Origin of the sequence: Halomonas flagellata (assembly GCF_022487945.1) — a bacterium.
Lineage (GTDB): Bacteria > Pseudomonadota > Gammaproteobacteria > Pseudomonadales > Halomonadaceae > Halomonas > Halomonas flagellata.
Window position 1 is genome coordinate 1 of the sequence record NZ_JAKVPY010000013.1, and the last position, 54814, is coordinate 54814.

Annotated in this window: 51 protein-coding genes, 3 tRNA genes, 1 rRNA gene and 2 pseudogenes (1 of these 57 cut by a window edge); 31 read left to right on the top strand and 26 right to left on the bottom strand. The window is 67.6% G+C overall.

What is annotated here, in order from left to right; genetic code table 11:
- The first annotated feature begins 3 nt into the window (after window positions 1-3).
- Window positions 4-119 (top strand): 5S ribosomal RNA (rrf, locus tag MKP05_RS11850).
- A 121-nt stretch (window positions 120-240) separates the two neighbouring features.
- On the opposite strand, the gene hisC is transcribed toward rrf, so the two are convergent.
- Entirely contained in the window at window positions 241-1296 is a 1056-nt protein-coding gene (hisC, locus tag MKP05_RS11855) for a histidinol-phosphate transaminase (RefSeq protein ID WP_240568464.1), read from the bottom strand.
- 129 nt (window positions 1297-1425) lie between these two features.
- On the opposite strand from hisC, the gene MKP05_RS11860 reads away from it, so the two are divergent.
- The 5 genes from MKP05_RS11860 (at window position 1426) to mnmH (ending at window position 6561) form a co-directional block, all read left to right on the top strand.
- Window positions 1426-2322: an AEC family transporter gene (locus tag MKP05_RS11860; RefSeq protein WP_240568465.1), complete on the top strand. Its 897-nt coding sequence runs from the start codon at window positions 1426-1428 to the stop codon at window positions 2320-2322.
- Between the two features lie 109 nt (window positions 2323-2431).
- On the top strand, window positions 2432-2884 hold the full coding sequence (locus tag MKP05_RS11865) for a copper resistance protein NlpE N-terminal domain-containing protein (RefSeq protein WP_240568466.1): 453 nt from the start codon (window positions 2432-2434) through the stop codon (window positions 2882-2884).
- An 85-nt stretch (window positions 2885-2969) separates the two neighbouring features.
- On the top strand, window positions 2970-4346 hold the full coding sequence (gene radA, locus MKP05_RS11870) for a DNA repair protein RadA (RefSeq protein ID WP_240568467.1): 1377 nt from the start codon (window positions 2970-2972) through the stop codon (window positions 4344-4346).
- A gap of 65 nt (window positions 4347-4411) precedes the next feature.
- Window positions 4412-5449 (top strand): selenide, water dikinase SelD, encoded by a 1038-nt coding sequence (gene selD, locus MKP05_RS11875; protein WP_240568468.1) that lies wholly within the window; start codon window positions 4412-4414, stop codon window positions 5447-5449.
- Window positions 5446-6561 carry a tRNA 2-selenouridine(34) synthase MnmH gene (gene mnmH / locus MKP05_RS11880; RefSeq protein ID WP_240568469.1) on the top strand — a complete coding sequence of 372 codons (1116 nt, stop codon included), beginning with the start codon at window positions 5446-5448 and terminating at the stop codon, window positions 6559-6561. The genes selD and mnmH overlap by 4 nt, the downstream gene beginning before the upstream one ends.
- Window positions 6562-6574: 13 nt before the next feature.
- Here the strand turns inward: mnmH and MKP05_RS11885 are convergent, their stop codons facing one another.
- On the bottom strand, window positions 6575-7270 hold the full coding sequence (locus tag MKP05_RS11885; RefSeq protein ID WP_240568470.1) for a type 1 glutamine amidotransferase: 696 nt from the start codon (window positions 7268-7270) through the stop codon (window positions 6575-6577).
- A 47-nt stretch (window positions 7271-7317) separates the two neighbouring features.
- Here MKP05_RS11885 and MKP05_RS11890 point away from each other — a divergent pair, with 47 nt between their 5' ends.
- Window positions 7318-7611, top strand: a complete 294-nt coding sequence (locus MKP05_RS11890) for an MGMT family protein (RefSeq protein WP_240568471.1) — start codon at window positions 7318-7320, stop codon at window positions 7609-7611.
- Between the two features lie 132 nt (window positions 7612-7743).
- Window positions 7744-8322, top strand: coding sequence for a YjaG family protein (locus MKP05_RS11895; RefSeq protein WP_240568472.1), 579 nt, complete (start codon window positions 7744-7746; stop codon window positions 8320-8322).
- A 9-nt stretch (window positions 8323-8331) separates the two neighbouring features.
- On the opposite strand, the gene MKP05_RS11900 is transcribed toward MKP05_RS11895, so the two are convergent.
- The 5 genes from MKP05_RS11900 to hisB all read right to left on the bottom strand — a co-directional run bounded on the left by MKP05_RS11900 (window position 8332) and on the right by hisB (window position 11778).
- Window positions 8332-8850, bottom strand: a complete 519-nt coding sequence (locus tag MKP05_RS11900; protein ID WP_240568473.1) for a hypothetical protein — start codon at window positions 8848-8850, stop codon at window positions 8332-8334.
- A gap of 25 nt (window positions 8851-8875) precedes the next feature.
- Window positions 8876-9649 carry an imidazole glycerol phosphate synthase subunit HisF gene (gene hisF / locus MKP05_RS11905; RefSeq protein WP_240568474.1) on the bottom strand — a complete coding sequence of 258 codons (774 nt, stop codon included), beginning with the start codon at window positions 9647-9649 and terminating at the stop codon, window positions 8876-8878.
- 3 nt (window positions 9650-9652) lie between these two features.
- Complete coding sequence (gene hisA / locus MKP05_RS11910; protein ID WP_240568475.1) at window positions 9653-10411, bottom strand: 1-(5-phosphoribosyl)-5-[(5-phosphoribosylamino)methylideneamino]imidazole-4-carboxamide isomerase; 759 nt, start codon at window positions 10409-10411, stop codon at window positions 9653-9655.
- Between the two features lie 100 nt (window positions 10412-10511).
- Complete coding sequence (gene hisH / locus MKP05_RS11915) at window positions 10512-11153, bottom strand: imidazole glycerol phosphate synthase subunit HisH (protein WP_240568476.1); 642 nt, start codon at window positions 11151-11153, stop codon at window positions 10512-10514.
- A 31-nt stretch (window positions 11154-11184) separates the two neighbouring features.
- The gene (hisB, locus tag MKP05_RS11920; RefSeq protein ID WP_240568477.1) at window positions 11185-11778 is read right to left on the bottom strand and encodes an imidazoleglycerol-phosphate dehydratase HisB; all 594 of its coding nucleotides are present in this window, start codon (window positions 11776-11778) and stop codon (window positions 11185-11187) included.
- Window positions 11779-11973: 195 nt separating this feature from the next.
- Between hisB and MKP05_RS11925 the strand changes: the two genes are divergently transcribed.
- From MKP05_RS11925 to MKP05_RS11965, 9 genes are all read left to right on the top strand, one after another.
- Window positions 11974-12426 carry an acetyl-CoA sensor PanZ family protein gene (locus MKP05_RS11925; RefSeq protein WP_240568478.1) on the top strand — a complete coding sequence of 151 codons (453 nt, stop codon included), beginning with the start codon at window positions 11974-11976 and terminating at the stop codon, window positions 12424-12426.
- Window positions 12423-14801 carry an AsmA family protein gene (locus MKP05_RS11930; RefSeq protein WP_240568479.1) on the top strand — a complete coding sequence of 793 codons (2379 nt, stop codon included), beginning with the start codon at window positions 12423-12425 and terminating at the stop codon, window positions 14799-14801. Before MKP05_RS11925 ends, MKP05_RS11930 begins: the two co-directional genes overlap by 4 nt.
- 82 nt (window positions 14802-14883) lie before the next feature.
- The gene (mutY, locus tag MKP05_RS11935) at window positions 14884-16017 is read left to right on the top strand and encodes an A/G-specific adenine glycosylase (RefSeq protein WP_240568480.1); all 1134 of its coding nucleotides are present in this window, start codon (window positions 14884-14886) and stop codon (window positions 16015-16017) included.
- Complete coding sequence (locus MKP05_RS11940) at window positions 16014-16286, top strand: oxidative damage protection protein (protein WP_102629661.1); 273 nt, start codon at window positions 16014-16016, stop codon at window positions 16284-16286. The genes mutY and MKP05_RS11940 overlap by 4 nt, the downstream gene beginning before the upstream one ends.
- Before the next feature lie 92 nt (window positions 16287-16378).
- Window positions 16379-16454, top strand: a tRNA-Phe gene (locus tag MKP05_RS11945).
- 6 nt (window positions 16455-16460) lie between these two features.
- A tRNA-Gln gene (locus tag MKP05_RS11950) sits at window positions 16461-16535 on the top strand.
- A 45-nt stretch (window positions 16536-16580) separates the two neighbouring features.
- Window positions 16581-16656: transfer RNA gene (locus MKP05_RS11955), tRNA-Thr, on the top strand.
- Between the two features lie 228 nt (window positions 16657-16884).
- Entirely contained in the window at window positions 16885-17871 is a 987-nt protein-coding gene (gene thpD / locus MKP05_RS11960; RefSeq protein WP_240568481.1) for an ectoine hydroxylase, read from the top strand.
- 105 nt (window positions 17872-17976) lie between these two features.
- Entirely contained in the window at window positions 17977-18642 is a 666-nt protein-coding gene (locus tag MKP05_RS11965) for a fumarylacetoacetate hydrolase family protein (protein ID WP_240568482.1), read from the top strand.
- 78 nt (window positions 18643-18720) lie between these two features.
- Here the strand turns inward: MKP05_RS11965 and speA are convergent, their stop codons facing one another.
- The 3 genes from speA to MKP05_RS11980 all read right to left on the bottom strand — a co-directional run bounded on the left by speA (window position 18721) and on the right by MKP05_RS11980 (window position 22026).
- The gene (gene speA / locus MKP05_RS11970; protein WP_110285197.1) at window positions 18721-20643 is read right to left on the bottom strand and encodes a biosynthetic arginine decarboxylase; all 1923 of its coding nucleotides are present in this window, start codon (window positions 20641-20643) and stop codon (window positions 18721-18723) included.
- A complete protein-coding gene (locus tag MKP05_RS11975; RefSeq protein WP_240568483.1) occupies window positions 20640-21599 on the bottom strand; it encodes a homoserine kinase in 960 nt (319 codons plus the stop codon). Before MKP05_RS11975 ends, speA begins: the two co-directional genes overlap by 4 nt.
- A gap of 130 nt (window positions 21600-21729) precedes the next feature.
- A complete protein-coding gene (locus MKP05_RS11980; protein WP_240568484.1) occupies window positions 21730-22026 on the bottom strand; it encodes a DUF2782 domain-containing protein in 297 nt (98 codons plus the stop codon).
- Between the two features lie 159 nt (window positions 22027-22185).
- On the opposite strand from MKP05_RS11980, the gene polA reads away from it, so the two are divergent.
- Window positions 22186-24954: a DNA polymerase I gene (gene polA / locus MKP05_RS11985; RefSeq protein ID WP_240568485.1), complete on the top strand. Its 2769-nt coding sequence runs from the start codon at window positions 22186-22188 to the stop codon at window positions 24952-24954.
- Window positions 24955-24960: 6 nt separating this feature from the next.
- Here polA and MKP05_RS11990 read toward each other — a convergent pair whose 3' ends face one another.
- The 3 genes from MKP05_RS11990 to MKP05_RS12000 are packed head-to-tail and all read right to left on the bottom strand — an operon-like array spanning window position 24961 to window position 28520.
- Complete coding sequence (locus tag MKP05_RS11990; RefSeq protein ID WP_240568486.1) at window positions 24961-25674, bottom strand: sulfite exporter TauE/SafE family protein; 714 nt, start codon at window positions 25672-25674, stop codon at window positions 24961-24963.
- Window positions 25671-27146, bottom strand: coding sequence for an amidohydrolase family protein (locus MKP05_RS11995; RefSeq protein WP_240568487.1), 1476 nt, complete (start codon window positions 27144-27146; stop codon window positions 25671-25673). Before MKP05_RS11995 ends, MKP05_RS11990 begins: the two co-directional genes overlap by 4 nt.
- Before the next feature lie 3 nt (window positions 27147-27149).
- The gene (locus tag MKP05_RS12000; RefSeq protein ID WP_240568488.1) at window positions 27150-28520 is read right to left on the bottom strand and encodes a uracil-xanthine permease family protein; all 1371 of its coding nucleotides are present in this window, start codon (window positions 28518-28520) and stop codon (window positions 27150-27152) included.
- Window positions 28521-28662: 142 nt separating this feature from the next.
- Here MKP05_RS12000 and MKP05_RS12005 point away from each other — a divergent pair, with 142 nt between their 5' ends.
- A complete protein-coding gene (locus MKP05_RS12005) occupies window positions 28663-29574 on the top strand; it encodes a LysR family transcriptional regulator (RefSeq protein ID WP_240568489.1) in 912 nt (303 codons plus the stop codon).
- A gap of 85 nt (window positions 29575-29659) precedes the next feature.
- Here MKP05_RS12005 and MKP05_RS12010 read toward each other — a convergent pair whose 3' ends face one another.
- Complete coding sequence (locus tag MKP05_RS12010) at window positions 29660-30688, bottom strand: Fe(3+) ABC transporter substrate-binding protein (protein WP_110285201.1); 1029 nt, start codon at window positions 30686-30688, stop codon at window positions 29660-29662.
- A gap of 334 nt (window positions 30689-31022) precedes the next feature.
- Here MKP05_RS12010 and MKP05_RS12015 point away from each other — a divergent pair, with 334 nt between their 5' ends.
- Window positions 31023-32150 (top strand): ABC transporter ATP-binding protein, encoded by a 1128-nt coding sequence (locus MKP05_RS12015; RefSeq protein WP_240568490.1) that lies wholly within the window; start codon window positions 31023-31025, stop codon window positions 32148-32150.
- On the opposite strand, the gene MKP05_RS12020 is transcribed toward MKP05_RS12015, so the two are convergent.
- The 4 genes from MKP05_RS12020 to dctP form a co-directional block, all read right to left on the bottom strand.
- The gene (locus tag MKP05_RS12020) at window positions 32040-33749 is read right to left on the bottom strand and encodes an ABC transporter permease (protein WP_110285203.1); all 1710 of its coding nucleotides are present in this window, start codon (window positions 33747-33749) and stop codon (window positions 32040-32042) included. The two genes, MKP05_RS12015 and MKP05_RS12020, sit on opposite strands and share 111 nt — an antisense overlap.
- A gap of 169 nt (window positions 33750-33918) precedes the next feature.
- The gene (locus MKP05_RS12025) at window positions 33919-35247 is read right to left on the bottom strand and encodes a TRAP transporter large permease (RefSeq protein ID WP_240568491.1); all 1329 of its coding nucleotides are present in this window, start codon (window positions 35245-35247) and stop codon (window positions 33919-33921) included.
- Window positions 35244-35747 carry a TRAP transporter small permease subunit gene (locus MKP05_RS12030; RefSeq protein ID WP_110285205.1) on the bottom strand — a complete coding sequence of 168 codons (504 nt, stop codon included), beginning with the start codon at window positions 35745-35747 and terminating at the stop codon, window positions 35244-35246. The genes MKP05_RS12025 and MKP05_RS12030 overlap by 4 nt, the downstream gene beginning before the upstream one ends.
- Before the next feature lie 132 nt (window positions 35748-35879).
- Entirely contained in the window at window positions 35880-36983 is a 1104-nt protein-coding gene (gene dctP, locus MKP05_RS12035) for a TRAP transporter substrate-binding protein DctP (RefSeq protein WP_110285206.1), read from the bottom strand.
- Between the two features lie 355 nt (window positions 36984-37338).
- Here dctP and MKP05_RS12040 point away from each other — a divergent pair, with 355 nt between their 5' ends.
- Both MKP05_RS12040 and MKP05_RS12045 read left to right on the top strand, forming a co-directional pair.
- Window positions 37339-39495, top strand: coding sequence for a tRNA(Met) cytidine acetyltransferase TmcA (locus tag MKP05_RS12040; RefSeq protein ID WP_240568492.1), 2157 nt, complete (start codon window positions 37339-37341; stop codon window positions 39493-39495).
- Between the two features lie 61 nt (window positions 39496-39556).
- Entirely contained in the window at window positions 39557-41026 is a 1470-nt protein-coding gene (locus MKP05_RS12045; RefSeq protein WP_240568493.1) for an aminoacyl-histidine dipeptidase, read from the top strand.
- Window positions 41027-41074: 48 nt separating this feature from the next.
- Here the strand turns inward: MKP05_RS12045 and MKP05_RS12050 are convergent, their stop codons facing one another.
- Complete coding sequence (locus tag MKP05_RS12050; protein WP_240568494.1) at window positions 41075-41410, bottom strand: hypothetical protein; 336 nt, start codon at window positions 41408-41410, stop codon at window positions 41075-41077.
- Between the two features lie 147 nt (window positions 41411-41557).
- Here MKP05_RS12050 and MKP05_RS12055 point away from each other — a divergent pair, with 147 nt between their 5' ends.
- The gene (locus MKP05_RS12055) at window positions 41558-42949 is read left to right on the top strand and encodes a DNA recombination protein RmuC (protein WP_240568495.1); all 1392 of its coding nucleotides are present in this window, start codon (window positions 41558-41560) and stop codon (window positions 42947-42949) included.
- A 44-nt stretch (window positions 42950-42993) separates the two neighbouring features.
- Here MKP05_RS12055 and MKP05_RS12060 read toward each other — a convergent pair whose 3' ends face one another.
- Window positions 42994-44133: a glycerate kinase gene (locus tag MKP05_RS12060; protein WP_240568496.1), complete on the bottom strand. Its 1140-nt coding sequence runs from the start codon at window positions 44131-44133 to the stop codon at window positions 42994-42996.
- A 128-nt stretch (window positions 44134-44261) separates the two neighbouring features.
- On the opposite strand from MKP05_RS12060, the gene MKP05_RS12065 reads away from it, so the two are divergent.
- From MKP05_RS12065 to MKP05_RS12080, 4 genes are read left to right on the top strand one after another with little or no spacing between them, the layout of a single operon-like run.
- A complete protein-coding gene (locus tag MKP05_RS12065) occupies window positions 44262-44816 on the top strand; it encodes a hypothetical protein (protein WP_240568497.1) in 555 nt (184 codons plus the stop codon).
- On the top strand, window positions 44813-45172 hold the full coding sequence (locus MKP05_RS12070; protein WP_240568498.1) for a hypothetical protein: 360 nt from the start codon (window positions 44813-44815) through the stop codon (window positions 45170-45172). Before MKP05_RS12065 ends, MKP05_RS12070 begins: the two co-directional genes overlap by 4 nt.
- A 29-nt stretch (window positions 45173-45201) precedes the next feature.
- Complete coding sequence (locus tag MKP05_RS12075) at window positions 45202-45888, top strand: DUF1007 family protein (protein ID WP_373681029.1); 687 nt, start codon at window positions 45202-45204, stop codon at window positions 45886-45888.
- On the top strand, window positions 45879-46904 hold the full coding sequence (locus MKP05_RS12080; protein ID WP_240568500.1) for a nickel/cobalt transporter: 1026 nt from the start codon (window positions 45879-45881) through the stop codon (window positions 46902-46904). The genes MKP05_RS12075 and MKP05_RS12080 overlap by 10 nt, the downstream gene beginning before the upstream one ends.
- A gap of 3 nt (window positions 46905-46907) precedes the next feature.
- Here the strand turns inward: MKP05_RS12080 and MKP05_RS12085 are convergent, their stop codons facing one another.
- Complete coding sequence (locus tag MKP05_RS12085; RefSeq protein WP_110285216.1) at window positions 46908-47330, bottom strand: HIT family protein; 423 nt, start codon at window positions 47328-47330, stop codon at window positions 46908-46910.
- A 147-nt stretch (window positions 47331-47477) separates the two neighbouring features.
- Between MKP05_RS12085 and MKP05_RS12090 the strand changes: the two genes are divergently transcribed.
- The 3 genes from MKP05_RS12090 to MKP05_RS12100 all read left to right on the top strand — a co-directional run bounded on the left by MKP05_RS12090 (window position 47478) and on the right by MKP05_RS12100 (window position 48831).
- Entirely contained in the window at window positions 47478-48224 is a 747-nt protein-coding gene (locus tag MKP05_RS12090) for a sulfite exporter TauE/SafE family protein (RefSeq protein WP_110285217.1), read from the top strand.
- An 89-nt stretch (window positions 48225-48313) separates the two neighbouring features.
- The gene (locus MKP05_RS12095; RefSeq protein WP_110285218.1) at window positions 48314-48445 is read left to right on the top strand and encodes an entericidin A/B family lipoprotein; all 132 of its coding nucleotides are present in this window, start codon (window positions 48314-48316) and stop codon (window positions 48443-48445) included.
- A 62-nt stretch (window positions 48446-48507) separates the two neighbouring features.
- The gene (locus MKP05_RS12100; protein WP_240568501.1) at window positions 48508-48831 is read left to right on the top strand and encodes an I78 family peptidase inhibitor; all 324 of its coding nucleotides are present in this window, start codon (window positions 48508-48510) and stop codon (window positions 48829-48831) included.
- Between the two features lie 44 nt (window positions 48832-48875).
- Here MKP05_RS12100 and MKP05_RS12105 read toward each other — a convergent pair whose 3' ends face one another.
- The 5 genes and pseudogenes from MKP05_RS12105 to MKP05_RS22125 form a co-directional block, all read right to left on the bottom strand.
- Window positions 48876-49883, bottom strand: coding sequence for an ion transporter (locus MKP05_RS12105; RefSeq protein WP_240568502.1), 1008 nt, complete (start codon window positions 49881-49883; stop codon window positions 48876-48878).
- A 65-nt stretch (window positions 49884-49948) separates the two neighbouring features.
- Window positions 49949-50497: an acyl-CoA thioesterase gene (locus tag MKP05_RS12110; RefSeq protein ID WP_240568503.1), complete on the bottom strand. Its 549-nt coding sequence runs from the start codon at window positions 50495-50497 to the stop codon at window positions 49949-49951.
- 95 nt (window positions 50498-50592) lie between these two features.
- A complete protein-coding gene (locus MKP05_RS12115) occupies window positions 50593-51903 on the bottom strand; it encodes a short-chain fatty acid transporter (RefSeq protein ID WP_240568504.1) in 1311 nt (436 codons plus the stop codon).
- Window positions 51904-52011: 108 nt separating this feature from the next.
- Window positions 52012-53160: pseudogene (locus tag MKP05_RS12120) on the bottom strand (MATE family efflux transporter); the annotation flags it as partial.
- A 176-nt stretch (window positions 53161-53336) separates the two neighbouring features.
- Window positions 53337-53507, bottom strand: a pseudogene (locus MKP05_RS22125) (IS30 family transposase); the annotation flags it as partial.
- A gap of 736 nt (window positions 53508-54243) precedes the next feature.
- Here MKP05_RS22125 and MKP05_RS12125 point away from each other — a divergent pair.
- A protein-coding gene (locus tag MKP05_RS12125; protein ID WP_240568505.1) for a GntR family transcriptional regulator crosses the window boundary here: on the top strand, window positions 54244-54814 show its 5' portion. It continues 65 nt past the right edge of the window; the window shows 571 of its 636 coding nt (coding positions 1-571); the start codon lies at window positions 54244-54246; its stop codon lies off the right edge, out of view.

A 54814-nucleotide genomic window follows, 5' to 3' on the forward strand; every position in this document is an offset into this window, starting at 1 on the left:
TCGCCTGACGACCATAGCGAGCGGGCACCACCTGATCCCATGCCGAACTCAGCAGTGAAACCGCTCAGCGCCGATGGTAGTGTGGGGTCTCCCCATGCGAGAGTAGGTCATCGTCAGGCACTTCTTCAGAGAAAACCCCGAGCACATCCGTGTTCGGGGTTTTTTCACTTGTGGCCGAAGCCAATATGAAAACGCCAGCTTCCATCATGAAGCTGGCGTTCGCATTCCTGGCGACTGGAGTCAACGGCAGAGGGTCTCGAGGGTCTCGATCAGGCTGTCCATCTCGTCCTCGGTGCCGATGGTGATACGCAGGAAGTCACGCAGCGCCTCGGTATTGAAGTGGCGCACCAGGATGCCGCGCTCGCGCAGCCCGACGAACAGCTGGGCGGCATCGAGCTCGGGGTGGCGGGTGAGCACGAAGTTGGTCTGCGAGGGCAGCACCTCGAAGCCGAGGTCTGCCAGGCGCCGTCGGGTCCGCTCCCGGGTGGTGATCACCTTCTCTCGACATGCATCGAAGTGCTCCCTGTCCTCCAGGGCCGCGACGCCGGCAGCGCTGGCCAGGCTGTCGATGGGGTAGGAGTTGAAGGAGTTCTTGACCCGCTCGAGCCCCTCGATCAGCTCTCGTGAGCCCACGGCGTAGCCCAGGCGTAGCCCGGCCAGGCTGCGCGACTTGGAGAAGGTGCCGGTGACCAGCAGGTTGGGGTAACGAGCGACCAGGGGCACGGCGCTTTCACCGCCGAAATCCACGTAGGCCTCGTCCACCAGGACCACCGACTCGGTGACACGCTCGAGCAGGCCGGCAATGGCCTCGCGACCATGGCCATGGCCGGTGGGGGCATTGGGGTTGGCGAAGACCACGCCGCCGCAGTCGGGGCCGAAGGCATCCAGGTCCACCTGCCACTGGTCGGTCAGGACATGGGTACGGCGCTCGACGCCATACAGCTTGCAGTAGACAGGATAGAAGCTGTAGGTGATGGCGGGCATCGCCAGTGGCCGCTCCTGGCAGAAGAAGGCCTGGAAGGCCAGCGCCAGCACCTCGTCGGAGCCGTTGCCGACGAACACTTCCTGCATCGTCACGCCGAGCTCACGGGCGAGCGCCTCGCGCAGGGCACGGGACTCCGGGTCGGGGTAGAGCCGCAGGTGGTCGGCGGGGAAGTCGCGCAGCACCGTCTCGACGCCTGGCGCCGGGGGGTAGGGGTTCTCGTTGGTATTCAGCTTGATGAGGCGTTCACGGGGCTGCTCGCCGGGTACATAGGGCGTCAGTTCGCGAACCACGGGGCTCCAGAACTTGCTCATGGTCACTCGCTCGGGTGGCTCGGGTTGGGTGGACTCCGGTCATGGTGACGTGCGCGGCCTGACCGCGCAAGCCACCGGCATGCTAGGCTGGTGCCCATTTGCGCGCATCCGAATTCACTGGATCCCATCATGACCGCACAGATCCTCGCGACCCTGCTGCCGGTGTTCCTGATCGCCGGTTGTGGAACCCTCTATGGTCGCTACCGCACACCCGACATCCGCGGCATGAACACCCTCAACATGGAGCTGTTCGTGCCCATGCTGGTGTTCGCCGTGCTCGCCGATGGGCAGGCCCCCCTGGAGGAGTATGTCGGCCTGGCGCTGGCAGGAGCCGTGGTGGTGCTGGGGTCGGGATTGCTGCTGTGGCCTGTGGTGAAGTGGTTGAAGCTGGAGCCGAAGACCTTCCTGCCGCCGATGATGTTCAACAATTCGGGCAACATGGGGATTCCGCTCCTGCTGCTGGCCTTCGGCGAGGCGGCGCTGCCGGCGGCGGTGGTACTGTTCATTGTCGAGATGCTGCTGCACTTTTCGGTGGGGCTCTACATGCTCAGCCCGCGGACGCCGCTGTGGCGGCTGCTGCGCATGCCCATCGTGCTGTCCAGCATCGCCGGCCTGGGTGTCAACCTGGGAGACGTGCCGCTGCCGGGCTGGCTACTGGAGGCGCTGCACATGCTGGGCGGGGTCTGCATCCCGCTGCTGCTCTTCGCCCTGGGGGTGAGGATGCTGGACATCGACTTCGGTGACTGGAAGACCGGACTGCTGGGGGCGTTGCTCTGTCCGCTTTCCGGCCTGGTGCTGGCCGCGCCACTGGTATGGCTGCTCGGCCTCGGCGGACTGCAGGCCGCGGCGCTGTGGGTGTTCGCCGCGCTGCCACCGGCGGTGCTCAACTATCTGGTGGCCGAACAGTACCGGCAGGAGCCGCACAAGGTGGCCTCGCTCGTGCTGATCGGCAACCTGGGTAGCCTGGTGGTGATGCCGGTGGTGTTGGCCGTGGTATTCGCCTACGTGCATTCGGGCGTGTCATGACCGGCCCTCCCTCGGCGTCGGAGGCTGTCCGCTGAGGACATGAGAGGTTATGCTATCACCCAGGCTGCCGTGGCTCACGGCGTCATGCCCTTTGGTTAGGAGGACTAAAATGCAAATCAGGACCTTGCTGGCTGGCTCGGCCTTGCTCGCCCTGCTGGCCGGCTGTGCGGCCGGCCCGACCGATGATCGTGCCGCGGCACCCGAAATGGACGACACCGAGGTGGTCTATCAGGGCACCCTGCCGTGCCGCAACTGTGACGGAATCGATCTCGACGTGCGACTGACCGGCGACGAAGAGTCCGCATCGGAGGAGCGCACCTTCTCTCTCCAGGCCACCTACCGGGAGCACCCACAGAACCCGCCGGACGAGCACTATGCCGGCAACTGGGAAGTGCTCGGCGGAACGGCCTCGGACCCGGATGCCACCGTCTACGAGCTCACCCCGGACGGAGAGGGCCAGATCTACTATTTCCTGCGTGTCGACGACCGGACCCTGGAGCTGATCGACCCCCAGCGCCGTCGCTTCCAGAACAACGAGATGCTGCAGCTGCAGCGCCAGTGATCGGCCGAGCGGCGACTCGGGAGGGCGGCCTGCGGGCCGCCCTCCCGCGTTGGAATGGGCGCCATAAGACAATAGAGAGCACCGCATGGCCAAAGCGAAAAGCGCCTTCGTCTGCACCGAGTGCGGTGCCGAATACCGCAAGTGGCAGGGGCAGTGCAGCAGCTGCCAGGAGTGGAACACCCTGAGCGAAGTGAGGCTGGCGGCGGCGCGGCCCGGCGCCGCCGCGACCAACGGGGCCGCTCGCGGCGGCTATGCCGGCGGCCTGTCGCGGGAGGTGGTCGACCTGGCCAACGTCGACCTCGCCGAAGTGCCGCGGCTCTCCTCGACCTTCGAGGAGTTCGACCGGGTGCTGGGGGGCGGCCTGGTGCCGGGGTCGGCGGTGCTGCTGGGGGGCAATCCCGGGGCCGGCAAGTCGACCCTGCTGCTGCAGACCGCCTGCAAGCTGGCCCAGGGGCGCAGCGTGCTCTATGTCACCGGCGAGGAGTCGCTCTCCCAGGTGGCGATGCGCGCGCACCGCCTGCAGCTGCCTACCCGGGGGCTCAAGATGCTGGCCGAGACCAGTGTCGAGACCATCCTCGCCGTGGCCGAGCGCGAGCGTCCTGAGATCCTGGTGATCGACTCCATCCAGACCATGCACCTGGAGGACATCGCCTCGGCGCCCGGCGGCGTAGCCCAGGTGCGCGAGTCCGCTGCAGCCCTGACGCGCTTCGCCAAGCAGTCGAATACCGTGCTGCTGCTGGTGGGCCATGTGACCAAGGATGGCACCCTGGCCGGCCCCAAGGTACTCGAGCACATGATCGATGCCTCGCTGCTGCTCGAGGGCGGGGCCGACTCGCGCTTCCGTACCCTGCGGGGCCAGAAGAACCGCTTCGGAGCGGTCAACGAGCTGGGGGTGTTCGCCATGCTCGAGCACGGTCTCAAGGAGGTGAAGAATCCCAGCGCCATCTTCCTGTCGCGGGGCGAGGAGCAAGCTTCCGGCAGCCTGGTGATGGTGGTCTGGGAGGGCACCCGGCCGATCCTGGTGGAGGTGCAGGCGCTGCTCGACGACTCGGCGCTCGGTAACCCGCGCCGGGTCGCCGTGGGCCTCGACCAGAACCGCCTGGCCATGCTGCTGGCGGTGCTGCATCGGCACGGCGGCCTGTTCACCGGTGACCAGGACGTCTTCCTCAACGTGGTCGGTGGGGTCAAGGTACTGGAGACCAGTGCCGACCTCGCCGTGCTGCTGGCGGTGGTCTCCAGCCTGCAGAACCGTCCCCTGGCCCGCGAGCTGGTGGTGTTCGGCGAGGTGGGGCTCTCCGGCGAGATCCGCCCGGTGCCCAGCGGGCAGGAACGCATCGTCGAGGCGGCCAAGCATGGCTTCAAGCGGGCCATCGTGCCCCGTGCCAATGCCCCCAAGCGTGACCCCGAGGGCATGGAGGTGGTGGCGGTGGACAAGTTGGCCGATGCCCTGGAGGTGTTGTGAGGTGAGTCCCGAACGAAGCGCCCGCATGTTGTAGAATGCCGGTAACGATTGCCAAGGAGAACGAGATGACCGCCATCCGCCTGACTCAGTACAGCCACGGGGCCGGCTGTGGCTGCAAGATCGCCCCCGACGTGCTCGACGGCATCCTGGCCAAGGCCGGGCCGGGCGCCAGTCATTCGCGGTTGATCGTCGGCAACCAGGGGCGCGAGGATGCCGCCGTCTATGACCTGGGCGACGGGCGCGGCATGATCGCCACCACCGACTTCTTCATGCCCATCGTCGATGACCCCTTCGACTTCGGCCGTATCGCCGCGACCAATGCCATCAGCGACGTCTATGCCATGGGCGGCAAACCGGTGCTGGCACTCGGCATCCTCGGCTGGCCGCTGGACAAGCTGGGGCCCGAGGTCGCCGGCGATGTGGTGGCCGGCGCCCAGGCGGTCTGCCGCGAGCTGGGCCTGGCGCTGGCCGGTGGTCACTCCATCGATGCCCCGGAGCCGATCTTCGGCCTGGCGGTCAACGGCCTGGTGGACCTCGCCCACCTCAAGCTCAACAAGGGGGCCCAGGTCGGCGACCTGCTGTTCCTGACCAAGCCACTGGGGGTGGGCCTGCTCACTACCGCCGAGAAGCAGGGCCTGCTCGAGGCCGGCCATCAGGGCCTGGCCCGGGAGACCATGCTCGCGTCCAACCGGATTGGTGTCGAGCTGGCAACGGTCAAGGGCGTGAACGCCATGACCGACGTCACCGGCTTCGGCCTGGCGGGCCACCTGGCCGAGGTGTGCGCGGCCAGCGGCGTGGCCGCACGGGTCGATTTCCGTCGCCTGCCGCGCCTGGCCGAGGCCGAGGCCTACCGCCGCCAGGGCGCGGTGCCGGGTGGCACCCGGCGTAACCGCGAGGCGCTGGGTGCCTCGCTGCCGGCCATGGACGAGGCGCACTGGCAGTGGCTCTGCGATCCCCAGACCTCGGGGGGCCTGCTGCTCTCGGTGCATCCCTCCTGGGAGGACGACGTCGAGCGCATCGGCCGCGCCCACGGTATCGAGCTCGTGCCCTTCGGCGAGATCATCGCCGCCACGGGCGAAGCGGTGATCGAGGTGCGTGGATGAGCTTGCCGCTGGTCGAGCCCGACCTTGGGCTGCTGCGGGAAGGGCGCGTGCTGATCGACGTGCGTGCCCCGGTCGAGTTCGCCCAGGGGGCGCTGCCCGGTGCCGTCAACCTGCCGCTGATGGACGACGAGGAGCGCCACCGGGTCGGGATCGAATACAAGCAGCGCGGTCAGCAGGCCGCCATCGAGCTCGGCGAGCGGCTGGTTCGCGACGGGATCAAGGCAGCCAGGGTCGCCGCCTGGCGACGACTGCTCGAGTCCCATCCCGACGCCGTCATCTACTGCTTCCGTGGCGGGTTGCGCTCGCAGGTCGCCCAGCAGTGGCTGATGGAAGCCGGCCTCGAGCGCCCGCGTATCCGCGGGGGCTGGAAGGCAATGCGTCAGGCATTGTGCGAGCGCATCGACGCCGCCGCCGAGCAGCCACTGCTGGTAGTGGGCGGGCTGACCGGTTGTGCCAAGACCGCACTGATCCGGCGGCTTCCCAACGGGCTTGATCTGGAGGGCTGTGCTCGCCACAAGGGCTCCGCGTTCGGCCGGCACCCACTGCTGGCGCCCTCGCAGATCGACTTCGAGCACGCCATGGGGCGACGCCTGCTGGATCTGCCGGGCCCCCTGGTCGTCGAGGACGAGTCCCGCCATATCGGGGCCGCGAACATTCCGCTGACTTTCTGGCGGGCCATGGAGCATGCCCCGCGGCTGCGGGTGGAGATGCCCCTGGACTGGCGACTGGCGCAGATCCACAAGGACTACATCGACGACCTCTGGGAGGTCCATCGGGCGCAGTTCGGCGACTGGCTGGGCTGGGCGCTGATGCGCAAGCAACTCGCCGGCTCCCTGGCTCGGCTCAGGAAACGCCTGGGCAGTGCCCGGTTGGCGCGGCTGCAGCGGCTGCAGGCCCTGGCCTTCCGCGAGCACGAGCGCGGCAATCGCCAGGCCCACGAGGCCTGGCTGGCCCCTCTGCTCACCGAGTACTACGACCCCATGTACCGCCACCAGCTGGAGAAGCACCCGGAGCGGCGCTTTCTCCACGTGGGGGACTGGGAGAGCTGCCTTGCGGCGGCCAGGGCGTGGTCGGCCGAGGCCATGCACCCGGCGCCAGGCCAGCCGGCCTGAGGCCGAGGCCATATCAGGCCGGGACGCTGCGCAGCCACTGGCTGAGCACGCGATCGAGCAGCGGGGCGAGCAGGTCGAACCGCTTCGGCTCGTCGAGCATGGCGTCGCGTGGCTGGGCATGGGGGCTGGTGTCGCCGCCACTGGGCGGGGCCTGGTGGTCGAGCAGCGCGGTCACGCTGTCTCGGGTCGCCTCCAGGTGACACAGCAGGCCCACCACCCGGCCGGCATCCCAGGCGAACCCCTGTACCGGGCTCGCCGCGCTGCCGCCCAGGGGCTGGCTGTCGTCGGGTAGCCCGAAGACGTCGCGGTGCCACATGAAGGCGTCGAACTGCTTCGGCAGGTCGAAGGGGCTGCCGGGGGCCAGGTCGACCCGGTGCCAGCCGGTCTCGGCGAAGGTGCCCGCCGAGACCACGGCGCCCAGCGCCGAGGCGATCAGCTTCGCGCCCAGGCCGATGCCCAGCAGCGGCTTGTTGCCATCGAGGGCCTGCTCGATCAGCTTGCGTTCTCGCCGCAGCCAGGGATGCTCGTCATCGTCGGCGCTGCCCATGGGGCCGTCGAGCACGACCAGGGCGTCGCAGTCGGCCAGCCGGGGGGGGAGTTCGCCGGCATCGAGATGGAAGACCGTATAGCTGTGGCCCATGCTGGTCAGCCAGTCGGCCAGCCGGGCCGGACCGTGGTGGGGGCTGTGCTGGAGCAGGTGAAGGTGCATGGGAGCCTCGCCATCGATGGGTGGACAGGGTGGGAGCGCAAGGGTACATGAAGCGGGAGCTGCGGGAACAGATACTGACCATCCTGGCCGAGATACCACCCGGCCGGGTGACCACCTACGGGCGCATCGCCGCGATGACCGAGGGCGCCACGCCGCGCCTGGTGGCCCGGGCCCTGCGCGAGCTGCCTGCCGGCCACGACCTGCCCTGGTTCCGAGTCATCACCGCCTCTCGCAAGCTGGCCGATCATCCCGGCGCCGCAGAGCAGCGCGAGCGCCTGGCCGCCGAGGGCGTGCTGTTTGATCCCCGTGGGCGCGCCCCGGCGGAGCTTCTATGGCCTTGATCTACGAAACGTCAGTGGGGCCGATTCGGCGACAGGCCTGTGGGGAGGCGCTGTGAACCCCTATATGGAGTCCTCCCCGACGCCCCTTGCCATCCATCGAGGACTCGGACAACAGGATCCCAAGGAGACTCCATGAGCGGCTTCTACCCGCGCCTGCAGCAGCTCGACCCGCGCCGCCAGCAGGCCTTCATGGCGGCGCTGTGCGAGCGCCTGCTGCCCAACTACCGCCTCTATGCCGAGACCACCGGCCGGGGAGACCCCCATGGGCTCAGGGTGATCCTCGACCTGGTCTGGGAGCGGCTGGCGGTGCGTGACGCGAAGATCGACTTCGAGCGTCAGGCCGAGAAGCTCGCCGAGCTGGAGCCACCCGCCGAGGACAACAGCTTCGGTGCCCGGCGGGCCCTGGAGGCGGTGGTGGCACTCTCGGCGCTGCTCGACACCCTGCGTGGCGAGGCCCCGGAGGCGGTGCTCGAGGTCAGTCGTGTCTCGAAGGGTGGCGTGCGCGCCTATATCGAGCTCACCGAGGGTGAGGAGGATGCCGGGCGGCTGGCCGTGCTGGTGCGTGACCACCCGCTGATGGCCGACGAGAACGATTTCCAGGATGCGGTGCTGGAGGCGGTCGAGGGTCGGCTCGACCGCGACGCCCTCAAGGCGCTGCGCCGTCTGGGCCGCAACGATGGGGTCAGTAACCTGGGGCTGTCACTCGACTAGTGGTCTCGGCTAGAAGCGGATGCCGGCGGTGATCATGGCGCCCGCCGTGCCGAACACGACCAGGTCGGACTCGAATCGCCCCCACTGCATGCCCAGGCTGGGCAGCGCCGCCGGGGCGATCTCGTAGCGATTGAAGGGGATCTTGTCACGGTATTCGCCCTTGTAACCACGTAGCAGCCCGCCGGTAAGCTTGGCGCGGAAGGTCAGGTTCTCGGTGGGCTGCCAGAAGGGGAACTCGCGGCCGACATACCAGTACCAGGCGGGCTGGTCGAAGGAATTCTTGAACCAGGCGGCACCGACCAGCCAGCGCTGCGGGTTGTGCAACTCCACGCTGGCCAGCTTCTGCTGGTTGGTATGTTCCGGATCGGGGCTGAAGTGGTCGGTATAGAGGCTGGTCTGCACCAGCACATGGTCCAGCTTCGGCTTGGGGGGCCAGATTGGCCCTGCCTCGGCAGTGGCCGGGCCAGCGACTGCCAGCAGCAGGGGCATGGCCAGGGCACCTGCCGCCGCCTTCCATGGTGACTGCATCGTGTCCGTGTCTCCCGTATGCCCCTCAGAGCCGCATCTCGATACCGCGTTCGGCCATGTAGCGCTTGGCCTCGGGGATGGTGTATTCGCCGAAGTGGAAGATGCTGGCCGCCAGTACCGCATCGGCGCCGCCCTCGAGCACGCCCTCGACCAGGTGGTCGAGGTTGCCGACCCCGCCGGAGGCGATCACCGGCACGGTCACCGCCTCGCTGATGGCGTGGGTCACGCCCAGGTCGAAGCCGGCCTTGGTGCCGTCACGGTCCATGCTGGTGAGCAGCAACTCCCCGGCGCCGTATTCCACCATCTTCTTCGCCCACTCAACGGCATCGAGCCCGGTCGGTCGGCGTCCGCCATGGGTGAAGATCTCCCAACGTGACGGCTCGCCCTCACCGGACACCCGCTTGGCGTCGATGGCCACCACGATGCACTGGCTGCCGAAGCGTTCGGCGGCCTCGCGCACGAAGTCGGGATTGTTCACCGCGGCGGTGTTGATGGACACCTTGTCGGCGCCGGCATTGAGCATGGTGCGGATGTCGTCACAGGTACGAATGCCACCGCCCACGGTCAGCGGGATGAACACCTCGCCGGCGATGCGCTCGACCATCTCCACCGTGGTGTCGCGGTCCTCGTGGCTCGCCGTGATATCGAGGAAGGTGATCTCGTCGGCACCCTGCTGGTTGTAGCGCTGGGCGATCTCCACCGGGTCACCGGCGTCGCGGATGCCGATGAAGTTGACGCCCTTGACCACGCGGCCGGCGTCCACGTCCAGACAGGGAATGATGCGCTTGGCCAGTCCCATGATTCAGCTCCCGGCTCGCTTGAGCCCTGCAGTGAGTTCGTCGCACAGTCGTTGGCCCTCGGCCACGTCCAGTGAGCCTTCGTAGATGGCGCGGCCGGTGATGGCGCCGAGAATGCCGGGCTCGCCGGCTTCGATCAGCGCGCGCAGGTCGTCGAGGTCGGTCACGCCCCCCGAGGCGATCACCGGCAGGCCCCCCTCGCGGGCAAGCTGAGCGGTGGCCTCGACGTTGACACCGGACATCATGCCGTCACGGGCGATATCGGTGTAGACGATGCTGGAGACGCCGTCGTCGGCGAAACGCTTGGCCAGGTCGGTGGCCTTCACCGAAGAGACCTCGGCCCAGCCGTCGGTGGCCACGTAGCCGTCGCGGGCGTCGAGGCCGACGATCACGTGCCCGGGGAAGGCCCGGCACATCTCGCCGACGAAGGCCGGCTCCTTCACCGCCTTGGTGCCGATGATCACATAGGACACGCCGGCGGCGAGATAGTGCTCGATGGTGGAGGCCTCGCGGATGCCGCCGCCGATCTGGATCGGCAGGTTCGGCCAGGCCCGGGCGATGGCGGTGACCGCCTCGCCGTTGACCGGGGAGCCTTCGAAGGCGCCGTTGAGGTCGACCAGGTGCAGGCGGCGGGCACCGGCCTCGACCCAGCGGGCGGCCATGGCCACCGGGTCGTCGCCGTAGGTGGTGGCGTCGTCCATCCGGCCCTGCTTGAGGCGGACGCACTTGCCGTCCTTGAGATCGATGGCGGGAATTACCAGCATGTCAGTGTCCTCGGTTGGCGCGGCCTCGGGCGCCTGTCCTGTAAAGAGTGGTGCAGTAGTGGGGGGCCTGTGAATGGCCGATCAGGCGGGTCGAGTTGGCTCAAGGGTTCCACTGCACGAAGTTTTCCAACAGCCTGAGGCCGGCGCGTGAACTCTTCTCGGGGTGGAACTGCACGGCGAAGGTGGCATCGCGGCCGATGGCGACATGGGCGCTGACCCGGCCGTAGTCGGTGGTGCCGAACACCGCGGCGTCATCTCTCGCCTCGGCATAGTAGCTGTGCACGAAATAGAAGTGCTCGTCCTGGTCGATGCCGGCCCACAGTGGATGATCGTGGTGCTGGTGCACCAGGTTCCAGCCCATGTGGGGCACCTTGAGGCGTTGCCCGAGGTCGTCCCGCATGTCGGTGGGGAAGCGTTTCACCTCGCCGTGCAGGAACCCCAGGCAGTGGATGCCGTTGTTCTCCTCGCTGTGATCGAGCAGCATCTGCTGGCCGACACAGATGCCCAACAGCGGCTTGGCCTGCTGGGCGAGCAGCTCTTCCACCAGCCCGCGCAGTTCGGTGCGCTCGAGCTCGCCCATGCAGTCGCGGATGGCGCCCTGGCCGGGCAGCACCAGGCGCGTGGCGCCGCGGATGCGACGGGCATCCCGCGTCACGATCACGTTCTCGTGGGTGACGTGTTCCAGTGCCTTGGCGACGGAATGCAGGTTGCCCATCCCGTAGTCGATGACGGCAATGGTCATGGAGCGCTCCTCGTGTGATCGTTCGGCGGCCTCAGAGGCTGCCCTTGGTGGATGGCATCTGGCCGGCCATGCGCGGGTCCGGCTCCACGGCCATGCGCAGCGCGCGGCCGAAGGCCTTGAAGATGGTTTCCGCCTGGTGGTGGGCGTTGAAGCCCTTGAGGTTATCGATGTGCAGGGTCATCCGGGCATGATTGACGAAGCCCTGGAAGAACTCCCAGAACAGCTGAGTATCGAGGCGGCCGATGCTGGCACGGGTGAACTCGACATTCATGAACAGCCCCGGGCGGCCGGAGAAGTCCACCACCACTCGCGACAGGGCCTCGTCCAGGGGCACGTAGGCATGGCCGTAGCGGTGGATGCCGCGCTTGTCGCCGATCGCCTGGTGGAAGGCCTGGCCCAGGGTGATGCCGAGGTCCTCGACGGTATGGTGGTCATCGATATGCAGGTCGCCCACCGCCTCGATATCGAGGTCGATCAGGCCGTGGCGGGCCACCTGATCGAGCATGTGGTCGAGGAAGGGCACGCCGGTTTCGCAGGCCAGGCGCCCCTCGCCGTCGAGATTGACGGTGACGGTGATCTGGGTTTCCCGGGTGTTCCGGGTGACCGTGGCGATACGCTCGGACATGTCGGATCTCCAGCGCCAGGGCGCATATCGGATAGGGCCGGTGCCAGACACCGGGCCGTGAGGCGAATGGGCGAACGCACTGCTGTGCCGGTCGCCGCGAGCCTGCCATTATAGAGAATTGCCCCCCCCATCCGCTACAATATGCCCAATTCAGCGGTGGCGAGCCTCGCCACCCCGGCTCAGGGAGATCCAAGCATGCCGGTGACACTCCACCCCGTCGACTGGGCCGCCTGGGAAGCGGATGCCCAGGCGCGATTCGACCTCGCCCGTATCTACGCCGATGCCCCTGCCGAGCGTCTGCCGCTGCCCGTGGACGATTTCATTCGCGAGCACCTGGCGGCCAGCCACTTCTTCTTCTGTGCGCGCTTCAATGATCGCCTGCTCGGTGCCGTGGCGGTGGAAGATGACGGCGAGGCCTGGTGGCTGTCGCACTGCTGCGTGCGCAAGACCACCCGCCGGCGCGGCGTCGGGTCACGGCTGCTGGCCCTGGTCGGAGAGTCGGCACTGGTCGAGGGACGCAAGCTGCGCGCGCCCTCGTCACAGTTGCCGGTGGCCGACCAGATGCTGCTCGCCCGGCTCGGCTATCGCCTGACTCAGGCCGGCGACTATTTCGAACTCAACCTTCCGGGACGGGGAGGCGAGCAATGAAGCGGCTGTTGCGCACCTTGCTGGCGGCCATTGGTGTCCTCGCGCTGGTGTTGGTCGGGGCGGTGGTCTACGTCACCACCTTCTTCGATCCCGATGACCTCAAGCCTCGCCTGATCGAAGTGGTGCGCGAGCAGAGCGGCCTCGAGCTGTCGCTGGAGGGGCCATTGACCTGGTCCTTCTACCCGCGGCTCGGGGTGAGCGTCGAGAAGGCCGAGGCCTGGCTGCCCGACCAGGAGGTCGAGGAGGAGGCCTCCTTCGCCGCCTTCAGCCGTGCCGAGGTGAGCCTCTCCTTCGCCCCCCTGCTGCGTGGCGAGATCGCCATCGATGGCCTGACCCTGGACGGCATGCGGCTCAATCTGGAGCGCGACGAGGAGGGGCGCGGCAACTGGGAGGTACTGCTCGAACGCCTCGCCCAGGATCGCGAAGCCGCCGAGGGGGCGCTGGCCCCGGCCAGTGCCGGCCCCAGCCCCGGCAGTGCCGATACCGGCAAGCTGAGCGTGGCCCTGAACATTGCCAGCGTGCAGCTGCGCGAGGGCGAGATCCGCTTCCGCGATCTCCAGGCCGACCGGGAGATGCTGTTCGAGGGGGTCGGCATCACCGGCAGCAACGTCAACCCCAACCGGCCCTTCTCGCTCAAGGCGACATTTCGGCTCGCCACCCACGATGCCCTGGACTGGCGCGAGCTGGAGCGCTCGCCCTGGCTGGCCAGCGACGTCTCCCTCGAGAGCCGGGTCAGCCTGGGGCTGGCCGACGGACGCTATGTGCTGGAGGGGCTGATGCTGAACACCACCAGCCGACTGGCCGGCGTCGAGGGGGAGCAGAAGGCCAATCTGCAGGGTAGCGAGCTGGTGGTCGATGCGGAGGATCGGCGCCTGCGCCTGGACGAGGGCAAGCTCGACGCCAGCCTGCTGCACCCGAGCCTCGGCGAGAAGACCTTGCCGCTATCGCTGGCCTTCAACCTGGACGCCGACCTCGCCGAGCAGACCGCCCAGCTGCGCGAGCTGGAGCTGACCGGCGAGGACGGCCTGCGGCTCAGTGGCAACCTGAACCTGAGCCGGCTGCTCACGGATCCCGCCTACACTGGCCAGCTGAGCCTGGCGCCGCTGTCGCTGCGCCCCTGGCTCACGCGGCTGGAGATGATGCCGACCATGGCCGGCGACTCGGCGCTCGCCGACGTGGCCCTGACGAGTCCTCTGGAGGGCAACCGGGAGCGCCTCGAGTTGACCGGCCTGACCCTGGTGCTGGACGACAGCACCTTCACCGGGCGCCTGGCGGCCGGGCTCGATGGCCGGCTGCTCGACTTCGACCTGCAGGGCGACAGCCTGGACCTGGATGCCTATCTGCCGCCGGCGGAACCGGTGTCGGAGACCGCGTCGGAAACGGCGGACGAGAGTACCGCGCTGCGCAGCCTGCCGGGCATCGGGCGGGCGCGTGCCGACGAGCCCCGCCCCCTGGTGCCGGCCGAGTGGCTGGCGGAGCTCGCTCTCGACGGCCAGCTCTCCCTCGGCGAGCTGCGCCTGATGGGGCTCGACTTCAGCGACGTGAGCCTCGCGCTCGCCGGCGGTGACGGTCGGCTGCGCCTGGTCTCCTTCGAATCGGGCTTCCAGGAGGGCACCCTGGCGGCCAGCGGCGAGCTCGGGCTGCGTGACGAGCCGCTGAGCTGGGCCCTGGCGCCGCAACTCTCCCGGGTGCGTATCGACTCCCTGCTGGAGGCGCTCGGCGAGGAGCCGGCGCCGCTGCGCGGGCGGCTCAGTGGTGAAGGGGAGCTGACCTCCCGTGGCAATACCTGGCCGGAGCTGAAGCGCCAGCTCAGCGGTCCTTTCGCCGCACGCCTCGAGGAGGGAGCGATCCTCGAGGTCAACGTCTCCCGCGAGCTGTGCACCGCGGTGGCCACCCTGGAAGGCGAGGAGAGTGCCCGCGACTGGCCCCCCGACACCCGCTTCGACCGCGCCGACGCGACCTTCGAGCTGCGCGACGGCACCGTCCACAGCGACGACCTGCTGGTCACCATCCCGGGCATCGAGCTGGGGGGCGAGGGCCAGCTCGACCTGGTCAGCGAACGCTTCGGCCTGCGCGCCGCGGCACGCTTCGTCGATACCGCCGATGCGGCCTGCAACGTCAATCCCCGGCTCGAGCGGGTGCCCTTCCCGGTGCGCTGCGAGGGCGGTCTCGGCGATGACAGCAGCGACTGGTGCCGCTTCGATCGCGAGGCCTTCCGGGGCACGGTGGCCGAACTGCTGCGTGACGAGGCAAGCCGGCGCGCCGGCGAGGAGGTCGAGCAGCGGCTCGAGGGTGCCATCGAGGATCTCGATGAGCGCCTCGGCGGAGGCTCGGGCGAGGAACTTCGTGACGCCCTGCGCGGTCTGTTCGATTGAGCATCAAGCAAGTCAGTCCCTGCGCCGACCCCGGGTCGGCGCTTTTTTTCGCCAGCTTCCACGTTACCGGCAAGGAGTCGCCATGAAGGAGTTGCCGCCCCCCGTGCTTCCCGCCGAGGTCTTCCAGCGGCGCCTGCTGGGGTGGTTCGACGAGCATGGCCGCCACGACCTGCCCTGGCAGCAGGAGCGGACGCCCTACCGGGTCTGGGTCTCGGAGATCATGCTGCAGCAGACCCAGGTCACCACGGTGATCCCCTATTTCGAGCGCTTCATGGCGCGCTTCCCCGACATCGCCTCGCTGGCCGCGGCCGAGCAGGACGAGGTGCTGCATCTGTGGACGGGGCTGGGCTACTACGCCCGCGGACGCAATCTGCACAAGGCCGCCCGGGTGGTGGTGGAGGCGCATGGCGGCGAGCTGCCGCTGGAGCTCGAGGCGCTGGCCGCGCTGCCCGGCATCGGCCGCTCCACGGCCGGTGCCATCATCAGCCAGAGCAGCGGCCGGCGGGCGGTGATCCTCGACGGCAACGTCAAGCGCAGCCTGACCCGGCTGCATGCGGTGGCGGGCTGGCCGGGCCGCCCGGCGGTGGAGCGCCGCCTCTGGGCCCTGGCCGAGCACTACACGCCCGAGACGCGGTTGGCCGACTACACCCAGGCGATGATGGACCTGGGAGCGACCCTCTGCCGCCGTGGTCGCCCGGACTGCGAGCGCTGCCCCTTCAATGATGTCTGCGTGGCCCATGCCCGGGGCGAGGAGCGGCGCTTTCCCGAGTCGAAGCCGAAGAAGGCGCTGCCCACGCGAGTCACCGTCATGCTGCTGCTGCGCGATGAGCACGGCCGGGTGCTGCTCGAGCAGCGTCCCTCCAGTGGCCTGTGGGGCGGGCTCTGGAGCCTGCCCCAGTTCGACGAAGACATCTCCCTGCGGGCCTGGCTCGATGTCCACGCCCCCGGTGCCGAGCTCGAGCCTGGCTGGGCGCCCTTCACCCATGTCTTCAGCCACTTTCGCCTGGAGATCACCCCGCAGCCGGCGCGGATCGCCGCCATCGATTCGGTGGGAGAGGCCCGTCGCTGGTACGATCCCCGGGAGCCCGACAGCATCGGCCTGGCGGCCCCGGTGAAGTCGCTGCTGGCGTCGCTGGCGCCCTTTGCGCTCACGGTGCCCACCGGCCCCAGAACACCCAAGCCGCACGATAGCCGTCACGAGGAGAATGTCCGATGAGCCAGACCGTGTTCTGTCGCAAGTATCAGCAGGAGCTCGAGGCCCTGCCGTTTCCGCCGCTGCCTGGCAAGAAGGGCCAGGAGATCCAGGCCAGTGTGTCGAAGCAGGCCTGGGAGGAGTGGCAGGCGCTGCAGACCCGGCTGATCAACGAGAAGCACCTCAACATGCTCGATCCGGCCTCCCGGGAGTACCTGATGGAGCAGATGGAGCGCTTCCTCGACAACCGCGAGACCGACCAGGCGGAAGGCTATGTGCCACGCGGGGAGTGACCCTCGCGGCCGACGCCCCGTACGCCATCTTTTTGAAACGGAAGGGGTTGACGCAAACGGCCCCTTGGGGTTTAATACGCCCCGTTGGCAGCGGCCAGATAGCTCAGTCGGTAGAGCAGGGGATTGAAAATCCCCGTGTCGGCGGTTCGATTCCGTCTCTGGCCACCACACTGCTGGGGTATAGCCAAGTGGTAAGGCACCGGTTTTTGGTATCGGCATTCCCAGGTTCGAATCCTGGTACCCCAGCCACGCCAACCCTATTTCGATTCTGCAGTTCGTGTGAGTCGGTCCCGAGCCGGCATAGCTCAGTTGGTAGAGCAACTGACTTGTAATCAGTAGGTCCCGGGTTCGACTCCTGGTGCCGGCACCATCCAGACGTCGGGACAATCAACGAGTTGCAGCATATGATAACCGCCCCTGAGGCGGTTTTTTCGTCTTTGTCCACAAGGCATCCACAGGGGCGTTCCTGGCCTTGAAACCCCTGTCGGGTACCACCACAACACTACACGCAGATCCCTTGCCGGGGTCCCCGCAGCGACCCCGTCGTCACAACGAGTTCGAACTGAGACTGATCACGGAACCACAGGAGGTGATTCAGATGCCGGTGCAGACATCGTTCAGCCAGACCCGCTTCCACGCCATCGGCGACGCTCCCGAGCCCACCAGCCAGGTGAAGGGCGCACCGCGCACGGGACAGGACCCTTATCCCACCCGGCTCGCCGAGCCGCTGGACATGCCCTGGCTGAGCCGTCGCGAGGCGGTGGTCAAGGGGCGTGCCGAGGACGGTCCCCTGAGCCAGGCGCAGCTCGATGCGTTCGAGCGCCAGGGCTTTCTCTTCGAGCCCGGTTTCATCGGCGGCGACGAGCTCGCCGAGCTGCGTCGGGAGCTGAAGGCGTTGCTGGCCCGTGACGACTTCCGTGGCCGCGACTTCAGCATCACCGAGCCCCAGGGCCGGGAGATCCGCTCGCTGTTTGCGGTGCACTTCCTCTCCCGGCTGTTCTCGCGCCTGGCCCACGACGAGCGGCTGATGGGGCGCGCGCGTCAGATCCTCGGCGGCGAGGCCTATGTGCACCAGTCGCGGATCAACTACAAGCCCGGCTTCGAGGGCAAGGGCTTCAACTGGCACTCCGACTTCGAGACCTGGCACGCCGAGGACGGCATGCCGGCCATGCATGCGGTGAGCGCCTCCATCGTGCTCACCGACAACCACCACTTCAACGGGCCGCTGATGCTGATCCCCGGTTCGCACCGGGTCTTCGTGCCCTGCCTGGGCGAGACGCCGGACGACCACCACAAGCAGTCGCTCAAGACCCAGGAGATCGGCGTGCCGAGCCGCGAGGTGCTGACCAGGCTGATCGCGCACCACGGCATCGAGGCGCCCACCGGGTCCGCTGGCGGGCTGCTGCTGTTCGACTGCAACACCCTGCACGGCTCCAACGCCAACATGTCGCCGGACCCGCGCAGCAACGTCTTCTTCGTCTACAATCGTCGCGACAATCGCTGTGTGGAACCCTTTGCGGCACGCCGGCGGCGGCCGGGCTTCCTGGCCCATGCACCGGACGAGGCATGGTCGCCACAGAGCTGAGGCCATCTGTCCGGCCCCGGAGTGTGGACCCACGCCGCAGGTGGGGTAGACTGTGACGCTTGTCGTCGAGAAGCGTCACGCATCACGAGAAGGAGAAGGCCCGCCATGCGCTTTGTTCCACGTTTCACCGATGGCCAGGAATTTCCCCATGCGCTCGGCAAGATCGTCTGTGTCGGCCGCAACTACGCCGATCACGCCAAGGAACTGGGCAACCCGGTGCCCAGCGAGCCGCTGCTGTTCATCAAGCCGGCGACCAGTGCGGTGGCCCTCGAGGAGCCGGTGGACGCGCCTTTTTCCCGCGGCGAAGTGCACTACGAGACGGAGATGGCGCTGCTGATCGGCGAGGAGCTGTCCCATGCCGGCGTGGACGAGGCCGAGCGGGCGGTGGTCGGTATCGGGCTGGCGCTGGACCTGACGCTGCGCGACATTCAGGCCCGCCTCAAGGAGAAGGGCCATCCCTGGGAAATCGCCAAGGCCTTCGATGGTGCCTGCCCGCTGTCGGTGTTCCTGCCGCTCACCCAGGTGCCCAACTGGAGCGCCCTGACCTTCACCCTGGAGATCGACGGGGAACTGCGCCAGCACGGCGAGGGCTCCGAGATGCTCTTCCCGGTGGCGATGCTGGTGGCGGAGATGAGTCGCCATTTCACCCTGCAGGCCGGCGACGTGGTGCTGACCGGCACCCCGGCCGGCGTAGGGCCGCTGCCCCGGGGCGCCGAGCTTCGCTTCACCCTGACCGGGGGGCTGGAGGTGGCCACGCGCGTCATCGACTGAGCATTCCGAGCGCCGAGGCGCAGGACGCCCCGCAATTCAAAGGCTGCAGGGCGTCTTCACGTTCCAGGCGGCGTGCGCTCACTCCAGATAGGTGTAGCCGTCCAGGCCATCCGAGAGGTCGTCGAGGAAGGCCTGCTGTTCGGCCTGCTCCAGGCCGCTGCGCGCGAGCTGCTCGGCCAGCCGCTCGCGCAGGGCGGCGACGTCAAAGTTGACGTAGCCGAGCACGTCGGCGACCCGGTCCCCCTGCTGGATCTGACTGATCGACCAGCGGCCGTTGCCGTCCAGGGCGGCGTCCGCCGAGTCGGTGTCGCCGAACAGGTTGTGCAGGTCGCCGAGGATCTCCTGGTAGGCGCCGACCATGAAGAAGCCCAGCAGCTTCTCCTCGCCCTCCTGCCATTCCGGCAGCGGCAGGGTGGTCTCGACCCCCTGGCCGTCGACGTAGCCGTCGATGCGGCCGTCGCTGTCGCAGGTGATGTCCTGGATCACCCCGCGGCGCACCGGCGCGTGGTCCAGGCCGGTGAGCGGCAGCACCGGGAAGATCTGCTGGATGCCCCAGACGTCCGGTACCGACTGGAACAGCGAGAAGTTGACGAACAGCTTGTCGGCGAGCTTCTCGGCCAGTTCGTCGTCGATCTCACGATGGGCGCGGTTGCGGGTATCGAGCCGCGCACGCAGCCGGGCGCAGGCGGCGAAGTAGACGCCCTCGCCCTCGGCCCGGGCGGTGATGTCGGTGAGGCCCATCACGAAGCGCTCGTGGAGCTCGCCCATGGCCTGCACCAGGTCGTGCCAGGCCTCGACCAGGCCGCGCGGCTCGGCCTGCTCGTGCAGCAGGTCGTGGACGCGCCACAGCTCGTCGACCTGGGGGTCGCCCTCGACCCGGCGCGGGGGCGCCTCGTCGCCGATGCGCTCCTCGCCGATCACGTTGGTGATCAGCACCGCGTGGTGGGCGGTGAGCGCCCGGCCCGACTCGCTGATCAGGTGGGGTTGGGGCAGGCCGTGCTCCTGGCAGGCCAGGCGGAAGGCGTACACCACGTTGCGCGCGTACTCCAGCATGGAGTAGTTGGCGGAGCAGAAGCTGCGCGAGCGGGTGCCCTCGTAGTCGACGCCGAGGCCGCCGCCCACGTCCACGGTGTCCACCGGGGCGCCCAGTTCCACCAGGCTCTGGTAGAAGCGCGCGCACTCGCGCAGGCCGCGCTGGATGTCGCGGATATTGGCGATCTGCGAGCCCAGGTGGAAGTGCACCAGCTGCAGGCTGGCCAGGGCGTCGGCCTCGCGCAGCTGCTCCACCACGGCCAGCACCTGGCTGGCGGTGAGGCCGAACTTGGACTTCTCGCCGCCGGTGTTCTGCCAGCGGCCGCGCCCCACGGTGGCCAGGCGGGCGCGCAGGCCGATGCGTGGCGTGACGCCGATGCGCTCGGCCTCTTCGAGGATCAGCGGCAGCTCCGAGAGCTTCTCCACCACCAGGTAGACCCGGTGGCCGAGCTTCTCGCCCATCAGCGCCAGGCGCACGTACTCGCGGTCCTTGTAGCCGTTGCAGACGATCAGCGAGGGGCCGTCGCCGGAGAGCGCGAGCACGGCGAGCAGCTCCGGCTTGCTGCCGGCCTCGAGCCCCACCCGGCCATGGCCGCGCTCCTGGGTGCCGAGGATCTCCTCCACCACCCGGCGCTGCTGGTTGACCTTGATCGGGTAGACCGCGGTGTAGCCGCCGCCGAACTCCTCCTCCTGCATGGCGGTATCGAAGGCGGCGCAGAGCTGCTCGACCCGGTCGTGCAGGATGTCGGTGAAGCGCACCAGCACCGGCAGGCGCAGCCCGGCCTGGCGGAGCTCGGTCACCAGGTCGTCCAGCGGCAGGGCCGGGCCCTCGGCCTCGCTGCCCAGCGGGCGCACCAGGGCGTGGCCGGTGTCGTCGACGTCGAAGTAGCCGCTGCCCCACTGGTCGATGTTCCAGGTGCGCCGGGCGCGCTGTGCCGGGCCTGCGGCACTGCTCTTGGACAGGCTCATGCATTCACCTCCGGTAGCGGCAGGGCGCCATGTTCGAGGCGCGCCAGCAGGATGGTGCGGAACTGCTCCGGGTCGTGGGGCGTGAGGTCGTGGGCCGGCGGGTCCACATAGACCACCAGCAGCCGTGACAGCCAGTAGCGCAGGGCGGTCAGGCGCAGCATCATCGGCCAGGCATCGCGCTCCACGCAGGTGAGCGGGCGGCATGCCTGGTAGGCGCGCAGGATGGCGTCGTGACGCTCGGCATTCAGCCGGCCGTCCGCTTCGGTGGCCCAGTCGTTGATGACGATGGCCAGGTCGAACAGCAGGTCCCCGGTGCAGCCGTTGTAGAAGTCGATGATGCCGCCCAGGCGGTCGCCCTCGAACAGGGTGTTGTCGCGGAACAGGTCGCCGTGCAGGGCCCCCTGGGGCAACTCCAGGGCGCTGCCGAAGAAGCCCTGGTAGATCTCCACCTCGTCCTTCATCAGGGTCTGGTCTTCAGGCGACAGGTAGACCAGCACACGGTGGTGCATCGGCAGCAGCCAGTGCAGGTCGCGCGGGTTGGGGCGGTGCCCGGGAAAGTGCTGTGATACCCGATGCATGCGCCCCAGGGCGTCACCCAGTGCCTGGCACTGCGCCGGGTTGGGGGCCTTGGGGTGCTTCCCGGGCAGGCGAGGGAACAGCAGCGCCGGCTTGTCGGCGAGGCTATGCAGGGCGATGCCGTCGCGATCGTGTACCGGGCCGGGGACCGGCAGGCGGTGCTCGTCGAGGTAGTCGAGCAGCTCGACGAAGAACGGCAGCTCCTCGTGTTCGCCCTGCTCGAACAGGGTCAGGACCAGCTCGCGGCGGTCGGTGGTGACGAAGAAGGTGGTGTTCTCGGTGCCGGCGGGGACGCCTTCCAGGGAGACCAGCGAGCCGGCATCGAAGCGGTTCAGGAATTCCGCGACCTGTGCGTCGCCAAGTGGTGTGAATACGGCCATGTGTCTCTCGCCCGGGTTGCCAAGCCGCCTATTGTAGCGACTTGGCAGTGCGATGCACGCACCCGAGAGTGGCAGATCGTGGTCGCTTGCGCCGGCATCCGCCGGGAGCCCCGCTCCCGGCGGGAAAGGATCAGAAGGTGTGCAGTATCCACTGGGGGACGGCGATCCGGTCGCCGTCCTGGCGTTCGAAGTTGCCGTCGCCGTCGTGGTCCACCAGGTAGTAGGAGGGGCCGCGAGAGGGGCGGATCTCGATGGCGTAGAGCTCGCCGTTGATCCGGTATTCGCGGATGGTGCGATCCTCCTCCTGGCGGATGGTGATGTCCGGCTCCACCTCGGAGGCAGACTGGGCCAGGGCCGGGCCCGCGAGGCAGAGCGAGAGGCCCAGGGCCAGCAGCAGGGCGGGGGGCGAGTGTTGCAGTAGCTTCATGAAGACCTCCGGGGCCGCGTGCGGCAGGGGGTGACGATACCCCCAGTGTAAGACCTTGCCGCCTGTCGGCCTATCACTCGCGGCAAAAGGGGCGCGCAATGCGTATCATGGATGCCCAGGATCACGCTTTCCCAGCACAGACTCAATGGATGCCGATACATGGCCGACACGCCCATCGTTCTCGTCGACGGTTCTTCCTATCTCTACCGCGCCTTTCACGCCCTGCCGCCGCTGACCACCTCTCGCGGCCAGCCCACCGGTGCCATCAAGGGCGTGCTCAACATGCTCAAGCGGCTGATCAAGGACTACCCGGACAGCCCCATGGCGGTGGTCTTCGACGCCAAGGGCAAGACCTTCCGCGACGAGCTGTTCGAACAGTACAAGGCGCACCGCCCGCCGATGCCCGATGAGCTGCGCTCCCAGGTTGAGCCGCTGCACGCCTGCGTGCGGGCGCTGGGCCTGCCGCTGCTGTGCATCGAGGGGGTCGAGGCCGACGACGTCATCGGCACCCTGGCCCGCCGGGCCACCGAGGCCGGCCGCGACGCGGTGATCTCCACCGGCGACAAGGACATGGCCCAGCTGGTCAACGCCCATATCACCCTGGTCAACACCATGAAGGACGAGACCCTGGACGTCGACGGCGTGAAGGAGAAGTTCGGGCTGCCGCCGGAGCTGATCATCGACTTCCTGGCGTTGATGGGCGACAAGGTCGACAACATCCCAGGCGTGCCGGGGGTCGGCGAGAAGACGGCGCTCGGCCTGCTGCAGGGGATGGGCGGCGGCCTGGAGGCCATCTACGCCGACCTCGACAAGGTCAAGAGCCTCGACTTTCGCGGCGCCAAGACCCTGCCGAAGAAGCTCGACGAGCATCGCGACCAGGCTTTCCTCTCCTACCGGCTCGCCACCATCAAGACCGACTGCGAGCTGCCGGTGGGGCTCGACGACCTGGACATCGCCCACCCGGACCGTGAGGCGCTGCTCGAGCTCTATCGCGAGCTGGAGTTCAAGGCCTGGCTTGCCGAGCTGCTTGAGGGCAGGGACGAGGGCGTGGATGACGTGGGAGGCGGCAAGCCGACGCCGGTCGGGGAGGACGAGGAGGGTGGTACGGGCCATGCTGCCGGGCGCGAGGATCATGTCATCCTCGCCCAGGCCGATTTCGATGCCTGGCTCGAGCGCCTGAAGGAGGCCGATGCCTTCTGTTTCGACCTGGAGACCACCAGCCTCGACTACATGGAGGCGGAGATCGTCGGGGTGGGCCTGGCGCTCGAGCCGGGCGAGGCGGCCTATATCCCGCTGGCCCACGACTACCTGGACGCTCCGGCGCAGCTCGATCGCCAGGCCGTGCTCGAGGCCCTGACGCCGCTGTGGGAAGATCCGGACAAGACCCGGATCGGCCAGAACCTCAAGTACGACATCTCGGTGCTGGCCAGCTACGGCATCCGTGTCGCCGGGCCGCTGGAGGACACCATGCTCGAGTCCTACGTGCTCGACTCCACGGCGACCCGCCACGACATGGATTCGCTGGCGCTGAAGTACCTGGGCGAGAAGACCATCTCCTTCGAGGAGGTCGCCGGCAAGGGGGCCAAGCAGCTCACCTTCAACCAGATCGCCCTGGAGCAGGCCGCGCCCTACGCCTGCGAGGACGTCGACATTACCCTGAGGCTGCATCGCGAGCTGCGCCCGCGCGTCGAGGCCGAGGGGCGGCTGGCCAGCGTGCTCGAGGAGATCGAGCTGCCGCTGGTGCCGGTACTCTCGCGCATGGAGCGCACCGGCGTGGCGCTCGATCCCGAGCGGCTGCACACCCAGAGCCGCGAACTCGAGACCCGCATCCGCGAGCTCGAGGCCAGGGCCTATGAGCTCGCCGGGCGCGAGTTCAACCTCGGCTCGCCCAAGCAGCTCGGCCAGATCCTCTTCGAGGAACAGCAGATCCCGGTGATCAAGAAGACCCCCAAGGGGGCGCCCTCCACCGCGGAAGCCGTGCTCGAGGAGCTGGCGCTGGACTATCCGCTGCCCAAGGTGATCATGGAACACCGGGGGCTCGCCAAGCTGAAGTCCACCTACACCGACAAGCTGCCCAGGCTGGTCAACAGGGCCACCGGGCGGCTGCATACCAGCTATCACCAGGCGGTCACCGCCACCGGGCGGCTGTCGTCATCGGACCCCAACCTGCAGAACATCCCGATACGTACGGAAGAGGGTCGCAAGATTCGGAAGGCCTTCATCGCCCGGCCGGGCTACCGCATCGTCGCCGCCGACTACTCGCAGATCGAGCTGCGCATCATGGCGCACCTCTCCGCGGACAAGGGCCTGCTCGAGGCCTTCGCCGAGGGCCGCGACATCCACGCCGCCACCGCCGCCGAGGTGTTCGGCGTGCCGCTCGACAAGGTCTCGGGCGACCAGCGGCGCAGCGCCAAGGCGATCAACTTCGGGCTGATCTACGGCATGAGCGCCTGGGGGCTGGGTCGCCAGCTGCACATCGAGCGCAACCAGGCCCAGACCTATATCGACCGCTACTTCGACCGCTACCCGGGCGTGGCCCGCTACATGGAGCGCATCCGCTCCCAGGCCGCCGATGACGGCTACGTGGAGACCGTCTTCGGCCGGCGCCTCTACCTGCCGGAGATCCACTCCCAGAACCGGGCTCGACGCCAGGGCGCCGAGCGCACCGCCATCAATGCTCCGATGCAGGGCACCGCGGCGGACATCATCAAGCGCGCCATGATCGATGTCGACGCCTGGCTGGCGGGCGAGGCCTTCGATGCCGTGATGGTGATGCAGGTCCACGACGAGCTGGTGTTCGAGGTGGCCGAGGCGCAGGTGGACGCCTTCATCGAGGAGGTGAAGGGCCGCATGCAGGGTGCCGCCGAGCTCGGCGTGCCGTTGATCGTCGAGGCCGAGTCGGGCGCCAACTGGGACGAGGCCCACTAAGGGTCGTTAGTAGGGGATCATTAATATGACGCCCGACACCAGCGCAAACAGCAGCACGCCCTGGCGCAGTCGCCTGGCGTCGATGCGGTGGTGTGTCACGCGGCTGGCGACGCTGCCGATGATCAGCGGCGGCAGCAGGTAGAGGGCCCAGAGCAGCTGGTCGAGGTGGAACTTGCCCGCCGCGGCCAGAATGATCAGCGAGATGATTTCGCCGACCAGGAAGCAGCAGGCAATGGTCGAGCGCAGTTCCGGCCCGGGGCGGTGCTGGTAGAGCAGCGCCAGGGGCGGGCCACCGACGCCGGTGGCGGTCTCGGTGACGCCGGTAATGACGCCGACGGTGGCGCAAGCGCTACGTTGCGGTCGGAACACCGGGGCGAACAGGGCGGCGAGCACGGCAATCACCGTCGAGGCGCCGACCACCTGGTTGAGACTGTCGGCGCTCAGGATGACCAGGATCCACAGGCCGATGAAGGTGCCGGGCAGGCGACCCAGGCTGATCCAGCCGACACCCTTCCAGTCGATCGCCTCGCGCTCGCGCAGGCCGACGTAGAGATTGAGCGGCAACATCAGGATCAGCAGCGCGATCGGCAGCAGATCGGGGCGCAGGAAGCCCAGCACCGGGGCGACGATCAGCGCGAAGCCGATGCCGATCGCGCCCTGTACGAAGGCGGCGATGCCGGTGGCGGCGGCGATGATGACGAAGATGACGATCTCGTTCATGTTCGGCGTGCCGCTCCCGCGGTCAGCTCGGCGCCGATCTCCTGATTCCCGTTGACCGTTTCCCGGTGCGCCGACGACGGCGGATGCACCCGATAAATCGGCGCTCTTTCCACCGCGGCGCCGGCCGCCTCGCGCACCTCGCGCAGCAGCGCGCGGGCATCCCAATCCACCGGCCAGCCCTGCCACAGACGCAGCCGGCCGTTGGTGAACACGGCCTCGATCTGATCACGATTGGCATAGCGCACCAGCTCCCAGGGACGATCCCAGGACGGTGTCATCTCCGGCACGTCGAGATCGACGAGCAGGAAGTCGGCGGCCAGGCCCGGGGCGATCTCGCCGGTCAGCCCCTTGAGCCCCACCGCGTCGGCGCTGGCACGGGTGGCGTGATCGAGCCATAGCCAGCCGCCGCCGCAGGACGAATCCCCGGACGCCAGGCCGACGGTCAGACGCTGGCTGGTCTCGGCGGCATCCATCAGGCGGAAGCCGTCGCTGCGCGTGCCGTCGGTGCCCAGGCCAAAGCGGATGCCCAGCGCGGCCATCTGCAGTGCCGGCGCCACGGCGTTGCCCTTCCACGAGCTGGCAACCGGATTGAAGGCCACCGCGGTACCGGTGTCGCGCAGCAGGTTGAGCTCGTTCGGGGTGACCAGGGTGGCATGGGCCACCAGGGCCTGGGGCCCCAGGGCGCCGACCGCATGCAGGTGCTCCAGGGGGCGCTGGCGCCGCGCCACCAGGGAGCGCTCCACCGCCTGCAGGTGCTCGTTGACATGGGTCTGGAAGATCCCCCCCGCCTCCGCGCTGAGTGCGGAGGCGGCGTGCAGCATGGCGTCGCTGGCCACCTCGGGAATCGATACCGCCAGCGACGGGCTGACCAGGGGGTGGGACTGCCACTGGGCCAGGTGCCGCTCGGCCCGTTGCAGGATGGCCGTCCTGGCCTCGGGGTCGGAGTCGCCGGCGCCGCCGCCCAGGTCATTGCAGATCATCCCCAGCACGCAGCGCAGGCCGGTCTCCTCGGCGGCCCGGGTGATTGCCGTCATGTCGGCGGCGGAGCGGGTGCCGGCATCCACGGCGGTGGTGAAGCCGCCGCGCAGCGCCTCCAGGGCCGCCAGCTTGGCCGACAGGTGCAGCAGCTCCTCGTCGAGGCTGGCCTCCAGGGGAATCCAGATGCGCTTGAAGATCTCCGAGGGTTCGCCGAACACCAGCGACTTGCCCAGGGACTGGGTCAGGTGGTGGTGGGTGTCGATCAGCCCCGGCATCAGCAGCTGTCCCGGCAACTCGATGGGAGTCAGCTCCGGGTGGCGGCGGCACAGGGTCGTGGCATCGCCCACCTCCTGGAACTTGCCCGCGGCGATCAGTACCGCCTGGTGCGTCTGGCAGCCCTCGGGGAGCAGCACCTCCTCGGGCAGCAGCAACAGGGTCTCGTCGCCGAGGCGGTCGGGCGCCAGCCGTGGCGCGGAGCGGGTCGGATGCGTCATGCCTTAGTCTCCCTTGGAGGCTTCGAGGGGGGGCGCAGCGCCGCCGTTGCGCGGTCGGCGGGAGGTGCCCAGGTGGTGGAAGAGGATATTCACCAGCACCGCGGTCAGGGTGCCCATGGCCAGGCCATTGCCCAGCACGATCTGCAGGTGCTCGGGGAAGGCGCTGTAGAAGCCCGGCACCACGATGGGCAGGATGCCCATGGCCAGGGCCGCGGCCAGGGTGAACATATTGCCGTTCTGGTCGAAGTCCACCTTGCGCAGGATATTGATGCCCATGACGCCGATGATGGCGAAGACGATCACCGCGGTACCCGCCACCACGGCGGTGGGGACGGCATGGGCCAGCCGGCCCAGGGGCGCGATCAGGGCCAGCAGCACCAGCATGGCGCCGGCGGCGATGGTCACGTAGCGGGAGCGCACCCCGGTGGCGCGGATGATGCCGATGTTCTCGCCGCTGGTGATGATCAGCGAGGTGCCGAAGCAGCCGCCGAACAGCGAGCCCAGGGCGTCGGCGCGGATATTGTGCGGCACGATGGCCTTGTGGTCGCCGCGGCGGCCGACGATCTCGGCGGTGGCCAGGGTCTGGCCGGTGGCCTCGGTCATCGATACCACGCAGAAGATCAGCAGCGGCAGGGAGGCGAAGAGGTCGAACTTCGGCATGCCGAAGGGGAAGGGCTGGGGGAAGGCGATCATCGGGCCGGCGAGCACATTGTCGAAGCTCATGGCGCCACCGAGGACGGCCACCGTCGCCCCGGCCAGCAGGCCCAGCATGACGGCGATGCGCTGCCAGATGCCGCTGAAGCAGCGGGCGAAGAGCACGGTGCAGGCGATGGTGACAAGGGCCAGGGCGATGCTGCCCATGCTGGCGAACTCCGGCGAGCCGGGGCGCCCGGTGATCAGGCCGCCGAAGATGCGGATCAGGTTGATCGCCACCAGCAGCAGCATGGTGCCGATAACGATGGGTGGGAAGTACTTCAGCAGCCGGGTGAAGAAGGGCAGGGCCAGGAAATAGAAGAGGCCGGTGAGGATCACCGCGCCGGTGGCGGTCTGCAGGTCGGTGGCCTGGGCGATGGCCAGGAAGATCACCAGGGGGGCGCCGCCGGGCACCTGCACGAAGGGCAACCGGGCGCCGAAGCCGAAGGCGCCGACGGATTGCAGGATGCCGGCCAGGCCACAGGCCAGGAAGATGGCGCTCATCAGGCCCACGGTGACGTCGTCCGCCAGGTCCAGGGTATGGCCGATCAGGAAGGCGGCGGTGATGGGGGCGGCCGCCATGACCAGCACATGTTGCAGCCCATAGAGCAGCATGGTGCCCAGGGGCAACCGCTGGTCGACGGGTTCGACCGCCTCGGTTGGCTTGGGGGTGGTGTTCATCGGGAGTCCTCTTGTTGTTGTGATCACCGGCCGCGGGAAGGGGCGGCCGGTACCTCAACCCTAGCGAGCCCTTACTGTTCTGGTCCATAATAATGTTTCGCATTAATCGTTGCCGAAAAGGCAACAGTTGGCGGAGGGTGGAATGCATCTGCTGTTGCCGGGATTGCGCTATTTCGAGGAGGTCGCTCGCCAGGGCTCGCTGCGCCGCGCCGCGGAGCGGCTGCATGTGGCCGCCTCGGCGGTCAATCGCCAGATCCTCAAGCTGGAAGACGAGCTGGGGGTGCCGCTCTTCGAGCGCTTGCCGCGGGGGCTGCGGCTTTCCCCGGCCGGGGAGTTGCTGCTCGAGCAGGTGCGCCAGTGGCAGCGGGACGAGCGAGGGCTACAGGAGGAACTGGGGGAGATTCGTGGCAGTGGCTGCGCCGAGGTGCGGATCGCCAGCGTCGAGTCGCTGACCGACCAGTTGCTGCCGGAGGTGCTGGCGGAATTTCGTCGCGACTTTCCGCGGGTGCGCTTCGTGATCACGACCGGCATGACCGATGCCATTCTCGAGCGGGTGGCCACCGGCGAGGCCGATATCGGCCTGTGCATCAACCCGCCGACGCTGCCCAGGATTCGCCTGATCGAGCGGGTCGAGCTGGAGTTCGGCGCCGTCATGGCGCCACATCATCCCCTGGCGGCGCGGGCCTCGGTGAGCCTCGAGGAGTGCCTGGCCTATCCGGCTATCCTGCCTGGGCGCGAGATGTTTCATGGCTCGACGCTGCAGCAGGTCTTGGCAGAGGCGGATATCGAGCTCGAGCCGCAGGCGACGGGTAATCGTATCCTCACCCTTAAGTCGCTGGCGCGAGCCGGCCTGGGAGTCGCCTTCCTCAATCGGCTCGACATTGCTCGGGAACTGGCCCTGGGCGAGCTCGTGTTTCGCCCCCTGAAGGACCGGAATATTGCCAGGGCGAGAATGGTCCTGTGTACTCACAGCGACCGTACCCTCCCCATGGCGATTGCTGTGCTCGCGGAGCGGCTGCGTGAGGCCATGCAGGCCATCGCGCCTCGGTCCTGACGGCAGAACCCCACAACGAGAAGGCCCGCGGCATTGCCGCGGGCCTTCTCTCGACTTCATAAGAAGGTGCTGACTTGCGTCAGGTTTACCGCCAGCCGACGCGATCGAAGATGCGAACCGCCTCGGGGTTGTTCTCGCCCAGGATGCTGATGTTGAGGTCATCCTTCTTGAAGTCGCCCCAGGACTCCAGGGTCGGCGCCTTCTCGATGCCTTCCACCACCGGGAACTCGTTGTTGCCGGAGGCGAAGATGGCCTGGGCCTCGTCGGAGGCGAGGAACTCCAGGAAACGGATGGCGTTGTCGCGGTTCTGGGAGCCCTCGACGACACCGGCGCCGCCGACGTTGACGTGGGTGCCGCGGCCATTCTGGTTGGGGAAGAGGATGCCGACCTTGTCCGCCGCTTCGCGATCCGCCGGGTCCTCGGAGTCGAGCAGGCGGACATAGTAGTAGTGGTTGGCCACGGCCAGGTCGCACTCACCGCTGGCGACGCCCTTGATCTGGTCGGTGTCGCCACCTTCGGGCTGGCGGGCGAAGTTGTTGACCACGCCCTGGGCCCACTCCTCGGCGCCTTCCACGCCATGGTGCTCGATCATCGAGGCCAGCAGCGACTGGTTGTAGATGTTGTTGGACGAGCGGATGCAGACCTTGCCCTCGAAACGCGGGTCGGCCAGGTCTTCGTAGCTGCTGATCTCGCTCGGGTCGAAGTTGTCGCGGTTGTAGAAGATGGCGCGGGCCCGCTGGCTGAAGCCGAACCACTTGCCTTCCGGGTGACGCATGGCCTCCGGCAGGCGCTCGGCCAGCACCTCGGACTCGATGCCCTGGAAGATGCCTTCCTGCTCCGCGCGCCACAGGCGGCCGGCATCGACGGTCATCATGACGTCGGCAGGGCTCGCCACGCCCTCGCGCTGGATGCGCTCGATCAGTTGGTCCGAGTCGCCTTCCAGGACGTTGACCTTGATGCCGGTCTGCTCGGTGAAGGCCTCGTACAACCGCTCGTCCGAATCATAGTGGCGTGCCGAGTAGAGGTTGACCTCATCGGCAGTGGCGCTGGTGGCGAAAGCCGAACCGGCCAGTACGGCGGCGAATGGAACGGCGAGACGGTGGCGGTTGATCATTGTGTGCACCTCATGAGCCTGCTGGAGTGAAGGCATTGCCCTTGAATGATAATACGTTGCATTAGCGCAATCGCCATTGAACGCTTTCGCCTGCCTGTCGTCAAGCCCTGGTGATGCTGGCCTGGGCGGTTAAGTGGCTGATGCCATGACGGAAAGCAAGAAGCGGTGGAAAATATTGCGAATGCGAGTACATTTCAAACGTATTTACTGGACATTTCGGTTACGATGAGGGCCGTTCTTGCCATTCCGACCAAGCTGCCCTGATGCCATGACCAGCCAACAGAACCAAGTGGAAGCCGGACAGGCCCCGAGTCGCCAGCCGCCCGTGTTGTCGATGAAGGGAGTGCACCATTCCTTCGGTCGTCTTGCCGCCGTACAGGGGATCGATCTGGACGTCGCGCCCGGCGAGGTCGTCTGCCTGCTGGGGCCCTCCGGCTGTGGCAAGACGACCCTGCTGCGCATTGCCGCCGGGCTGGAAGTGCTGCAGCAGGGCAGCGTGTCCCTCAACGGGGGTGCCATCGCGGTACCCCATGGCCGGCATCTGCCCCCGGAGAAGCGTAACGTGGGCCTGGCGTTCCAGGATTCGGCGCTCTTCCCGCACCTCTCCGTGCTCGAGAACGTGACCTTCGGCCTGAAGGGCGAGCCATTGCCGCAGCGGCGCAAGCGCGCGCTGGGGTTGCTCGAGCAGCTGGGCATGGCGGCCTATGCCGATGTCTATCCGCACATGCTCTCGGGGGGGCAGCAGCAACGCGTGGCCCTGGCCCGGGCGCTGGCGCCGGCGCCGCAACTGATGCTGCTCGACGAACCGTTCTCCAGCCTGGACGCCAGGCTGCGAGACCGCATTCGGGACGATACGCTGCATGTCCTCAAGAAGGTGGGCGCCGGCACGCTGCTGGTCACCCATGACCCGGAGGAGGCCATGTTCATGGCCGACCGCATCGCCCTGATGCGCGATGGCCGCATCGTTCAGATGGGCACCCCGCGCGAGCTCTACTGCCATCCCTGCGACCCCTTCGTCGTCACCTTCTTCGGCGAAGTGAACGAGCTGAGTGGCGAGGTGCGCGATGGCTGCGTGCAGACGCCGTTGGGGCCGGTGGCCGCCGGCTGGCTGGCAGAGGGGGCGCAGGCCCAGGTGATGGTGCGTCCGGAAGCCTTGCGACTCACCGCGCGCGATGAGCCGCCCGAGGGACATCGCTACAGTCACGTGATCATGGCCAAGCTGCTGGGGCGCAGCAGCCTGCTGCATATCTGTGCCCATGGCGTGGATGGCCGTGAAGCTCACCTGCATGCTCGGGTGCCCGGCGTCTTCCTGCCCGCCGAGGGGCAGCCGGTGGATATCCATCTCGACCCGTCACAGGTCTTTGTCTTTCCCTCCGAAGCCGGTCTGGCCGGGGCGGGAGCGGCGCAGGGCCATGCTGAGCAGGATCACCGGGATTATGCCCACAGCCACGATAGCCAGTGAGGCGGTGGACGCCTCGGCCAGGCGCTCGTCCGATGCCAGGCTGTGCGCCCGCACGGCCAGCGTATCGAAGTTGAAGGGGCGCAGGATGATGGTGGCGGGCAGTTCCTTCATGACATCGACGAACACCAGGATACCGGCGGCCAGCAGGCTGCCGCGCATGATGGGGGTGTGAATCCGCCGCAGCGTACCGGTGGCGGTCTCGCCGAGGGTCCGGGCCGCCGCATCCATGCTGGGTGTGACCTTGCCGAGGCTGGCCTCGACGGCATTGAACGAGACGGCCAGGAAGCGCACCACATAGGCGTAGACGAGGATGAAGGCCGAGCCGCTGAAGATCAGCCCGATGATCACGCCGTGGTGCTCGTGCAGCCAGTCGTTGATGGTGTTGTCCAGCCAGGCGAAGGGGATCAGGATGCCCACGGCGATGACCGAGCCGGGAATGGCATAGCCCAAGGAGGCGATGCGCGTGGCCGTCCGAGTGACCGGGCTGTTGTTGATGCGTGCGCCGTAGCTGAGGATCACCGCCAGACCGACGGCAATCAGCGCGGCGACCGTGGCCAGCAGCAGGCTGTTCCAGGCGAAGTCGAGAAAGCGCGTACCGAACAGCGCGTCTCCCTTCTGGATGGCGAGCTGCAACAGCAGGCCGCAGGGCAGCAGGAAGCCGATCAGCACCGGTATTGCGCAGGCGGCGAAAGCGCCGCTGGCATGCCAGCCGCGCAGGCGGTACTCGGGCAGTTGCTGATAGCGATTCGTGGTGTGGAAATATTTCCGCTTGCCGCGTGACCAGCGCTCGAGCAACACCAGTGCGATGACGAAGACCAACAGGCAGGCGGCGAGCTGGGCGGCGGCGACCTGCTCGCCCATGCCGAACCAGGTGCGGTAGATGCCGGTGGTGAAGGTGTCGACGCCGAAGAACTGCACGGCGCCGAATTCGTTCAGGGTTTCCATCAAGGCCAGCGAGACACCGCCGATGATGGCGGGCCGTGCCAGCGGTACGGCCACGCTGGCGAACAGGTTCCAGGGGCCCCTGCCCAGGGTGCGCCCCACATCCAGCACGCAGACCGACTGCTCGATGAAGGCCGCCCGCGTCAGCAGGTAGACATAAGGGTAGAGCACCAGGGTGATCAGGGTGGCGGCGCCGCCGAGGGAGCGGATGTCGGGAAAATAGTAGTCGCCATGGCTCCAGCCGAACAGGTCACGCAGCCAGGTCTGCAGCGGGCCGGCAAACTGCAGAAAATCGGTATACGCGTAGGCGATCACATAGGTGGGTACCGCCAGTGGCAGTAGCAGGGCCCACTCGAAGAACCGTCGCCCCGGAAAGCGGCACATGACCACCAGCCAGGCGGTGCCGGTCCCGATCACCAGGGTGCCGATTCCTACCGCGATGGTCAGAAACAGGGTGTTGGCGAGATAGCGTCCCAGCACGGTACTGGAGAGGTGTTGCCAGACGCCGTCCGTGGGCATGGCGATATGGGCAAGGATGACCAGTACCGGCAAGGCCACGACGGTGGCAATGGCGAGTGTCAGGATGGTCCAGGGTCTGAAGAGATTCGATAGCCGGTGCGCAATGGCGGACAACCCGGTGCTGGAGGATCTAGACAAGCGAGGACTCCTTGCGATGGCAGGGGCTCGGGCCGCAAATGCGAGACCATGGCGGCTGCAAATATTATCAGCTAGGGCATGTGTCTGCAGCCTCGGCAACCCGCCCTCAGACGAAGGCGCCCGCCGTCGGGTGACGGCGGGCGCCTCGTCATGGGGGCGGGCTGTCGGGTCAGTAGCCGAGCAGCATCGATGGCAGACCGGTGACCAGGGCCGGGAAGAACGCCATCAGCACACAGGCCAGCACGATCAGCGCACAGAACGGGATCACCGCCTTGTAGAGGTCGACGATCTCGACCCCCTTGGGTGCCACGCCCTTGAGATAGAACAGCGCATAGCCGAAGGGCGGGGTAAGGAAGGAGGTCTGCAGCACCACCGCGACCATCACCACGAACCACAGCACGTCCACCCCCATGTTCTCGACGATGGGCAGCATGATCGGGAAGCTGAGCAGCACGATGCCGGTCCAGTCGAGAAACATGCCCAGGATGAATACCAGGAACAGCATCAGGATCAGGGCGCCGATGGTGCCCCCGGGCATCGCCATCACCACGTCGTGGATCACGCTCATGCCCCCGCCTCGGGAGAACACCCCGGTGAAGGCGGTGGCCCCCACCAGCACCAGCATCACCATGGTGGTGGTCTTGCTGGCGTCGATCAGGGTGCGGTAGCAGGTACTGGCCTTGCGGTCGCCGAAGATCAGGAACAGCAGGAAGGCGATGGACACCCCGATGGCCGAGGCCTCGGTGGCGGTGGCGATGCCGGTGAACAGCGAGCCCAGCACCCCGAGGATCAGGCCCATGGGCGGCACCACGTACTTGGCCAGCATGATCAGCAGCTCGCGGGTACTGGTCTCGGCACGTTCTGCCGCCGGCACCGGCGGGCCATAGGAGGGCTTGATCCAGCAGATCACCAGCACGTACAGGGCGTACATCACGCCCAGCATCAGCCCGGGCACCAGCGCGCCGGCGAACAGCGCACCCACCGAGACCGGCGAGTAGCTGGCCATCAGGATCAGCATGATGCTGGGCGGGATCAGGATGCCCAGGCAGCCGCTGGCCATGATCACCCCGGTGCTGAGCTCCTTGTTGTAGTGGTACTTGAGCATCGGCACCAGGGCGATCATGCCCATCACCGCGATGGAGGCGCCGACGATACCGGTGGTGGCGGCGAGCAGTACCGAGACGATGACCACCGTCAGCGCCAGGCCGCCGCGCAGGTTGGCCAGCAGCAGACGCATGGCGTCGAACATACGCTCGGTGACCCCGGAATCGTTGAGGAAGCGCGCCATCAGCACGAACAGCGGGATGGCCACCAGGACATAGTTGTCCATGGCGTTGCCGTAGATGTTGTTGATCAGGGTGCCGAGTACCTTGATCCCGGGACCGACCAGGGCGCCCAGCACGGCGACGCCGCCGAGCACGAAGGCCAGCGGATGGCCCATGAACAGGCCGATCAGCAGGCCCGAGAACATGAACAGGGTAAGCAGTTCCGCACTCATGCCGAGGCCTCCTGGCGCAGTTCCTGGATGGCACGGATGACGATGGCGATGGCCTGCAGCAGTATCAGCGCCGCGGTGACGACGATCACCGCCTTCACCGGGTAGACGGGGATGGCGACCATGCCGTAGGTGGTCTCGCTGCGGCTGAAGGAGCGTTCGAAGAAGCTCCAGCCGTAGGTCAGCAGCATCCAGATGAAGGGTACGAAGAAGATCAGGTAGCCGAGGATCTCGACGGCGGCCCGCTTGCGTCGCGAGAGCAGACGCTTGAGCACGTCGACCTCGACATGGGCGTGGTGGCGCAGCCCATAGGCCGCCATCAGCATGAAATGGGCGCCGAACAGCATCTTGGTGACATCGAAGGCCCAGTCACTCGGGCGACCGAAGAAGAAGCGCATGGCGATGTCGTAGATCACGATCAGGGTGATCACGGCGAGGAGCGGGGCGACCAGGCGCCCGAAGCACTCGTTGAAGGTATCGATTGCCTTGGCGATGGCATTCATGGTCGTGGATCTCGGGAATCGGGGTGGATTCGCAATCGTATCGAGCACGGCACAACGAGCGCCGCCGATGGCGAACCAGCGGCGGCGCTCCAGTCGGGCCCACCCGGCGTTGCGGGTGGGCAAGGGGCACCTTTACAGGCAGGCCTCGAGTTCCTCCAGCGACGGCAGGTTGTCGGTGACCCGGCTCATGTTGTAAGGCACCGAAATGTCGCGCCAGTTGGCATAGTGCTCAAGGTAGCTGATCATGGAGTGGTAGACCTTGGCGTGCATCGGATCCTCGCAGGCCCCCTGGAGGATCACCTCGTTGGTGATCTCCTGGATGCGCGCGAGGTCCTCTTCGGCGAGCTGGTTGATCTCGGTGCCGTCTTCGAGGAACTTGACCGTGCCATCGGTGGACTCGCGCTCGGACCAGGCGAGTGACCAGGCCATGGTGGCCTCGGCGGCGATCTTCAGTTTCTCCTGGGTCTCCTCGGAGAGGGCGTCCCAGGCGTCCTTGTTGATCATCACGCCGAATACGCTGGCGGACTGGTGCCAGCCCGGAACGGACCAGTAGTCGGCCACCTCGGAGAAGCCGGCGTTGTAGTCGACCCCCGGTGTGGAGAATTCGGCACCATCGACCACGCCGCGCTCGATCGCCTGGTAGATCTCGCCGCCGGCCAGGGTGACCTGGGAGCCGCCGAGCTGCTCGAGCACGCGCCCCTGGTCACGGCCCGACAGGCGTACGCGCTTGCCCTCCAGGTCGGCCAGGCTCTCGATGGGCGTGCCACCACGGAAACCTGACTCGTTGTTGGTGATACCGTAGGGCAGGTAGACCATGTTGTACTGGCCGTAGACCTCCTGGTAGAGATCCCAGCCCCCCCACTGCATGATCCAGTTCAGGTAGTCCACGCCGTTGAACAGGCTGGTGGTGGTGGCCAGCGGCGAGAAGGCCGGGCTGTAGCCGGCCCAGTAGCCGGGCCAGTCGCCGGCGGCCTCGATGCTGCCGGTCTGGGTGGCATCGAAGACCTCGGTGCCGGGCATCAGGGTGCCGCCGGCGCGGAATTCGATCTGCAGCTCGTCGCCGGCCAGCTTGTTGACCAGTTCGGCCCAGTGCTGGTCGATCTGGATCAGGTCAAGGTTGTCCGGCCAGGTGGTGGTCATGGTCCACTGTTCCTGGGCCTGGGCGGTGGAGGAGAGGGCCGCGAGGGCAACGCCGGCGGCAAGGCCGGTGAGGGCAAACTGGGTCATCTTCTTCATTGATGCGCTCCCTGATGGGTTTTTCTGTTGTCGAGAAGAAGCAGAAACGCCGAGGCCGCATCCGTTGTAGTCCCTGACCGGTTGCGGCACCGCCTGCCCGCGGCTTGACCGGGTGGGCAGGTCGGCATGCAAGACAAGCTAGCATGGGGCGACTGTCACAATCGATAGGGCGCGCCGAGGGCGACCGCATGGCCGTGAGAGGGCGCGGAAGGCCCGGACGCTCAGTTGAAAGAGTTTTTCAATCAAGGAATTGAATGGTTCGGCGTAACCTCAATTAGCATAGTGGATGTCACCCGCTGCGTTGAATACCGTGCAAAGACAAGACTAAAGTTCAGCCGAAGGGAGGCGCCTTTCCATGCATGACGAGTGCCAGACGGCGGCCATCGAGGTGCTGATCGGCCATGCCCGCACCCTGGCCGGGCGGCACTGGCGTGGCCTGGTCTGGCTGACCGGCGAGCCCGAGGAGTGTCGCTCGCGAGCCCTGGCGCTATGGCGGGCCGGTGACTGGGGCTCGCCGCTCTGGGTGGTGCCGCGGCCACCCGGCGGAGTCGAGGCCCGGCACTGGCTGGCTCCCGCGAAGGCTCGCACCCGGCTGGGAGGCGAGCTGGGACTGCTGGTGATCGATACGGTGTCCGATGATGCCGGCTTCGACCCCGAGGCCTTCGGGGCGCTTTCCGGCACCCTGCGGGCGGGGAGCCTGCTGGTGCTGATGACCCCTCCCGATTGGGGCGCGCGTCCCGATGCCGACTACGCGCGACTGGCGGAACACCCCCACCGGGCCGAGGAGCTGACAGCACATTACCTGCAACGCCTGGCGCGGCAGCTCTGCCTGGCTCCCGGCGTCGTGCACTGGCCGGCCGCTGGTGAGCCGCAGCTGCCACCACTGCCTGCCTCCATGGCGGCCTCCCTGCCTCCCGAAGATCCCGACTGCCTGACCCGCGACCAGGCCGAGGCGGTGGCGCGGCTCATCCGGCTGCGTCGCCGTCGCCCGCTGGTGCTCACCGCCGATCGCGGCCGCGGCAAGAGTGCCGCGCTGGGCATCGCCTGTGCCCGGCTCCTCGTCGCCGGTGAGCCCCGGATCCTGGTGACGGCGCCGCGTCCATCGGCCGTGGCGGCGTTGTTCGAGCGCCTCGAGGCGCTCTGCCCCGGGGGTAGCCGACAGGGCCATGCCTTCGTGCTCGGCTCGGGTCGGGTCGCCTTCCTCCCTCCCGACGAACTCTCGGCACTGACCCGGCGGGGCGAGGCGGGCGGCCCCGGCCAATGGTTGCTGGTGGACGAGGCGGCGGCGATTCCGGCCACCCTGCTCGGCGAGTGGCTCGAGGCCTTCCCGCGCATTGCCTTCGCCACCACCGTGCACGGCTACGAGGGCTCGGGGCGCGGCTTCGCCCTGCGCTTTCGCCAGCGCCTCGAGCGTCGCACCCCCGAGTGGCACGACTATCACCTGAACGCGCCCATCCGCTGGGCCGCCGGGGACCCCCTGGAGGCCCTGGTCACTCGCCTGTTGCTGCTCGATGCCGAGCCCGGCGACACCAGGGAGGCCCCGGTGACGATGCGGCGCGTTCGGCGGGCCGAGCTGGCCGACGACGAGCGGCGTCTGGGTGAGCTGTTCGGGCTGCTGGTCCAGGCCCATTACCGCACCACCCCGAGCGACCTGCGCCGCCTGCTGGACGGGCCGGGCGTGGCCATCACCACCCTCGAGGCGGGGGCTAGCCCCCAGGCGGTGCTGGTCACCACCGACGAGGGCGGCTTCGATGTCGAGCTGGCCGAGCGGGTCGCCCGTGGGGAGCGGCGGCCGCGAGGCCATCTGATGGCCCAGTCGCTGGCCGCCCACGCCGGTTGCCGCGACGCCCTGTCGGGACGCCTGCGCCGGGTGCTGCGGATCGCCGTGCACCCCGGCCAGCGGCGCCGTGGGCTCGGTCGACGCCTGCTCGAGGCCGAACGGCAGCGGGCCCGCCGCGGCTCGATCGACCTGCTGGGGGCGAGCTTCGGTGCCGAGCCGGGGCTGATCGCCTTCTGGCAGGCGCTTGGCTTTCGTGCCGTGCGACTCGGGCTGACCCGTGAGACGGCCACCGGCGAACACGCCCTGATGGTGGTGGCGCCGGTCAGCGCCCGGGGCGAGGGACTGGCCGTCGAGCTCGAGACCCGCTTTCACCGCCAGCTGCCGGGGCTGCTGGCCTTCGAGCTCGCTGGGCTGGAGCCCGAGGTGGCCGCGGCCCTGCTCGCCGAGGGGGACGGCCCGATGCCGGCCCCCGGCGACCTGCGTGACATCGATGACGTGGCCTTCGGCCATCGCGAGCCGGCCCTGGCCCGACCGGCGCTGCAGGCCCTGGCGCGCCGGGCCCTGGCCACCGGCCTGTCCCGTGATGCCCCGGACCTCTGCCTGCTGGTGGCCTGGGCCTTCCAGGGGCACGGCACGGAGCGGCTGGCGGCCCGGCTGGGGGTGTCGGGGCAGCGGGCGGTCACCACTCGGTTGCGCCTGGCGGTGGCGGCCCTGCGCGAGCGGATCGCCTGAGGCTTTCCATGCCTCGGGGCGGTGGGTAAGGTAGCCAGGTAGACGCCGAAGAAGAATTCGCATGAACGCACATCTCGAGCAACTCTCGCCGCAGCCGCTATGGCGCCACTTCTGTACCCTGTGCAACACGCCGCGGCCCTCCGGTCAGGAGGCGGCCCTGGTGGCCCGCCTCGAGGAGTGGGCCGAGGCGCGGGGCCTCGCCCATGACCGCGACGCCTTCGGCAACCTGCGCCTCCGCAAGGCCGCCACCCCCGGCCATGAGCGCTCACCCGGCGTGATCCTGCAGGGCCACCTGGACATGGTGGCCCAGGCCAACGCCGACCATCCCCATGACTTCACCCGCGCCCCCATCGACACCTATGTGGCGGACGGCTGGCTGCACGCCCGCGATACCACCCTGGGGGCCGACAACGGCCTGGGCGTGGCGGCGGCGCTGGCGATCCTCGAGGACGAGACCCTGGTGCACGGCCCGCTCGAGGCGCTGTTCACCCTGGAGGAGGAGTCCGGCATGGGGGGCGCCCTGAACCTGGCCGAGGGCTGGCTGGAAGGGCGGGTGCTGCTGAACCTGGACTCCGAGGACCGTGGCCAGGTGTTCATCGGTTGCGCCGGCGGCGCCGATGTGGTCGTCGAGGCCCAGTTGCCCACCGCTGCCCTGGGCGGGGACGAGGTCGCCGTGCGCCTGTCGCTGACCGGCCTGGTCGGCGGACACTCGGGGATCGACATCCACAAGGGGCGCGGCAATGCCAATCGCCTGCTGGTGCGGGTGCTGCGTTCGCTCGAGGCCTTCGATGCGCGCCTGATCGACTACCACGGTGGCACCCTGCGCAATGCCTTACCGCGGGAGGCCTTCGCCAGCCTGGCGCTGCCGGCCGCTGAGCTCGATGACGCCCGCGAGCGCGTGGCGGCGCTCGAGACCGAGCTGCGCGACGAGCTGGCCGGGGTGGACGAGGGGCTGTCGCTGGCGCTCGAGCCGCTGGACGAGCGGCCCGCCGAGGCCCTCACCGGCCATGCCAGCCGCATGCTGATCGGGGCGCTGCACGTGGCGCCTTGTGGCGTCGAGCGCATGAGCTGCGAGATGCCCGGCGTGGTGGAGACGTCCAACAACCTGGGCGTGGTCAGCCTGGCGAACGGGCGCTTTCAGCTCTGTGCCCTGGTGCGCTCGCTGCGCGACAGCGCCACTGCGGACCTGTCCGACCGCTTCCGTGCCCTGTTCGACCTGATCGGTGCCCGCACCCGGGTCGAGAACGCCTATCCGGGCTGGACCCCGGCCCCCGAGAGCGCGCTGCTGGCGCGTTTCCGCCGCCTGCACCAGGCGCGCCTGGGAAGCGACCCCGAGGTGCTGGTGATCCATGCCGGACTCGAGTGCGGCATCCTGGGTGGCAAGTACCCGCACCTGGAGATGATCTCCTTCGGCCCGCTGATCCGCGGCGCCCACTCCCCCGACGAGCGGGTGGAGCTGGCCTCGGTGGAGGAGTTCTGGGGGCTGCTCAGGGCGCTGGTGGAGGACCTTGCCCTGCGAGACTCGGCCTGACGGAAGGCGTCGGGGCCGAAGGGGCCCGGCGCCACCGTCGCGGAAGGGTCAGTGGTTGACCTGGATACGCAGCAGCGGATAGCCATCCACCGTCACCAGCGGGATATCGGTATGGCCACGGTAGTAGTGTCGGCGCGGCCGCTCCGAGTAGTAGTGGTGCTCGACCACGTGGCGTGGCGGCCCCGCGCGGTGGTAGCGGTGCTTGCGGTACGCTCTGTGCTTGTGATGGTGCCTGCCGCGATCGGCACGATAGTCGTGCCGGTGGTAGTGGTGGTGCACCTGTGGCCCGTAGTAGCCGCCGTGGTGTGGCCGGTCGGCCATCGCCGGCAGGCCCATGGCCAGGGTCAGGGCCGCGATCGCGGCGGCCATCAAGAGTCGTTTCATGGGGGTGTCCTCCGAGGATGTGCCGGTGGCGTTGGTGATTCACCCCTGCGTTCCCTGTCCGGATTATAGCCGCCGGCGGGCCAGCTATCGCACGGTGTTCACTGATATGGCAGGCTTTTCCCGATTCTCTCCACATTCGAGGATGCGATGATCGAGCAGCTGCAAGAGGCCGGCCTGGGCTGGCTGGTGGCGGCGGTACTGGGGGCGCTGCTGGTGACGCTGACCGGGCTGGCGCTGGCCTGGCGGCGGCGACTGGCGGCGCTTGAGGCGGCCCGGGCCGAAGGCGAGGTCGCCGCCCGGCGCCTCGAGCAGGAGCTGGTCCACAGCGATGCCCAGCTCGACGCCAGCCGTGAACGGCTCGCGGCCACCGAGACGGCGCTGGCCGCGGCCCGAGAGCAGCTGGCCGAGCGGCGTGAACGCTGTGCCTGGCTCGAGGCCGAACGGGAACAGCTGGCCAGTCGCCACCGCGAGCAACTGGCCCTGCTGGAGGAGGCGAGGGCCGGGCTCAAGGAGGAGTTCCACCAGCTCGCCGGGCGCATCTTCGAGGATCGCCAGCGCGCCTTCAGCGTGCAGAGCCGTGACAGCCTGGAGGCGCTGTTGCGGCCCTTCCGCGAACAGGTCGACCAGTTTCGTCGCCGGGTCGAGGAGCTGCACGGCCAGGAGCAGCGTGAGCGCGGCTCGCTCAAGGCCCAGCTCGAGCAGCTGGCCGGGCTCAACGCCCGTCTGGGCGACGAGGCCGGTGAACTGGCGCGGGCCCTCAAGGGCGATCGCAAGATGCAGGGCAACTGGGGCGAACTGATGCTCGAGACGGTGCTCGAGCGCAGCGGCCTGCGTCGCGACATCGAGTATCGCCGCGAGGTCTCGCTGCACGGCGAGCAGGGCCGCCAGCGGCCCGATGCGGTGATCTACCTGCCCGAGGAGCGCCACCTGATCATCGACGCCAAGGTCTCGCTGACCGCCTGGACGCGGGTGGTCAATGCCGACGACGACGCCGAGCGCGAGACGGCGCTGAAGGCTCACCTGCAGTCGCTGCGCGACCATGTCGGCGGCCTGTCGGCCAAGGCCTACCCCGATCTGCCGGGGCTCAATTCACCGGATTTCGTGTTCCTCTTCATACCGGTGGAGCCGGCCTTCGCCGCCGCCTTCGAGCGCGACCCCGAGCTCTTCCAGGATGCCTTCGCCCGCCAGGTGGTGCTGGTCACTCCCACGACCCTGCTGGCCAGCCTGCGCACCGTGGCCGGGCTGTGGAGCCTGGAGCGCCAGAACGACAACGCGCGGCTGATCGGCGCGCGAGCCGAGCGATTGTTGACCAAGTTCAGCGGCTTCGTCGAGAGCCTGGAGGACATGGGCCGCCATCTGGAGCGGGCCCGGGAGAGCCATCGCCAGGCGATGGGACGGCTTTCCACCGGCCAGGGCAGCCTGGTGGCCCAGGCCGGAGAGCTGCAGCGGCTGGGGGTGCGCATGAAAAAGCCGCTGCCGGCCCACCTGCGCCGCGCCGCCGCCGAAGCGATGGCGGATGGCGCCGACGACGAGACATGACGCCGGACCAGCCCCGAGCGTTACCGCCATCTGCGATAGCCCTGTCACGCCCCGGGCATCGCCCTCAGCAGCCGCACCAGGCTCTCGGCGCGGTCGGCCAGCAACTCGGCGCAGCGCTCGAGGGCCTCGTCGAGTGCCATGGGGCCATCGGCCAGGGCGAAGGCGGCGGTGACCCCCTCGTCGAAGGCCGCCTGCCAGCCCGGTGCCAGGCGCCCGGCCAGTACCACCACCGGGACCCCCTGACGCCGGGCCGCCCGCGATACCCCGACCGGGGTCTTGCCGGCCAGGCTCTGGCCGTCGAGCTGGCCTTCGCCGGTGATCACCAGGTCGGCGTCGTCGAGCAGGGCAGCGAAGCCGGCCTGGGCCATCACCAGTTCGATGCCCGGGCGCAGCTCGGCCCCGAGGAAGGCCCGGGCGGCGAAGCCCATGCCGCCGGCGGCGCCGGCACCGGCCAGGTCACGGTGATCCTCGCCCAGCGCCTTGGCGGCGAGGTCGGCGAAGCGCCCCAGCGCCGCATCCAGGCGCTCGATGTCGGCCGCCGTGGCGCCCTTCTGGGGGCCGAACACCGCACTGGCGCCGTGGCTGCCGAGCAGCGGGTTGTCCACATCCACCGCGGCTTCCACGGCCACTCCGCTCAGGCGTGGGTCGAGCCCCGACAGGTCGAGCTCGGCGAGTCGCTCGAGCGCCGCGCCGCCGGGGGCGAGCTCGTGGCCCTGGGCGTCCAGCAGCCGGGCCCCCAGGGCGACGAGCATTCCGGCACCGCCATCGTTGGTGGCGCTGCCACCCAGGGTCAGCAGCAGGTGCTCGGCACCGGCATCGAGCGCGGCACGGATCAGTTCGCCGACGCCGCGCGTGGTGCTGTGCAGCGCGGTGCGTTCGCTCGGGGTCAACTGCTGAAGGCCGCTGGCCTCGGCCAGCTCCACGTAGGCGGTGCGACTGGCCGGGTGCCAGCCCCAGTCCGCCCGGCTCGGGCGGCCCAGGGCGTCGTGGACCTCGGCCGTGTGCCGCTCGGCGCCGGTGGCGGCGATCAGGGCGTCCAGGCTGCCTTCGCCGCCGTCGGCAAGCGGGCATTCGAGGGGTACGATATCGTTCCCGGCACGGACGATGCCGGAGGCGATGGCTCGAGCGGCCTCGGCGGCCGGCAGGGCATCCTTGAAACTATCCGGGCAGATGAGAATCTTCATGGGGGTACTCGCGTCACGGAATCTCGACCCAGCTTAGCGGGCGTCGGCGTTGTGCTGAAGCTCCGGAACGTTTTCACTCCGCTGGCGCCGCGCGTACACTGCCCGCATCCATGATCGGGAGACTGTCCATGCGCCTCTGGTTGTTGCTCCTGCTGCTGTCGGTGCTGGCAGGCTGCCAGACCAGTCCCTCCGTCTTGCCGATGGCCGACCCTCGGCCGGCCGCCGAGTGCCGCTGGCCGGTAGCCGGTGACTCGCCCGACTCCCTGCTGCGCCGGGCCGTGTCGGCGCTGGAGGCCGATGGCTTCCTGATCAGTCATACCGACCTGTCACTGGGGCTGGTCGGTGCCGAACGCACCCGGATACTGCCCGGCTATGGCGATTTCCATGACCCCTGGGGGCGTAGCGGCTTCTTCGGTCACCATGGGCTGGGCCGCCGCGGTGGCTTATCCAGCGGTGTGGGGGTGATAGTGGGCTTTGGTGGTTTCAGCAGCATTAACCGTGATGCCACCGAGTTGGAGCGGGTCTCGCTGGTGGCAGGGGCCGAGGAGGTTCGCGTGTCCCGGGACATCCAGGTGTTCGACTGGCGGGGGGGGCTACGACAGTCGCGCAGCGCCAGCAACAGTGACTTCTGCGGCCACCTGCGCAGCGCCATCGAGGCCATGCCGGCCGAGGAGGCGCCATGAGGTTCCGACTGCCCGCTGTGCTGCTCATGCTCTGGCTGGCGGGCTGTGCCACGCCGGCGCCGGCTCCCGAGCCGCGGGAGCTGAACGTTGCCGCCTCGCCGGACGCCACCCTGGCGGCGGCCATGGCGGTGCTGATGGATCGCGGCTATGTGATTCGCCATGCCGACGGCGATCTGGCCCGTGTGGAGGCGGCACTGGCCCGCTGGCCCGGCTATCGGGTCCAGCTGCAGGTCGGCGCGCAGGGCGATGACAGTCGAGTCAGCGTCACGGCCACCCGGGGCGGTCGACCCATGGCGCCTCACACCCTCGACCCCCTGCTGGTGGAACTCCAGGATCGGCTGGGGCTCTTACCTTGACGTCTCACTCACCTCCAACGTTCGTCACCATGAAGGCAAGCTCGTCCATGACCTCTGTTTCTCTCCGGCATCGCCTCGTAGGTGTGGCCCTCTTGACTCTCGGATTGTCGCTGCCGGGCCTGGCACAGGCCCACCCCCATGGCTGGATCGATCTGCGCATGCGGCTCATGTTCGACGACGAAGGGCGACTCGAGGCGCTCTATCAATCCTGGCGCATGGATCCCTTCTACAGCCTGGTGGTGCTCGAGGAGCTCGGCCAGGCGGAGGGCGAGGGTGGCCTCGAGGCAGGCCTCGACCGGTTGGGGGTGGAGATTCGCGACAACCTGGCGCCCCAGGGGTATTTCACCGAACTGCGCCTGGACGGCGAGGTGGTGGCCCTCGGCGAGGTCAACGAGTACACCGTGATGGAGCGAGGCGGGCGGGTCGAGTTCGTCTTCCTGCTGCCCCTGGCCGAGCCGCTGGTGCTGGGCGGGGAGACGCTGCGCTACCAGGTGTTCGATCCGAGCTACTACATCGAGGTGGTGCACGAGGATGATGACGGCACGCCGCGCGACGATGCCCTGGTGGTGAGCGGACGGGAGTGCACCACGGGTATCCTTCCTGCCGACCCGGACCCGGAGCGGGTGATGGAGGCCTCGATGCTGGATGTCACCGATGAGGCCGAGCCGGGGCTCGGCCGCTACTTCGCCGAGACCGGGGAGGTGACATGCGGCTGAACACCAGGCGGCTGCTGACGGGGCTCGGCATCCTGCTGCTGGTGGCCGGATTGTACCAATTGTTCCTTCAGGGCGGCTTCCCGTCGCTGACCCTGCAACTGGTGGCCTGGCAGCGCGACTTCCACCGTGCCCTGACCCTGGCCATCACCGAGCTTTCCGGTACCCCTTCGCCGGCCACCTGGGTGACCCTGCTCGGGATCAGCTTCGGCTACGGGGTCTTCCATGCCGCCGGGCCGGGCCACGGCAAGGCGGTGCTGACCACCTATCTGCTCTCCCAGGGTGGCGCCAAGCGTCGTGCCCTGGCGCTCTCCTGCGCCGCTTCCCTGCTGCAGGGGCTGGTAGCCATCACCCTGGTCGTGGTGCTGGTCCATGGCCTGGGCTGGCTGACCCGGCAGGCCATGGGCAGCGTGGCCTGGGTGGAGCAGGCGAGCTTCCTGATGGTGGCGCTGCTGGGGGCCTGGCTCTGCCTGCGCGCCATCCGCCAGTTGCGTCGCCCGCTACCGGCGGTGGCGGGAGAGCGCCAGGCAGATGGGCATGGGCACGACCATCACCACCATGATCACTCTCCTCACTGCTGTGGCGGCGTGCACCATGTCGCCCCCCGGCAGGCGAGCGACTGGCGTACCGCCCTGGCCACGGTGGTGGCCATCGGCATCCGTCCCTGTAGCGGTGGCGTGCTGCTGTTGGGGGCCGCGACCCTGCTGGGGCAGTTCCCGGTCGGGGTGGCGGCGGTGCTGGTGATGTCGCTGGGCACCGCCCTGACGGTCTCGGGGCTGGCGCTGGCCAGCGTGATGGCACGGGGTTGGGCCGAGCGCCGCCTGGCCCGCCAGGGCAGTGCTCACCGTGTCGGTCGGCTGCTGAGCTGGGCGGCGCTGGGCGGCGGGCTGGCCATCGTGGTGCTGGGGGTATCGCTGTCGATGACCGGCGTCAGCCAGCCGACGACCGCACCGCTACTGGGCGAACCGCCCAGCCGTGGCGCCGGCGAAGGGGCATCCCGCCCCCCCTTCGGCGGTTGAGCATCACTCGAGCGCCAGCCCCTCGATCTGGGCGAGTAGCTGACCGCGCATGGCGGCCAGGGCCTCCAGGTTGTAGGGTTCGGGCTCGCCCCGACCCCATACCGGTGCCGGCCAGGCCGCATCGCCATGGCGTCGGACGATGACATGGACATGCAGCTGGGCGACCACGTTGCCGAGGCTGGCGATGTTGAGCTTGTCGCCCCGGAGGCTTTCCTTGAGAGCGCGACCCACCGCGGTGGCCTCGCGCCAGAGTTGCTGTTGCTCGGCGTCGTCGAGCTGGTACACCTCGCTGACGCCTGGGCGACGCGGCACCAGCACCAGCCAGGGATAGCGGGCGTCGTTCATCAGCCGCAGCTGGCATAGCGGCAGCTCCGTCACCGGGTAGCTGTCCTCCACCAGACGGGCATCCGGTTCGAAATCGGACATCGCTGGCCTCCTTGAATTGTCGGGTGTCTCTCCTTGCCTGTGGGCATCATGACACAGGCCGTGGCGCTCGACGCCTCGATTTCCCCCGGGCGCCTGCGCCGGCTATGCTGGGCGGCGCTTTCGAATCGACGCGGAAAGGAATCCTGCATGACGCTTCTCGAGGTGCTGGCCCTGCTGGTGATCGGCGTGGTGGCCGGCTTCATCAACGTGCTCTCGGCGGGTGGCTCGATGCTGACCCTGCCGTTGCTGATGTTTCTCGGTCTCTCGCCCCAGGTCGCCAACGGCACCAACCGGGTCTCCATCGTGCTGCAGAGTGTCTCGGCGGTGGTCAGCTTCCTGCGCGCCGGTGCCCGTCACGTCGAATTGAGCCTGCGGCTCTCGGTGCCGGCGGTGGCCGGCTCGTTGCTCGGCGCCTGGCTGGCGCTCAGGGTCAGCGATGCCCTCTTCGAGACCCTGCTGATCGTCGTGATGGCCGGCTCGGCGGTGCTGATGCTGCTGCCCCAGCCACGCCTGGACACTCGACCGCTGACCGCCGATCGCCTCACCCCGGTGGTCTACCTGGCGATGTTCGCCATCGGGCTCTACGGTGGCTTCATCCAGGTGGGCGTGGGCGTCCTGTTCATCGTGGTGCTCTATCGCATGCTCAGGATCGACCTGGGCCAGGTGAACGCCTTCAAGGTGCTGATCATCCTGGTCTATACCCTGCCGGCGCTGGCGGTGTTCCTCTATCACGACCAGGTGCGCTGGGGCTATGGCCTGGTGCTGGCCGCCGGCAGCATGGGTGGCGCCTGGCTGGGCGTGATGGTGAATGTCAGCCCGCGCGGCGCCCTGTGGGTCAAGTGGCTGACTATCGCCGTGATCGCCGCCATCATCCTGCGGCTGCTGCTGGGTTGAGAAGGCGCCCTGTTCTTCCCGCCGGACGGTGCTAGAGTGAAAGCGTACGGGCAGCGATGTCGGGCCCGGTCATGGGAAAGGAGTTCGAGATGAAACGCATTCTGGCGGTTGTGATGCTGTCACTGTTCACGCTGTCGCTGCTTTCCGGCTGCAACACCATGCGCGGGGCGGGTGAGGACATCGAAGAGGGTGGCGAGGCGATTCAGCGCTCCACTTATTGAGGTTTTGCGGACCGGAACGGGACACCCGTGCCGGCCTTCTCGTCAGGGAAGAGGAGAATGCCATGCGCTTGAAGATCGCCGGCCCCTTGGTCATCGGCCTGGTGGTGGCCGGCTGCGCCTCCATGTCGTCGCCCCCGCCCCGTGATCCCGCGCCGCGGCCTCCCACCGTGAGCGAAGGCGGCGACGGCTGCGGTGCCGGTCCTGTCCAGGACCGCGTGGGCCGCCACTACGGCGAGTCACTGGGCGAATCGATCCGTCGTGAAAGCGGAGCCGGAGCCTTTCGTGTGATGCGTCCCGGCGAGGCCCATACCCTCGAGTACCGTGGCGACCGGCTCAATGTCCGCCTGGACGAGGACGGCGTGATCACCGATATCGGCTGCGGGTGACGCCGACTCCGGCCAGCCTCAGCCGCTGTACTGACCCGACCGTCTCACTCGTAACGCTGCTTCCAGCGCTGTCGGGCCACCTGCCCCTTGACTACCTCCAGCATGTCGACGAGCACCTGCTCGGTGACCCGGTCGGTATGGTCGTCGACCCGTAGCCACACTTCGAAGCCGCTGTCGGCGAGGTGCTCCACCAGCAGGTTGAACTCCGGCGAGCGCAGGCCCACGATGGCTTCGTGCACCAGGCGGCAGGCGATATCGCTCAGTGAGTCGTCCAGGGCCCTGGCGACCTGGCCGCCCAGCGGCAGGCGCCTGAGGCGCTTGATCTCGGGGTTCTCCGCCAGGGTTCGCCCGACCAGGGCGCTGATGTATCGCATCAACTCGCTGCGGTTGGTCCGGTAAGCGCTGTCGACCATCTCCTCCAGGCGCCGGCTGATCTCGCGGATCAACTGCTGCTTGCGCGGCATCACCACGTCCTCGGCGAGGCGCGTCGACAGGGAATCGCTACCGCGGACCTGGTCCTGGATGTTGTCCAGCAGGCGCACGGCGATACGGTCCGAGAGCTCCTCCATCAGGATGTCGTAGTACTTGGCGTAGATGCCATACAGTCGCCACCGGCGGATATCGATCAGCCCCAGCCGCTGCAGTCGGTGCAGCAGCGAGACGACGCGCAGCACCCGCAACAGCCGGAACCCCCCCACCGGAATGCAGCCCAGCACGTCGTACCAGTGCACGAAGGGATAGAAGAACCAGCGATGGTAACGGCGCTCGAGGATGGCCGCGGCCCAGCCCAGCAGGACGTCGATCACGAAGACCGCCACGAAGGCCAGGTCGATGGCGACGAAGTTGGCATGGACATGGCGATCGTAGGCGCCATGCAGCTCCGGCGCCACGGCCTCGAAGGCGGCATTCAGCGGCGACAGCAGGAACAGGCCGTCGAACAGCAGCAGCGCCAGGTTGGCGATGACCAGCACGATGATGAGCAGGTCCCAGGCCAGGTGGGTGCGCTCCAGCAAGGCAGGCGGTGGAGCTCGGTCCGGTAGAGGGCGGGACATGGCGCCTCCTTGTGCCTCGTTGAAGTGAGTGCCCTGCAAAAAGGGAGTCGCCGCCGATGCGTGGCTCAGCGTGGCACCGCCTCACCCTCATGAGGGCCGGCGACCCGGGCCTGGCCGGCATCGTGGTCCTGCTGGGTGCGGCGCTCCTCCTCCTCGGCCTGCTTGCGCAGCTTCTTGCGCAGGGCGGCCTTCTCGAAGCGCAGCTTCTGCTGCGGCGTCTCGAGCGTCAGCGGCGGCACCCGGGCCGGCTTGCCGTCGCCGTCCACCGCCACCATGGTCAGGTAGCAGCTGTTGGTGTGGCGGATCATCTTCTGCTGGATGTCCTCGGCGACCACCTTGATGCCGATCTCCATGGAGGAGCGGCCCACATGGTTGACGCTGGCCAGGAAGGTGACCAGCTCGCCGACGTGGATCGGTTGCTTGAACAGGACCTGGTCCACCGAGAGGGTCACCACATAGTGGCCGGAGTAGCGGCTGGCGCAGGCATAGGCCACCTCATCGAGCTTCTTGAGGATGGCGCCGCCGTGCACCTTGCCACTGAAGTTGGCCATGTCGGGGGTCATCAGCACGGTCATGGTCAGCTCGTGCTGGCCGGGCAGGGCATGTTCGTCCATCGGGGCACTTTCCTTTGTTGGGTTTACCACAGCATAACGCCTTGCCCGCGAGAGGGGGGCATGACGATAGGAATCGCACGGGCGTGGGCAACGGGTCAGAACCAGGTCAGGCCCACGGAGAGGATGACGCCGGTGATGAGCAGCTGGACCAGGCAGAAGCCCATGATGTCCTTGGCCTTCAGCCCGGCGATGCCAAGCAGTGGCAGGGCCCAGAAGGGCTGCAGCAGGTTGGTCCAGGCGTCGCCCCAGGCCACGGCCATGGCGACCCGGGGGATGTCCACGCCCAGTGCCTCGGCGGCGGGCAGCATCACCGGGGCCTGCACCGCCCACTGGCCGCCACCGGAAGGCACGAAGAGGTTGACGATGCCGGCGCTGATGAATGACCAGAACGGCAGTGAAGTCTCGGTAGCAAACGAGATCAACGACTCGGACAGGGTCACGGCCAGGCCCGACTGGGTCATGATGGCCATGATCCCGGCATAGAAGGGAAACTGGACGACGATGCCGGCGCCACCCTTGATCGCCTCGTTCAGGCTCGTCAGCAGGCTGCGTGGCGTGCGGTGCAGCACGATGGCCAGGGACAGAAACATGAAGTTGACGATGTTCAGGTTCAGGCCGCCGCCGCGCAGGATGACGTAGTCGAGCAGGAAGATCACCCCGGGGATGCCCACCAGCCAGGCCAGGGTCGAGCTGTTCTCCAGGTGTTCGGCGGGGCGGGTGATGCGTACCCGGGGCGGCGTGTCGTCGCCGAGTAGCTTCGGGTCGATGTAGACGCTCTCCTTGTCGTCGGGGAGCATCAGGCGGTTGACCAGTGGAATGGAGATGGCCAGGCAGGCCACCAGGGCCAGGTTGAAGAAGGCGAAGATGGTCGAGCCGGTACCGATCACGCCGATCTGGTCGGCGGTGAAGTGGTCCTCGGTGGCGATGGTCAGCGGGATCGAGCCGGCGAGCCCGCCGTGCCAGACCATGAAGCCGGAGTAGGCGCTGGCCACCAGCAGGCGGTAATCGACCCTGACCAGCCGCGCCAGCTCCTTGGCAAACAGCGCACCCACCACCAGGCCGAAGCCCCAGTTGATCCAGCTGGCGGCCAGCGAGACCAGGGTCACGAGAATGACGGCGCCGCCGGCGTTCTTGGCCAGGCAGGCGAGCTTCTGCAGCCGCCGCTTGACCGGCGGCGAACTGGCCAGCATGAAGCCGGTCACCAGCACCAGCAGCATCTGCATGGAGAAGGTCAGCAGGTTCCAGAAGCCGTCGCCCCACATGCGCATCACCGCCAGCGGGGTCTCGCGCTCCACGGCGATGGCGGCGGCGGCGGCGATGAGGGTCAGCAGCAGCACGAAGATGTAGGGATCCGGAAGGTAGCGGTCTACCAACTTGACGGCCGGCCTCGACAGGAACTTGAGCATGGCGATGTCGCTTCTTCTTTGGTGTGGTGGGCGTCACAGGAAAAGTAGCGCAATCTCAGGAAGTTGCGCCATCCGGTGGGTCAACGATGCCGGCAAGGCAACGGCGTGTCAAAGCAGGGTGCATGCTGGTCGGGCCGAGTCGTGCCAGCGGGTGCGCCGGTGGTGCCGATAGTAGGCCGTCAGCACCGCCGAGCGCACCAGGGCGAAACCGAGGAAGGCCAGCCAGAGCCCGTGGTTGCCCAACCCCTGGGTCAGCCACCAGGTCGGCAGATAGACGGTGAGGCCGGCGAAGATGCTGTTGCGCATCTCGCGGATCGCCGTGGCGCCGATGAAGACGCCATCGAACAGGTAGCTCCACACGGTGATCAGCGGCATTGCCACCATCCAGGGCAGGTAGGTGCCGGCGGTGTCCCGGACTTCCGGGAGGCCGGTGAGCAGGGCGATCAACAGGTGGCCCCCCAGGGCGAAGGCCAGCGAGGCGGCGGCGGCGGCGGCCAGCGAGAAGAGCGCCGCACTCTTCACGGCCCGGCCGAACTCGTCCCAGCGCCGGCGTCCCACGGCGCGCCCGGTGATCGCCTCGGCGGCATGGGCGAAGCCGTCCAGGGCATAGCTGGTCAGCATGATGAACTGCAGCAGCACGGCGTTGGCGGCCAGGACGGTATCGCCCTGCACGGCGCCCCGGGACGTGAAGAAGGCCATGGCGAACAGCAGCCCCAGGGTGCGCACGAAGAGGTTGGCATTGACCCGGAACAGCTCGGCGTAGGCCGTGATCCGTCCCAGGCGCTCGCGGAGGAAGCGCCCCTCCAGCAGGCCGAGCTGGCGCGAGACCAGCCAGCCGCCGAAGGCCAGCGCCGTGTAGTCGGCGATCACCGTGGCCCAGGCCACCCCGTCGCTGGTCATGCCGAGGCCGACCACGAACAGCAGGTCCAGCGCGATGTTGACGCCATTGGTGAGCACCAGGATGGCCAGCGTCACCCGGGAGTTCTGCTGGCCCAGGAACCAGCCGAGGATGGCGTAGTTGGCGAGCACCGCCGGGGCCGAGAGGATGCGGACCCGGGCGTACTCGGTGGCCAGGTCGGTGGCGATCTCGCTGCCGTCGAGCAGCCACAGGCCGAGGGTGATCAGCGGTCGCGAGCAGAGGATCAGCAGCGCACCGATGCCGGCTGCCAGCAGCAGCGACTGACCCAGCAGGTTGCGTACCTCGCTGTCGTTCTCGCGCCCCACCGCCTGGGAGGTGAGGCCGGTGGTACCCATACGAGCACACTGAGATTGGATTTAATGACAAATTAGCTATAGGTACGATAAATACAGGATTTCCGTGAATTTACCCATGATTCATTTTTGACATCGAGAGCTTCGCGTAAGTTTGACAAATTTGACTGCTTTGGGTGGGTTATTTGTCAAAGTTTTTAGGTCTTCTGCCGCTCCTGAGTTCAAGCAATAAGTGCAGCACCTGCGGTATCCAGGGCTCCTGAGTATTCACCCAGGAACACCTGTGCTCGTGTTCGATAGCCGAGGCGCTTTCTAGGCAGGCCATTTAACTTATTGGCCACTCGTCGCACCTCGGCATCCATGATCTGTTGGAAGTCTACGCCGAAGTACTCAAGAAATCGGGTCGCCGGCCCGAACACCCTTCAATAACGTTGCACTTGGAGCTTGGGACCGCCAAGATTGCCCAGCTCAAGTAAGCTTGCCGAGATGAAGGACAGTTCGTGGGCAGACGGTCGTCCATCTTCCTTTCGCGATGCCGACCACTGAGGCGCCGGGCTGTTGGCACGCCTCGATGATCCTGGGCCTGAACTCGGCCGCAAAGCGGCGCCGCTTTCACGGCACCTCCAATACGTTCAACTCACTCATAATAGGTGTCCACTAAGAAATTGGTGGGCACCTACCGTCATCGAAGTCGAGGATCAGCGGTAGGTATGTTCACCGGATGCACACGGCTCGCCTGCCGGCGCAGAAAGTCAGTCAGATCCACGAACTCCTACCGCAGCACTGGCAGCCAGGCAGCTGATCACTTGCTAAGGGTGACGCCCAAACGCCTAAAGTCAAGGCGCACTGGCACCTTCAACTTGGCCTTGCATCGTGTCGCACTAGATCGGCCAGACCCTTATCTCACCTTCCAGAAGCCGAAAAGGCTCTTGATGACGCGAAACGTTTGCTTGATCTTCATTATGAGAATGTATTGTGAAAGTTTCTAACTAATAAGGGCTACTTGATATAGGATAAACGTTCTCCTGTCCTTACTTTTATTCCTGCATACATTTGTAGAAAAAATCAGTGGGTTATGATATGCTTTTTGTTAATTTGTGTACACAAAGCTAACCGGAGGAGAGAGACGTGTCAAGTGCCACTGACCGTGCTTATGAACTGATCAGAGACGCAGTCATATCTGGGACCTACCCAGGAGGGATGCGGCTGAGAGAGGAAGAGTTAGCCAAGCGGCTGGGTGTAAGCAGAACGCCTGTACGAGCAGCGATCCGTAAGCTTGTCTCTGATGGTCTACTTAGCATTGAAAATAAGGTTGGCGCAGTAGTAACGTCATGGGGTGAGAAAAAAATAAAAGATCACTTTGATGTGCGCTCCGTGCTTGAAAGTCATGCTGCTTATCTGGCCACCTTGAAAGTAACAACAAAGGATATACAGGCATTAGAAAATCTTTGTGATTTCATGGAAGAGCTTATTGCTAACAAAAAGGAAGGGTATGTAACAGAGTTTTCTTTAGCGAATAAGCAGTTCCATATTAAAATTTTTGAAATATCAGAGAACGAAAAATTAAAAGAGCTCTGTGAAAATCTGATGGATATCGCTTTGCTTACGAAGATTTACAACAAGTTTCCAGAACATCGATTTTTAAAGAGCAGCGCTGATCATAGAGAGCTAATTGCTGCCTTTAAGAGGTGCGATCCGC

What these genes read in the sequence shown, in the direction of transcription:
- MKP05_RS12080 (WP_240568500.1), top strand. Translation starts at nt 45,879, where the DNA reads ATGCGGCTGAACACCAGGCGGCTGCTGACGGGGCTCGGCATCCTGCTG.
- MKP05_RS11980 (WP_240568484.1), bottom strand. Translation starts at nt 22,026, where the DNA reads ATGAAGCTACTGCAACACTCGCCCCCCGCCCTGCTGCTGGCCCTGGGC.
- MKP05_RS12095 (WP_110285218.1), top strand. Translation starts at nt 48,314, where the DNA reads ATGAAACGCATTCTGGCGGTTGTGATGCTGTCACTGTTCACGCTGTCG.
- MKP05_RS11860 (WP_240568465.1), top strand. Translation starts at nt 1,426, where the DNA reads ATGACCGCACAGATCCTCGCGACCCTGCTGCCGGTGTTCCTGATCGCC.
- MKP05_RS11885 (WP_240568470.1), bottom strand. Translation starts at nt 7,270, where the DNA reads ATGCACCTTCACCTGCTCCAGCACAGCCCCCACCACGGTCCGGCCCGG.
- MKP05_RS11890 (WP_240568471.1), top strand. Translation starts at nt 7,318, where the DNA reads ATGAAGCGGGAGCTGCGGGAACAGATACTGACCATCCTGGCCGAGATA.
- mnmH (WP_240568469.1), top strand. Translation starts at nt 5,446, where the DNA reads ATGAGCTTGCCGCTGGTCGAGCCCGACCTTGGGCTGCTGCGGGAAGGG.
- selD (WP_240568468.1), top strand. Translation starts at nt 4,412, where the DNA reads ATGACCGCCATCCGCCTGACTCAGTACAGCCACGGGGCCGGCTGTGGC.
- MKP05_RS12040 (WP_240568492.1), top strand. Translation starts at nt 37,339, where the DNA reads ATGCATGACGAGTGCCAGACGGCGGCCATCGAGGTGCTGATCGGCCAT.
- MKP05_RS12025 (WP_240568491.1), bottom strand. Translation starts at nt 35,247, where the DNA reads ATGAGTGCGGAACTGCTTACCCTGTTCATGTTCTCGGGCCTGCTGATC.
- MKP05_RS12050 (WP_240568494.1), bottom strand. Translation starts at nt 41,410, where the DNA reads ATGAAACGACTCTTGATGGCCGCCGCGATCGCGGCCCTGACCCTGGCC.
- MKP05_RS12110 (WP_240568503.1), bottom strand. Translation starts at nt 50,497, where the DNA reads ATGGACGAACATGCCCTGCCCGGCCAGCACGAGCTGACCATGACCGTG.
- MKP05_RS11865 (WP_240568466.1), top strand. Translation starts at nt 2,432, where the DNA reads ATGCAAATCAGGACCTTGCTGGCTGGCTCGGCCTTGCTCGCCCTGCTG.
- MKP05_RS12015 (WP_240568490.1), top strand. Translation starts at nt 31,023, where the DNA reads ATGAAGGGAGTGCACCATTCCTTCGGTCGTCTTGCCGCCGTACAGGGG.
- MKP05_RS11995 (WP_240568487.1), bottom strand. Translation starts at nt 27,146, where the DNA reads ATGACGCATCCGACCCGCTCCGCGCCACGGCTGGCGCCCGACCGCCTC.
- MKP05_RS12085 (WP_110285216.1), bottom strand. Translation starts at nt 47,330, where the DNA reads ATGTCCGATTTCGAACCGGATGCCCGTCTGGTGGAGGACAGCTACCCG.
- MKP05_RS12115 (WP_240568504.1), bottom strand. Translation starts at nt 51,903, where the DNA reads ATGCTCAAGTTCCTGTCGAGGCCGGCCGTCAAGTTGGTAGACCGCTAC.
- hisF (WP_240568474.1), bottom strand. Translation starts at nt 9,649, where the DNA reads ATGGGACTGGCCAAGCGCATCATTCCCTGTCTGGACGTGGACGCCGGC.
- MKP05_RS12100 (WP_240568501.1), top strand. Translation starts at nt 48,508, where the DNA reads ATGCGCTTGAAGATCGCCGGCCCCTTGGTCATCGGCCTGGTGGTGGCC.
- MKP05_RS12010 (WP_110285201.1), bottom strand. Translation starts at nt 30,688, where the DNA reads ATGATCAACCGCCACCGTCTCGCCGTTCCATTCGCCGCCGTACTGGCC.
- hisC (WP_240568464.1), bottom strand. Translation starts at nt 1,296, where the DNA reads ATGAGCAAGTTCTGGAGCCCCGTGGTTCGCGAACTGACGCCCTATGTA.
- MKP05_RS12000 (WP_240568488.1), bottom strand. Translation starts at nt 28,520, where the DNA reads ATGAACACCACCCCCAAGCCAACCGAGGCGGTCGAACCCGTCGACCAG.
- MKP05_RS11940 (WP_102629661.1), top strand. Translation starts at nt 16,014, where the DNA reads ATGAGCCAGACCGTGTTCTGTCGCAAGTATCAGCAGGAGCTCGAGGCC.
- MKP05_RS12030 (WP_110285205.1), bottom strand. Translation starts at nt 35,747, where the DNA reads ATGAATGCCATCGCCAAGGCAATCGATACCTTCAACGAGTGCTTCGGG.
- MKP05_RS12045 (WP_240568493.1), top strand. Translation starts at nt 39,557, where the DNA reads ATGAACGCACATCTCGAGCAACTCTCGCCGCAGCCGCTATGGCGCCAC.
- speA (WP_110285197.1), bottom strand. Translation starts at nt 20,643, where the DNA reads ATGAGCCTGTCCAAGAGCAGTGCCGCAGGCCCGGCACAGCGCGCCCGG.
- MKP05_RS11930 (WP_240568479.1), top strand. Translation starts at nt 12,423, where the DNA reads ATGAAGCGGCTGTTGCGCACCTTGCTGGCGGCCATTGGTGTCCTCGCG.
- radA (WP_240568467.1), top strand. Translation starts at nt 2,970, where the DNA reads ATGGCCAAAGCGAAAAGCGCCTTCGTCTGCACCGAGTGCGGTGCCGAA.
- hisA (WP_240568475.1), bottom strand. Translation starts at nt 10,411, where the DNA reads ATGCTGGTAATTCCCGCCATCGATCTCAAGGACGGCAAGTGCGTCCGC.
- hisH (WP_240568476.1), bottom strand. Translation starts at nt 11,153, where the DNA reads ATGACCATTGCCGTCATCGACTACGGGATGGGCAACCTGCATTCCGTC.
- MKP05_RS12070 (WP_240568498.1), top strand. Translation starts at nt 44,813, where the DNA reads ATGAGGTTCCGACTGCCCGCTGTGCTGCTCATGCTCTGGCTGGCGGGC.
- dctP (WP_110285206.1), bottom strand. Translation starts at nt 36,983, where the DNA reads ATGAAGAAGATGACCCAGTTTGCCCTCACCGGCCTTGCCGCCGGCGTT.
- MKP05_RS12075 (WP_373681029.1), top strand. Translation starts at nt 45,202, where the DNA reads ATGAAGGCAAGCTCGTCCATGACCTCTGTTTCTCTCCGGCATCGCCTC.
- MKP05_RS11965 (WP_240568482.1), top strand. Translation starts at nt 17,977, where the DNA reads ATGCGCTTTGTTCCACGTTTCACCGATGGCCAGGAATTTCCCCATGCG.
- MKP05_RS11900 (WP_240568473.1), bottom strand. Translation starts at nt 8,850, where the DNA reads ATGCAGTCACCATGGAAGGCGGCGGCAGGTGCCCTGGCCATGCCCCTG.
- MKP05_RS11975 (WP_240568483.1), bottom strand. Translation starts at nt 21,599, where the DNA reads ATGGCCGTATTCACACCACTTGGCGACGCACAGGTCGCGGAATTCCTG.
- MKP05_RS12105 (WP_240568502.1), bottom strand. Translation starts at nt 49,883, where the DNA reads ATGTCCCGCCCTCTACCGGACCGAGCTCCACCGCCTGCCTTGCTGGAG.
- MKP05_RS12005 (WP_240568489.1), top strand. Translation starts at nt 28,663, where the DNA reads ATGCATCTGCTGTTGCCGGGATTGCGCTATTTCGAGGAGGTCGCTCGC.
- thpD (WP_240568481.1), top strand. Translation starts at nt 16,885, where the DNA reads ATGCCGGTGCAGACATCGTTCAGCCAGACCCGCTTCCACGCCATCGGC.
- MKP05_RS12060 (WP_240568496.1), bottom strand. Translation starts at nt 44,133, where the DNA reads ATGAAGATTCTCATCTGCCCGGATAGTTTCAAGGATGCCCTGCCGGCC.
- mutY (WP_240568480.1), top strand. Translation starts at nt 14,884, where the DNA reads ATGAAGGAGTTGCCGCCCCCCGTGCTTCCCGCCGAGGTCTTCCAGCGG.
- hisB (WP_240568477.1), bottom strand. Translation starts at nt 11,778, where the DNA reads ATGTCCGAGCGTATCGCCACGGTCACCCGGAACACCCGGGAAACCCAG.
- MKP05_RS12055 (WP_240568495.1), top strand. Translation starts at nt 41,558, where the DNA reads ATGATCGAGCAGCTGCAAGAGGCCGGCCTGGGCTGGCTGGTGGCGGCG.
- polA (WP_240568485.1), top strand. Translation starts at nt 22,186, where the DNA reads ATGGCCGACACGCCCATCGTTCTCGTCGACGGTTCTTCCTATCTCTAC.
- MKP05_RS12090 (WP_110285217.1), top strand. Translation starts at nt 47,478, where the DNA reads ATGACGCTTCTCGAGGTGCTGGCCCTGCTGGTGATCGGCGTGGTGGCC.
- MKP05_RS11990 (WP_240568486.1), bottom strand. Translation starts at nt 25,674, where the DNA reads ATGAACGAGATCGTCATCTTCGTCATCATCGCCGCCGCCACCGGCATC.
- MKP05_RS11895 (WP_240568472.1), top strand. Translation starts at nt 7,744, where the DNA reads ATGAGCGGCTTCTACCCGCGCCTGCAGCAGCTCGACCCGCGCCGCCAG.
- MKP05_RS12065 (WP_240568497.1), top strand. Translation starts at nt 44,262, where the DNA reads ATGCGCCTCTGGTTGTTGCTCCTGCTGCTGTCGGTGCTGGCAGGCTGC.
- MKP05_RS11925 (WP_240568478.1), top strand. Translation starts at nt 11,974, where the DNA reads ATGCCGGTGACACTCCACCCCGTCGACTGGGCCGCCTGGGAAGCGGAT.